This window comes from Pseudomonas entomophila, assembly GCF_013523165.1.
GTDB classification, from domain to species: domain Bacteria; phylum Pseudomonadota; class Gammaproteobacteria; order Pseudomonadales; family Pseudomonadaceae; genus Aquipseudomonas; species Aquipseudomonas entomophila_A.
Genome location: NZ_JAAMQI010000009.1, coordinates 112778 through 167249 on the forward strand (window position 1 = coordinate 112778; position 54472 = coordinate 167249).

At 63.1% G+C, this 54472-nt stretch carries 60 protein-coding genes and 2 pseudogenes (1 of these 62 only partly in view); 33 read left to right on the forward strand and 29 right to left on the reverse strand.

Going from position 1 to position 54472, the window contains the following annotated elements; genetic code table 11:
• A protein-coding gene (locus G7Z99_RS09675; protein ID WP_308812287.1) for a DNA methyltransferase crosses the window boundary here: on the reverse strand, positions 1 to 21 show its 5' end (the start). Its footprint begins 855 nt before the window's first position; 21 of the gene's 876 nt are visible here — the first part of the coding sequence; the start codon lies at positions 19 to 21; the stop codon falls past the left edge of the window.
• 725 nt (positions 22 to 746) lie between these two features.
• Here G7Z99_RS09675 and G7Z99_RS09680 point away from each other — a divergent pair.
• Complete coding sequence (locus G7Z99_RS09680) at positions 747 to 992, forward strand: hypothetical protein (RefSeq protein WP_181093486.1); 246 nt, start codon at positions 747 to 749, stop codon at positions 990 to 992.
• A gap of 119 nt (positions 993 to 1111) precedes the next feature.
• Positions 1112 to 1549 (forward strand): hypothetical protein, encoded by a 438-nt coding sequence (locus tag G7Z99_RS09685; protein ID WP_181093487.1) that lies wholly within the window; start codon positions 1112 to 1114, stop codon positions 1547 to 1549.
• A 109-nt stretch (positions 1550 to 1658) separates the two neighbouring features.
• Here G7Z99_RS09685 and G7Z99_RS20000 read toward each other — a convergent pair whose 3' ends face one another.
• From G7Z99_RS20000 to G7Z99_RS09710, 5 genes are read right to left on the reverse strand one after another with little or no spacing between them, the layout of a single operon-like run.
• Entirely contained in the window at positions 1659 to 1802 is a 144-nt protein-coding gene (locus G7Z99_RS20000; RefSeq protein ID WP_308812288.1) for a hypothetical protein, read from the reverse strand.
• Positions 1803 to 1843: 41 nt separating this feature from the next.
• On the reverse strand, positions 1844 to 2053 hold the full coding sequence (locus G7Z99_RS09695; RefSeq protein WP_181093488.1) for a hypothetical protein: 210 nt from the start codon (positions 2051 to 2053) through the stop codon (positions 1844 to 1846).
• Positions 2054 to 2055: 2 nt separating this feature from the next.
• Positions 2056 to 2595: a single-stranded DNA-binding protein gene (locus tag G7Z99_RS09700; RefSeq protein WP_181093489.1), complete on the reverse strand. Its 540-nt coding sequence runs from the start codon at positions 2593 to 2595 to the stop codon at positions 2056 to 2058.
• A 9-nt stretch (positions 2596 to 2604) separates the two neighbouring features.
• On the reverse strand, positions 2605 to 3102 hold the full coding sequence (locus G7Z99_RS09705; RefSeq protein WP_181093490.1) for a siphovirus Gp157 family protein: 498 nt from the start codon (positions 3100 to 3102) through the stop codon (positions 2605 to 2607).
• The gene (locus G7Z99_RS09710; protein WP_181093491.1) at positions 3099 to 3266 is read right to left on the reverse strand and encodes a hypothetical protein; all 168 of its coding nucleotides are present in this window, start codon (positions 3264 to 3266) and stop codon (positions 3099 to 3101) included. Before G7Z99_RS09710 ends, G7Z99_RS09705 begins: the two co-directional genes overlap by 4 nt.
• A 438-nt stretch (positions 3267 to 3704) precedes the next feature.
• Between G7Z99_RS09710 and G7Z99_RS09715 the strand changes: the two genes are divergently transcribed.
• From G7Z99_RS09715 to G7Z99_RS09765, 12 genes are all read left to right on the forward strand, one after another.
• A complete protein-coding gene (locus tag G7Z99_RS09715) occupies positions 3705 to 4025 on the forward strand; it encodes a hypothetical protein (RefSeq protein WP_181093492.1) in 321 nt (106 codons plus the stop codon).
• 104 nt (positions 4026 to 4129) lie between these two features.
• Positions 4130 to 4501, forward strand: coding sequence for a chemotaxis protein (locus G7Z99_RS09720; RefSeq protein WP_181093493.1), 372 nt, complete (start codon positions 4130 to 4132; stop codon positions 4499 to 4501).
• Positions 4501 to 4893 carry a hypothetical protein gene (locus G7Z99_RS09725; protein WP_258196992.1) on the forward strand — a complete coding sequence of 131 codons (393 nt, stop codon included), beginning with the start codon at positions 4501 to 4503 and terminating at the stop codon, positions 4891 to 4893. Before G7Z99_RS09720 ends, G7Z99_RS09725 begins: the two co-directional genes overlap by 1 nt.
• The gene (locus tag G7Z99_RS09730) at positions 4865 to 5056 is read left to right on the forward strand and encodes a hypothetical protein (RefSeq protein ID WP_181093494.1); all 192 of its coding nucleotides are present in this window, start codon (positions 4865 to 4867) and stop codon (positions 5054 to 5056) included. The genes G7Z99_RS09725 and G7Z99_RS09730 overlap by 29 nt, the downstream gene beginning before the upstream one ends.
• Entirely contained in the window at positions 5053 to 5301 is a 249-nt protein-coding gene (locus G7Z99_RS09735; protein ID WP_181093495.1) for a hypothetical protein, read from the forward strand. The genes G7Z99_RS09730 and G7Z99_RS09735 overlap by 4 nt, the downstream gene beginning before the upstream one ends.
• 2 nt (positions 5302 to 5303) lie before the next feature.
• Positions 5304 to 5912, forward strand: a complete 609-nt coding sequence (locus G7Z99_RS09740) for a putative metallopeptidase (RefSeq protein WP_181093496.1) — start codon at positions 5304 to 5306, stop codon at positions 5910 to 5912.
• A 31-nt stretch (positions 5913 to 5943) separates the two neighbouring features.
• The gene (locus G7Z99_RS09745) at positions 5944 to 6420 is read left to right on the forward strand and encodes a DUF2280 domain-containing protein (RefSeq protein ID WP_181093497.1); all 477 of its coding nucleotides are present in this window, start codon (positions 5944 to 5946) and stop codon (positions 6418 to 6420) included.
• On the forward strand, positions 6395 to 7723 hold the full coding sequence (locus tag G7Z99_RS09750; RefSeq protein WP_181093498.1) for a phage terminase large subunit family protein: 1329 nt from the start codon (positions 6395 to 6397) through the stop codon (positions 7721 to 7723). Before G7Z99_RS09745 ends, G7Z99_RS09750 begins: the two co-directional genes overlap by 26 nt.
• 79 nt (positions 7724 to 7802) lie before the next feature.
• Positions 7803 to 8048, forward strand: coding sequence for a hypothetical protein (locus G7Z99_RS09755; RefSeq protein ID WP_258196993.1), 246 nt, complete (start codon positions 7803 to 7805; stop codon positions 8046 to 8048).
• Positions 8032 to 8118 carry a hypothetical protein gene (locus G7Z99_RS19860; RefSeq protein WP_308812289.1) on the forward strand — a complete coding sequence of 29 codons (87 nt, stop codon included), beginning with the start codon at positions 8032 to 8034 and terminating at the stop codon, positions 8116 to 8118. The genes G7Z99_RS09755 and G7Z99_RS19860 overlap by 17 nt, the downstream gene beginning before the upstream one ends.
• A gap of 289 nt (positions 8119 to 8407) precedes the next feature.
• A complete protein-coding gene (locus G7Z99_RS09760) occupies positions 8408 to 9220 on the forward strand; it encodes a lipid II-degrading bacteriocin (protein ID WP_181093499.1) in 813 nt (270 codons plus the stop codon).
• Between the two features lie 168 nt (positions 9221 to 9388).
• The gene (locus G7Z99_RS09765; protein WP_181093500.1) at positions 9389 to 9586 is read left to right on the forward strand and encodes a hypothetical protein; all 198 of its coding nucleotides are present in this window, start codon (positions 9389 to 9391) and stop codon (positions 9584 to 9586) included.
• 605 nt (positions 9587 to 10191) lie between these two features.
• On the opposite strand, the gene G7Z99_RS09770 is transcribed toward G7Z99_RS09765, so the two are convergent.
• Positions 10192 to 10437, reverse strand: coding sequence for a hypothetical protein (locus G7Z99_RS09770; protein WP_181093501.1), 246 nt, complete (start codon positions 10435 to 10437; stop codon positions 10192 to 10194).
• Between the two features lie 275 nt (positions 10438 to 10712).
• Here G7Z99_RS09770 and G7Z99_RS09775 point away from each other — a divergent pair.
• Positions 10713 to 11175 (forward strand): annotated as a pseudogene (locus tag G7Z99_RS09775) (DinB/UmuC family translesion DNA polymerase); the annotation flags it as partial.
• Here the strand turns inward: G7Z99_RS09775 and G7Z99_RS09780 are convergent.
• The gene (locus tag G7Z99_RS09780; protein WP_258197002.1) at positions 11100 to 11426 is read right to left on the reverse strand and encodes a hypothetical protein; all 327 of its coding nucleotides are present in this window, start codon (positions 11424 to 11426) and stop codon (positions 11100 to 11102) included. The pseudogene G7Z99_RS09775 and the gene G7Z99_RS09780 sit on opposite strands and share 76 nt — an antisense overlap.
• An 83-nt stretch (positions 11427 to 11509) precedes the next feature.
• The gene (locus G7Z99_RS09785) at positions 11510 to 12031 is read right to left on the reverse strand and encodes a DUF421 domain-containing protein (protein ID WP_181093502.1); all 522 of its coding nucleotides are present in this window, start codon (positions 12029 to 12031) and stop codon (positions 11510 to 11512) included.
• Between the two features lie 219 nt (positions 12032 to 12250).
• Here G7Z99_RS09785 and G7Z99_RS09790 point away from each other — a divergent pair.
• From G7Z99_RS09790 to umuC, 3 genes and pseudogenes are all read left to right on the forward strand, one after another.
• Positions 12251 to 12668 (forward strand): annotated as a pseudogene (locus tag G7Z99_RS09790) (DNA adenine methylase).
• A 185-nt stretch (positions 12669 to 12853) separates the two neighbouring features.
• Positions 12854 to 13282, forward strand: coding sequence for a LexA family protein (locus G7Z99_RS09795; RefSeq protein ID WP_181093503.1), 429 nt, complete (start codon positions 12854 to 12856; stop codon positions 13280 to 13282).
• The gene (gene umuC / locus G7Z99_RS09800) at positions 13272 to 14546 is read left to right on the forward strand and encodes a translesion error-prone DNA polymerase V subunit UmuC (protein ID WP_181093504.1); all 1275 of its coding nucleotides are present in this window, start codon (positions 13272 to 13274) and stop codon (positions 14544 to 14546) included. The genes G7Z99_RS09795 and umuC overlap by 11 nt, the downstream gene beginning before the upstream one ends.
• A 333-nt stretch (positions 14547 to 14879) precedes the next feature.
• Here the strand turns inward: umuC and G7Z99_RS09805 are convergent, their stop codons facing one another.
• From G7Z99_RS09805 to G7Z99_RS09815, 4 genes are all read right to left on the reverse strand, one after another.
• The gene (locus G7Z99_RS09805; protein WP_181093505.1) at positions 14880 to 15371 is read right to left on the reverse strand and encodes a hypothetical protein; all 492 of its coding nucleotides are present in this window, start codon (positions 15369 to 15371) and stop codon (positions 14880 to 14882) included.
• Positions 15372 to 15513: 142 nt separating this feature from the next.
• A complete protein-coding gene (locus G7Z99_RS09810) occupies positions 15514 to 15717 on the reverse strand; it encodes a hypothetical protein (RefSeq protein ID WP_181093506.1) in 204 nt (67 codons plus the stop codon).
• A gap of 209 nt (positions 15718 to 15926) precedes the next feature.
• Positions 15927 to 16361, reverse strand: coding sequence for a helix-turn-helix transcriptional regulator (locus tag G7Z99_RS20135; protein ID WP_375139144.1), 435 nt, complete (start codon positions 16359 to 16361; stop codon positions 15927 to 15929).
• Entirely contained in the window at positions 16244 to 16933 is a 690-nt protein-coding gene (locus G7Z99_RS09815; protein ID WP_219854151.1) for a helix-turn-helix transcriptional regulator, read from the reverse strand. Before G7Z99_RS09815 ends, G7Z99_RS20135 begins: the two co-directional genes overlap by 118 nt.
• On the opposite strand from G7Z99_RS09815, the gene G7Z99_RS09820 reads away from it, so the two are divergent.
• Positions 16919 to 17284 carry a VOC family protein gene (locus G7Z99_RS09820; protein WP_181093507.1) on the forward strand — a complete coding sequence of 122 codons (366 nt, stop codon included), beginning with the start codon at positions 16919 to 16921 and terminating at the stop codon, positions 17282 to 17284. The genes G7Z99_RS09815 and G7Z99_RS09820 overlap by 15 nt on opposite strands.
• Positions 17285 to 17731: 447 nt before the next feature.
• Here the strand turns inward: G7Z99_RS09820 and G7Z99_RS09825 are convergent, their stop codons facing one another.
• Positions 17732 to 18913: an MFS transporter gene (locus G7Z99_RS09825; RefSeq protein WP_181093508.1), complete on the reverse strand. Its 1182-nt coding sequence runs from the start codon at positions 18911 to 18913 to the stop codon at positions 17732 to 17734.
• A gap of 96 nt (positions 18914 to 19009) precedes the next feature.
• Here G7Z99_RS09825 and G7Z99_RS09830 point away from each other — a divergent pair, with 96 nt between their 5' ends.
• On the forward strand, positions 19010 to 19594 hold the full coding sequence (locus G7Z99_RS09830) for a TetR/AcrR family transcriptional regulator (RefSeq protein ID WP_181093509.1): 585 nt from the start codon (positions 19010 to 19012) through the stop codon (positions 19592 to 19594).
• A 12-nt stretch (positions 19595 to 19606) separates the two neighbouring features.
• Here the strand turns inward: G7Z99_RS09830 and G7Z99_RS09835 are convergent, their stop codons facing one another.
• A complete protein-coding gene (locus G7Z99_RS09835; RefSeq protein ID WP_181093510.1) occupies positions 19607 to 20230 on the reverse strand; it encodes a LysE family translocator in 624 nt (207 codons plus the stop codon).
• 215 nt (positions 20231 to 20445) lie between these two features.
• Between G7Z99_RS09835 and G7Z99_RS09840 the strand changes: the two genes are divergently transcribed.
• Positions 20446 to 20922 carry a hypothetical protein gene (locus G7Z99_RS09840; RefSeq protein ID WP_258196994.1) on the forward strand — a complete coding sequence of 159 codons (477 nt, stop codon included), beginning with the start codon at positions 20446 to 20448 and terminating at the stop codon, positions 20920 to 20922.
• Between the two features lie 204 nt (positions 20923 to 21126).
• Complete coding sequence (locus G7Z99_RS09845; protein ID WP_181093512.1) at positions 21127 to 21435, forward strand: hypothetical protein; 309 nt, start codon at positions 21127 to 21129, stop codon at positions 21433 to 21435.
• A 38-nt stretch (positions 21436 to 21473) separates the two neighbouring features.
• On the opposite strand, the gene G7Z99_RS09850 is transcribed toward G7Z99_RS09845, so the two are convergent.
• On the reverse strand, positions 21474 to 21953 hold the full coding sequence (locus G7Z99_RS09850) for a hypothetical protein (protein ID WP_258196995.1): 480 nt from the start codon (positions 21951 to 21953) through the stop codon (positions 21474 to 21476).
• 240 nt (positions 21954 to 22193) lie between these two features.
• Between G7Z99_RS09850 and G7Z99_RS09855 the strand changes: the two genes are divergently transcribed.
• The gene (locus tag G7Z99_RS09855; protein WP_181093513.1) at positions 22194 to 22427 is read left to right on the forward strand and encodes a hypothetical protein; all 234 of its coding nucleotides are present in this window, start codon (positions 22194 to 22196) and stop codon (positions 22425 to 22427) included.
• Positions 22428 to 22543: 116 nt separating this feature from the next.
• Here the strand turns inward: G7Z99_RS09855 and G7Z99_RS09860 are convergent, their stop codons facing one another.
• Positions 22544 to 22936: a low affinity iron permease family protein gene (locus G7Z99_RS09860; RefSeq protein ID WP_181093514.1), complete on the reverse strand. Its 393-nt coding sequence runs from the start codon at positions 22934 to 22936 to the stop codon at positions 22544 to 22546.
• A 151-nt stretch (positions 22937 to 23087) separates the two neighbouring features.
• Between G7Z99_RS09860 and G7Z99_RS19865 the strand changes: the two genes are divergently transcribed.
• Positions 23088 to 23222, forward strand: a complete 135-nt coding sequence (locus G7Z99_RS19865; RefSeq protein ID WP_258196996.1) for a hypothetical protein — start codon at positions 23088 to 23090, stop codon at positions 23220 to 23222.
• 50 nt (positions 23223 to 23272) lie between these two features.
• Here G7Z99_RS19865 and G7Z99_RS09865 read toward each other — a convergent pair whose 3' ends face one another.
• Positions 23273 to 23941 carry an SOS response-associated peptidase gene (locus G7Z99_RS09865; RefSeq protein ID WP_181093515.1) on the reverse strand — a complete coding sequence of 223 codons (669 nt, stop codon included), beginning with the start codon at positions 23939 to 23941 and terminating at the stop codon, positions 23273 to 23275.
• 118 nt (positions 23942 to 24059) lie between these two features.
• Here G7Z99_RS09865 and ykgO point away from each other — a divergent pair, with 118 nt between their 5' ends.
• From ykgO to G7Z99_RS09880, 3 genes are all read left to right on the forward strand, one after another.
• Positions 24060 to 24203, forward strand: coding sequence for a type B 50S ribosomal protein L36 (gene ykgO, locus G7Z99_RS09870; protein ID WP_060393971.1), 144 nt, complete (start codon positions 24060 to 24062; stop codon positions 24201 to 24203).
• Positions 24204 to 24263: 60 nt separating this feature from the next.
• Complete coding sequence (locus tag G7Z99_RS09875; protein ID WP_181093516.1) at positions 24264 to 26624, forward strand: DNA polymerase II; 2361 nt, start codon at positions 24264 to 24266, stop codon at positions 26622 to 26624.
• Between the two features lie 226 nt (positions 26625 to 26850).
• Positions 26851 to 27411, forward strand: a complete 561-nt coding sequence (locus tag G7Z99_RS09880) for a DUF4174 domain-containing protein (protein WP_181093517.1) — start codon at positions 26851 to 26853, stop codon at positions 27409 to 27411.
• Positions 27412 to 27453: 42 nt separating this feature from the next.
• Here G7Z99_RS09880 and glgX read toward each other — a convergent pair whose 3' ends face one another.
• The 6 genes from glgX to glgA form a co-directional block, all read right to left on the reverse strand.
• Complete coding sequence (gene glgX / locus G7Z99_RS09885; RefSeq protein ID WP_181093518.1) at positions 27454 to 29610, reverse strand: glycogen debranching protein GlgX; 2157 nt, start codon at positions 29608 to 29610, stop codon at positions 27454 to 27456.
• Positions 29611 to 29880: 270 nt separating this feature from the next.
• Entirely contained in the window at positions 29881 to 30234 is a 354-nt protein-coding gene (locus tag G7Z99_RS09890) for a DUF2934 domain-containing protein (protein ID WP_181093519.1), read from the reverse strand.
• Between the two features lie 17 nt (positions 30235 to 30251).
• Positions 30252 to 33026, reverse strand: coding sequence for a malto-oligosyltrehalose synthase (locus G7Z99_RS09895; RefSeq protein ID WP_181093520.1), 2775 nt, complete (start codon positions 33024 to 33026; stop codon positions 30252 to 30254).
• Positions 33023 to 35110 carry a 4-alpha-glucanotransferase gene (gene malQ, locus G7Z99_RS09900; RefSeq protein WP_181093521.1) on the reverse strand — a complete coding sequence of 696 codons (2088 nt, stop codon included), beginning with the start codon at positions 35108 to 35110 and terminating at the stop codon, positions 33023 to 33025. The genes G7Z99_RS09895 and malQ overlap by 4 nt, the downstream gene beginning before the upstream one ends.
• Entirely contained in the window at positions 35107 to 36864 is a 1758-nt protein-coding gene (gene treZ / locus G7Z99_RS09905; protein WP_181093522.1) for a malto-oligosyltrehalose trehalohydrolase, read from the reverse strand. Before treZ ends, malQ begins: the two co-directional genes overlap by 4 nt.
• Positions 36865 to 36879: 15 nt before the next feature.
• Entirely contained in the window at positions 36880 to 38439 is a 1560-nt protein-coding gene (gene glgA / locus G7Z99_RS09910; protein WP_181093523.1) for a glycogen synthase GlgA, read from the reverse strand.
• Positions 38440 to 39325: 886 nt separating this feature from the next.
• Here glgA and gnd point away from each other — a divergent pair.
• The 6 genes from gnd to nudC all read left to right on the forward strand — a co-directional run bounded on the left by gnd (position 39326) and on the right by nudC (position 47607).
• Positions 39326 to 40306, forward strand: coding sequence for a phosphogluconate dehydrogenase (NAD(+)-dependent, decarboxylating) (gene gnd, locus G7Z99_RS09915; protein WP_181093524.1), 981 nt, complete (start codon positions 39326 to 39328; stop codon positions 40304 to 40306).
• Positions 40303 to 41802: a glucose-6-phosphate dehydrogenase gene (gene zwf / locus G7Z99_RS09920; RefSeq protein WP_181093525.1), complete on the forward strand. Its 1500-nt coding sequence runs from the start codon at positions 40303 to 40305 to the stop codon at positions 41800 to 41802. The genes gnd and zwf overlap by 4 nt, the downstream gene beginning before the upstream one ends.
• A 21-nt stretch (positions 41803 to 41823) precedes the next feature.
• Complete coding sequence (locus G7Z99_RS09925; protein ID WP_181093526.1) at positions 41824 to 43671, forward strand: glycoside hydrolase family 15 protein; 1848 nt, start codon at positions 41824 to 41826, stop codon at positions 43669 to 43671.
• Positions 43672 to 43760: 89 nt separating this feature from the next.
• On the forward strand, positions 43761 to 45860 hold the full coding sequence (locus G7Z99_RS09930; RefSeq protein WP_181093527.1) for a putative bifunctional diguanylate cyclase/phosphodiesterase: 2100 nt from the start codon (positions 43761 to 43763) through the stop codon (positions 45858 to 45860).
• Between the two features lie 70 nt (positions 45861 to 45930).
• Positions 45931 to 46743, forward strand: a complete 813-nt coding sequence (locus G7Z99_RS09935) for a crotonase/enoyl-CoA hydratase family protein (RefSeq protein ID WP_181093528.1) — start codon at positions 45931 to 45933, stop codon at positions 46741 to 46743.
• A gap of 33 nt (positions 46744 to 46776) precedes the next feature.
• A complete protein-coding gene (gene nudC / locus G7Z99_RS09940; RefSeq protein WP_181093529.1) occupies positions 46777 to 47607 on the forward strand; it encodes an NAD(+) diphosphatase in 831 nt (276 codons plus the stop codon).
• Here the strand turns inward: nudC and G7Z99_RS09945 are convergent.
• The 5 genes from G7Z99_RS09945 to purB all read right to left on the reverse strand — a co-directional run bounded on the left by G7Z99_RS09945 (position 47575) and on the right by purB (position 54457).
• Positions 47575 to 48354, reverse strand: a complete 780-nt coding sequence (locus G7Z99_RS09945) for a TSUP family transporter (protein WP_181093530.1) — start codon at positions 48352 to 48354, stop codon at positions 47575 to 47577. The genes nudC and G7Z99_RS09945 overlap by 33 nt on opposite strands.
• A 737-nt stretch (positions 48355 to 49091) precedes the next feature.
• Entirely contained in the window at positions 49092 to 51080 is a 1989-nt protein-coding gene (locus tag G7Z99_RS09950; protein ID WP_181093531.1) for a DNA topoisomerase III, read from the reverse strand.
• Between the two features lie 343 nt (positions 51081 to 51423).
• Positions 51424 to 51846 (reverse strand): GNAT family N-acetyltransferase, encoded by a 423-nt coding sequence (locus G7Z99_RS09955; RefSeq protein ID WP_181093532.1) that lies wholly within the window; start codon positions 51844 to 51846, stop codon positions 51424 to 51426.
• Positions 51839 to 53005 carry a ribosomal protein uL16 3-hydroxylase gene (locus G7Z99_RS09960; RefSeq protein WP_181093533.1) on the reverse strand — a complete coding sequence of 389 codons (1167 nt, stop codon included), beginning with the start codon at positions 53003 to 53005 and terminating at the stop codon, positions 51839 to 51841. The genes G7Z99_RS09955 and G7Z99_RS09960 overlap by 8 nt, the downstream gene beginning before the upstream one ends.
• Positions 53006 to 53086: 81 nt before the next feature.
• Positions 53087 to 54457: an adenylosuccinate lyase gene (purB, locus tag G7Z99_RS09965; RefSeq protein ID WP_181093534.1), complete on the reverse strand. Its 1371-nt coding sequence runs from the start codon at positions 54455 to 54457 to the stop codon at positions 53087 to 53089.
• Positions 54458 to 54472: the final 15 nt, after the last annotated feature.

Sequence of the window (54472 nt, forward strand, 5' to 3'; positions counted from 1 at the left end):
AAGGTGAAGTGTGTAGGTCATGGCTTGCTCCATGCGTGCAGGCGCCGCCCTCGCCGGACAAGCGTTATCGTTGAAGGAGAATTGGCATTTGAGCGCGGCGCGGTCGCTTCAAGTTTGAGCGAGCACCGAGCAGCCGCATTGGATATGCTTGAGCACCTGAACAAGGATTCGAGGTGATTTAGTGAAAATTGTTGTTTCTTTGCTCGCTGTTGCAGTAATTTCAGGATGCTCTTTTCAGTTTGGCAGGTCGGCCGAGGAGCAAGAGAGAGATGACAAGATCATAGAAATGTATATGCGCGGGGGCGAGATTGCTCGGCAGGCGGAAATCAAAAAAGCTCGTGAGGAACGAGAGCGTCAAGAAATCGAAAAGTCAGCGCAGACGTGTACTTGGCCGGTTTGGCTATGCGGGTCGTAGCGCCAGATCTACAGATGACATTGCGGTAGAAAGACTGGTGGTGCAGGTGTGCACTGACTGGCCCGGCAGCGTCCGCATCATGTCAATGCAGTCGCCCACCAGGACGCGGTGCTGGTCCATGGCTTGCTCCATGCGTGCAGGCGCCGCCCTTGCCAGGGAGGCGTAATTTCTTTAGGGGAAAATAAATTTCTTGACAAAATTCGTAATGAAATTCTGATTTCGTTGATCATATTTGATCAATAAAATCAGTGTGTTAAGAAAATAATTAGGTTGCGATTTGAAATCTGTGGGCGCATGTTTATGCCTCAAGCCAACCTTGAGGCAATCCAAAATGATCTTGATCGTTACAGAAGCTGAGCTGGATGGAATTGATTTCACGTCGCATCAAAAGGTGGCCCTGGCGAGAAGTGCAGATGATCCGATTCACGCCACTGCTTTCAGCTGGCCGCAGCCAGCTTGGGATTCCGTCAAATTTCCCGAGAGCAAGGTGCTAGTCCTAGTTGAAGATCCTTTTGACCTGACTACAGAGAAAAGGGTAAGAGCAAAGGTGCTTGCCATATTGGGATGGAATAGCTGACTTCATTTGCTACCCTAAGCAGATCTCCCTTTGTCTTGGTATGGTGGCAATTTGGTCTGGGATGGGCTATCAAGTGTTGGCTCAGTCGAGCGCCATTAACTAAAAGAAGGTATGTGAGTATGGACTTTCAGCAAAATCCGGATGAATTCGTTAGGTACATAGGCCAAATTTCCCGCGACTTCAGCCATGCCCGAGCGAATTTTCTGGATCGGCTTGAGCACTGGAAGCTGCTGTCCGAAAAAAACTTTGGAGGATTGGTAACTATCGAGAAACTTCCGGACGACCGCGGCTTCACTGGAGCAGTGCTGAGCAGGCCGTTTACCATGCTGATTTCCCCATTGGCTATAAATGGGCAAGGGCGTGGAGAGGTAGTAGTTACTGCTAAAGATCTCAATGGTAAGCAGTTTGAGATTGCTCGCTTTAACGTTGATCGTGAAGGTGACCTTGCTGACAGCTTCGCTATCGAAGGGGGTGATCGCGACAATATGATGAGCATCAAGATATTCATGGGCGTGCTTAAAAAAGTAGTGGAAACGCCTACTCACTCTGGCAGCTAGGGCTTAAACCCAAGATTTGCTTTAATCGGAAAGACTCAAGCCTCCGCGCCGCAGCCGGTGACACCGTGATCTCGTGGCGCGGAGGTGTCAGGAGCGGCAGCGCGCCAGCCTACTCCTCCAGTCCAGCCCATTCCGTTAGCTCCAGCAGGGCCTGCTTAGTCCCTGGTCGAACCTTCGAGCGCAGGTCTTCTTCCTGCAACCTTGCCGACTTCTCTCGCCTGCGCCGGTCGCGCTGGGCCTGTTCCATCGCCATGCGGCGCCTCCTTCAAGCCGCTGGGCGGCATGGTGAATTGGTCACGCCGCCTGTGCAATTGCAGGGCGCGGTGTATCTTCCTGTTCAAGCTGGATCTCCATGTCTTTGTCGTTCCAGCCTGCGAGCCACCAGCCGTAGTCGACGGTGAGGTGGCCGTAGGGCTGGGAGAGGCGGCACCGGCCCGCTTGGCGATCGGCGCGGCCCTGGTAGTAGGCGGTGGGGTGTTCGAGGCGTGGGGCTCGCTTCTTCATGGCTATGCACCTGAGAGGTGATGGAGCGGCTTGAAGGGGATGTCGTCGTCGAAGCTGTCGTAGTCTGGGCCGTTCGTGCCCTGCTGACTCTGCTGGTGGTGCCCATAGCTCTGGCTCTGCTGCTGACGCTGCTGGGGTCGTTGTTGCTGCCGCGCCTGCTGCTGGCGACCTTGCTGCTGACCGCCACCCTGATCATCCTGGTGCCCGCCGAGCAGCTGCATCCTGCCTTGCATGTCCACGATGATCTCGGTGGTGTACCGCTTGATGCCGTCCCTCTCCCACTCGCGGGTTTGCAGCTTGCCCTCGACGTGCACTTGAGAGCCCTTGCGCAGGTACTCGCCGGCGATCTCGGCCAGGCGCCCGAACAGCGAGACGCGGTGCCACTCGGTGCGCTCGACCTTCTGGCCGGACTGCTTGTCGGTCCACTGCTTGCTGGTGGTCAGGCTCAAGCTGGTGACCGCGTTACCGTTCGGCAGGTAGCGGACGTCTGGATCCTGACCGCAGGTACCGACCAGGATGACTTTGTTTACTCCACGGGCCATGGGACCTCCTTACTTGATGTGCACTGAGGACTTGCCGCGCTCCAGGCGCGCGCCCTTGATCTCTTTGCCGGCCTTGAGCTGGTCGGCGATGGCCTTCTTGTTCGGGGTGGTGGTGACCTTGACCGACACCAGGTCATCCGGCAGCAGCTTCTCGTCATCGACGACAACCGAGTTCCGCCCCTTGGCCAGGGTGATGGTGAACAGCGGGCAGCTGATCTTGGTGATCTGTGCGGCCTCCATGTTCTCGCGCAGGTAGTCGATGATCTGGCCCTTACGGTTGGAGAGGAGCCGCTTCCGCTCCTCCAGCCGGGCAATCTCGACGTCGACTGCCTCGATATCGCCGTCCATGTTCAGGATCACCCGACTGACGGCCAGCGCCTTGTCGTTGAACTCAGCTTCGATGGCGCCCATGGTGTCGCGGACGGCGATCGCCAAGTCTTCATCGGCGCCGTCCATCAGCACGGCCAGCTCCTTGAACTGACCGGTCAGCTCGTAGAGGCTGCTCATGCGGCGGCTCCTTGATCAGCTGGCTTGGTCTTGAGTTCGACCTGGCGCGCCTCGTAGGCCTCGGCCAGGCGGCGCAGGTAGCTGGTCTCGTTGCGGGCCGTCGCGCTGCGAACGTACTTGGTGTTGAGCAGCTTGAGTTCGTGCAGCGTCACAGCGCGGGCCATGGTTTCATCGCATTAAACCCGGCCACCGCGTCGGGTTTTTTGTTGCCTTATGAATGTGCAGAGACCCACTGCCAGGGTGGCCCGAGAGGGGACCTGGACGCGGATAAGCCGGTAGTGCCGCGACGTGAAAAACACCGGCAGCCTAGGCGATCGCGCAGCTTGCATGCGGATCGGCCTGAGGTGGGGGGAGAGAGACCCTATGAACCAGTACCGCTTGCATAGATTGGGCGCTCAAAGAATCCAGAGAGGCGGCGAAAAAAGATCTGTACGAGCGAAGAAACTCCTGTTTTCATAGCAGCGTGTCCAGCTTGCAACCCGCTATACGACATAAGGCTCTGGCAAGAATGGGGCCGCATTACATGTGATTAGATAAATTTCTTGACTATAAATTAGGGTTCACTGGCACGGTAGCCAAATATTCAAGCTAAGGAAGGGAAAATGTACTCTGCAAAAACTGTATTCATAGCTTCAATGCTCTTAGCTCTAGCCGGGTGCGAAAACAAGAAGGTTGAGTCCTGCCCGCAAGCAGGAAGAGATTTTTTAGAAAAATCAATTCGTGCTCACTTTGATAAGTCCTACCCTAAATTCGGAGGCAGTGCCGTTCAAATTCTTTCGGATGAGAAGTATGAAAAAGCACCGAATGTATGGATGGTTTCTGTTAATGCCCCAGACAAAGGATATACGGCTCTTGTCTCGTGTACAGGTCAGGTGGAGTTATCTGGTAACCAGCTGGGGCCTTCGACGCCACCAAGGTCCTGATAGATAATGTTAGCAACAGGCCCCAGTTGATCAGCTGGGGCCTGGAGATGGCTCATTTTCAGGCCTCGCCATCGTGCGGGGCTTTTTCATTTATGGAGCACTCAATGGATCCGACCGACCTCGGCCCAGGCACAGCCACCTGGCTGGGCGGAACGGGCGCTGTATTGCTGGGCGGCCTGCTTTGGCTTCGCCGCTTCCTTTCCAAAGACGCTGCTGATCGCGCCATGGATAGCGCCGATATCGGCACCGTGCGCCGGCTCAATGAGCTGCTCGATTCCGAGCGCGATGCTCGCAAACTGGCCGAAGCTCGAGCCGATCAGTTCGCCCAAGAGCGCAATGAGCTGAACCGATCCATGGGGAAGCTTGAGGGCAACATCCTGATGCTCACCCGGCAGGTAGAGCAGTTGACCAAGAAGGTCACCAGCCAGAGCGAGGAGATCTCGCGCCTACGTGCCCAACTTGGAGGTGCCCGGTGATGGACAGATGCGCATGGGAATTCATGGCCCGCCGCTGGTGGCGCCGGGTTGAGGTGTGGGTCATTGCCCTGCTGCTGGTGGTCGGTGGCGGCTTCGGCGGTTACCAGCTGGCGCAGTGGACGCTGGCCAAGACCTACCTAGAGCAGGTCGCTGAGGTACGCAAGGCCTACGACGCCACGACCGAGCAGCGCGACCTGCGCTTGGATGAGCTGGCGCGCCAGACCGGTACCGCCGTCGCCAAGGCCTCGAAGGCCGCAACCACCGCCACCCAGGGGCCGACAAGGCAGACGAGGCCCTCAGCCGAGTCTCACCATGAGCGCGCCACAATATCGACATGCGCCGTTTCGTGGCGCGGGAGTCCCCATGAGCAATGTCAGCCGTATTCGTCATGAGCTTCCAGTGAGCCTAGAGATCATCGGCGCGGTCACCGATTTCGATGCCGCCCTGGCAAAGGCCATTGACGCCGCGAAAGAGGCTGGCCTTCCGCAGGGGCTGCTGGTTGGCCTGCTACACGGCCACGCCCATGCAGAGACGCACAAGATGGTGACTGCGTGAAGGTGGTCGAGCTTCAGCGTGAGAGCTGGCGCGGCGCATCGAAGACACTACGCCAGATTGCTGATCAGCTTGATAGCAGGGAGCTGCCGGTGTGCAACATTGGCGTTCTGGCCATGCGGAGCCCCGCGGGCCAGGTCGAGATATTCGGGTTCGGCCCGGTCGCCGATGACCTGCAAGCCCTGGCGCTGTTCAGGCTGGCCGAGCAAAAGCTGATTGACGTGCTGCTGGAGCAGCCAGAGGGTTAGGCATGAACAGACCAGCCCCGCCGTCCGACTTGCTCGACCACATCTTCCTCACCCTGCGCCCAGCGCCTGAGGTGTGGGACTGGATCAACACCGAGATACTCGCCGACACTGGCAGCCTGCATAACCCCGACCACGCTCACCTGTTGGATGCCAGCATCCAGGTGCTGTGGGCATCCCACTCGTTCGCCAAACAGGGCCGCACGGTCCTCGGTCAGGCCGAACAGGTCATGCACCGCGCTGGCGGATGGCAGAAGGCCCGCCAAGAGCAGCAGATGCGGGAGTGGTTCGGCGAAGAGCCCCAGTTCCTCATTACCCTGGCCGCCAACTACTGCGCTCAGTGCACCGACGCCGAGTTCTGCGCCTTGGTCGAGCATGAGCTGTACCACATCGCCCAGGCGACCGATCAGTACGGCGCACCCAAGTTCACCCAGGACGGCATGCCCAAGCTCGAGATGCGTGGACACGACGTCGAGGAGTTCATCGGTGTGGTCCGTCGCTACGGTGCCAGCCACGATGTAAAGCAGCTGATCGACGCTGCAAGCCGGCCGCCTGAGGTGGCCAAGATCAACATTGCGAGGGCCTGCGGAACCTGTCTACTCAAGTCGGCGTGATTCTGGACAGGCTCTGGACGGATGAAAGCCTATGGCAGCCCTCAGCAACGACGTGAAGGCCTTTATCGTTCAAGCCTTGGCGTGCTTCGACACGCCTTCACAGGTGGTAGAGGCCGTCCAGAGAGAATTCAGCATCACCGTGACCCGCCAGCAGGTGGAAACGCACGATCCCACCAAGTACTCCGGGAAGGGCCTGGCCAAGCGATGGGTTGTCCTGTTCGAGGATACCCGCAGGCGCTTCCGCGAAGAGATAGCAGACATACCGATCGCCAACAGAGCGTTCCGCCTCCGTGGCCTTGGCCGCATGGCTGAGAAGGCCGAGAACATGCGCAACCTGGCATTGACTGCCCAGCTGTACGAGCAGGCCGCCAAGGAATGCGGCGACATGTACGTCAACCGCAAAATCGAACCCGACAAGCCCCTGGGCTCCCAGGCGGACCAGCAGCACGCCGTTGCTGAGTACACGCTGGAGCCAGACGAGAATGTCCCGACTACCCCGTACCTATGACCCGCCGGTGAAGCTGACGCCGAAGCAGGCGAACATCTACGTGTGGGGTTTCCAGCCGCAAGCCCGCTTCCGGGATGCGGTGTGCGGCCGGCGTTTCGGCAAGACCTTCCTAGGCAAAGCAGAGATGCGCCGCGCGGCGCGCCTGGCTGCTGAGTGGGGTGTCAGCGTCGAGGACGAGATCTGGTACGGCGCGCCAACGTTCAAGCAGGCCAAGCGCGTGTTCTGGCGTCGCCTGAAGCAGGCTATCCCAGAAGCCTGGCGCGCGGCCCGTCCGAACGAGACCGAATGCTCGATCACGCTCAAGTCCGGCCCCATCATGCGCGTGGTCGGCCTGGACAACTACGACAACCTGCGCGGCTCCGGCCTGTTCTTCGTCTTGGTGGATGAGTGGGCCGACTGCCCGTGGGCGGCATGGGAGGAAGTGCTGCGCCCAATGCTCTCGACCTGCCAGTACACGATCCCCCAGACAGGCGAGTCGAGGAAGGGCGGCCATGCGCTGCGGATCGGCACACCCAAAGGCTTCAACCATTGCTACGACACCTACCGCGATGGTCAGCCAGGTGGGGAGCCTGACCACAAGAGCTGGCAGTACACCTCGCTGCAGGGTGGCAACGTCCCGGCAGAGGAGCTGGACGCGGCCCGGCGCAAGATGGACCCGCGTACGTTCCGCCAGGAATACGAGGCCGGGTTCGAGAACTACGCCGGGGTCGTCTACTACACCTTCGACCGCAACGAGTGCAGCACCAGCGAACGCATCAAGCCGGGCGAGACGCTGCACATCGGCATGGACTTCAACGTGATGAAGATGAGCGCGGTGGTGTACGTCGTGCGTGACGGTCTACCGCTGGCGCTCGACGAGTTCCACACAGTGCGCGACACGCCGGAGATGATCGAGAAGATCCAAGCCCGGTTCCCAGGTCACGGCGTCTCGGTCTACCCGGACGCCAGCGGTCAGAACACCAGCAGCAAGAACGCCAGCGAGTCGGACATCTCCCTGCTGAAGAAGGCAGGCTTCACCGTGGTGGTCGACTCGCAGAACCCCGGCGTGAAGGACCAAGTCAACGCGGTCAACGCCATGTTCCTCAACACCTACGGCGAGCGGCGCCTGAAGGTCAACATCGACCAGTGCCCGAAGCTCACGCAGTGCCTGGAGCGGCAGACCTACGACAAGAACGGCGTGCCGGACAAGGATCCGAAGAAGGGCCACGACCACATGAACGACGCCGCCGGCTACTTTATCGCCAAGCGGTACCCTATCAAGAGCCAGTCGGCCGGCACTCGCCGCATCGGAGGTTTGGCGTAATGCCTGTTCAATCTACCCACCCAGACTACGACGCTCATATCGACGAGTGTCGGATGATGGACGATGCCCTGGAAGGCGAGTGCGCAATCAAGCCAACCAGCGGAAGCTGCCCAAGCCCAGCGGTATGGTCGAGGCGGAGAAGCAAGACGGCGTGGCCAACGCCTACCTCTACCAGAACTACACCGCACGGGCCCAGTACGAGCACTGGGTGCGCGACTCGCTGCGTTCGATGATGGGCCTGGTCTCCCGGCTGATCCCCGAGGTTAAGCTGCCCAGCGGGCTGAAGGGCGTGGAAAAGAACGGGAGAGCTGGCGAAAGCGTATGACAAGGCCCGAATAGCGGGCGAAGAGTGTGAGCTGGAATATGCGTCCCTATCTCCAAAAAATAATGATTAAGTTAGTTAGGGTTGCACTAAAGTTCTAGTCATAAGTTGGTAGCTTTAGACTGAATGAGCAGTCCTTCCGAAAAGTCTGGGCTGTTATTTTTGTAGTGAAACGGGAAAGTTAGGGGGCGAGCTAACGAATGAGGTGCATATAAATTTAGTAAATAAATTCTAGATTTGTGGTTTGCACTGCTGCTTTTTCTGTGTAAGGTGCTGCAAGGGTTTCTATAGCGATGCGTTTACGATGCTGACTTTGATTAACCCGAATTAATAAGTTCTGAGTATCAATAAAAGGGATTTTTATGGCTATCGTTCTTCCTCCTAGCTATGTTGGTGCGGAGTCTCCTTATTTTGGTTCCATGGGCCTAAGCCCGAATCAAGCTTACGACATGATGGCCCAGTCGGCAGGTTATTGGCTTCTGATGCAGCAACAGGCAGACGAATATTTTCGTGCCGACATGTACAAGCAAGGCGACTGGAAAAGCGCACTCAACTCTGCACTTTCTTGGAATGAGTATGAGGCAAGAGACGCTTTTGAAAAAGCCACTATTGCAGACTATATGATTGCCAAAGGTTTGAAGTCTATTGGGGATGCGATTTGGGCAAATACCCCTTATGCAGAGATTATAAGTAGCTCAGATGGTGAGCTTTCAGGAGGGGTGTATACGCCTGTTGCAGCTCTTTATCATTCATTCATGGGTGGTGGTACCCCCATGTGGACAAATTTGAACAATCTAGGGTTAGACTTTGAGGTAAGTGATTTTCCCCAAATTCAAAACGCTATGGAATCTGCAGGTCAGGGGGTTACTGGTTTATATATTGACAAGATTGCCTATTCAACCGAAGAGGATTCTATAATAACTGGGGCTTTTCTTGGAAATATCACTCTAAAAGTTGAAGGTGAAATTACTAAGGTGGGGAATCATGCTACTTTTGCAGGTACTGTAAAGGGATGGGATGATACGTACGATGCTAACGCTTCAATCCATAGATCAGAATTGGCAGAGCGTGCCACAGAACTCCTTAACATAATTCAAACACACACACCGGCTGCTCCTTATCAGATCCAGTTAGTCGGCGAAGTTCCGATCAATCTGGAGTGGGGTGGTGAATAGGCAAATAATCGGAGTAGCTCGTACTTAACTAGCGCAAGTATGCTAGATCAAGCGATTTGTGGCCGAAAAAGGTAGAGTTTGAGGGACAGGGCAGGCGTTCGCAGGCAGTTAATCCCAGTGGATAGTGGCTGGCTATACTGCCCTGACCTTCATCAGAGAGCTGTCATGATGAGCGATGGACCTATGATGCCGGACCACCCGCTATACCACCAGGCCAAGGATGCCCACCGTGCTTATCGGGAGTCGAAGGAGCGCGGCGACCCAGCAGCAACGGTCGACCGACTGCGCCTAATTTACGAGGCACAGATGAAAGCCGCGACTGACTACCAACTGCACGGCGGCACGGCCACGCTTCCTGTGCAGTGATACAGGATGGGGCGCACCCGCCAGCCGGTGATTGCCCGTCAGCGGATCTGCTCAAGTTGGTCGACGTGGCCCGGTGATGGACGTTCAAGGCTGGAACGGCAGGCCTGACTGGGGACTTTTACGCCGTGGGACAATTTGGGGACACTGAATGTCCCAAACCATGATGAATTGAAAAGCATTGGGGTTAAGCAAAATCCTTTGAATTCGGGGTCTTGAACGAAATGGTCCAACAAAATAACAGGCCCGTACTGGATTGCAAATCCGTCTACGCCGGTTCGATTCCGACCTCGGCCTCCATATTCGAAAGCCCCGCAGATCTTGGTCTGCGGGGTTTTCTTTGGGCGTCAGAAAGCCAAGCGTTCCGAAACTTTTCGGCATGAGTTCCAAAACTCGATCATTATGTGGGGCTGGTTATGGCGCGCTCTTCCATGCTTGTTTAGTAGTGCCCAAACAAGGGTCTTACTTGCCATGCCCCAGAGCGCGCCCTTAATCTCTTCTAGCCTTGAGCTGCTCGGTAATGGCCTTCTTATCTTACTGAAAATGTAGTGATGAAAAACGAGTGGGAGGTGGGGGTCAACACCCCCCACCTCCTGCAGTCGTCAAGATTACTTTAGAAGATCATATGCTGCTTGAGCAAAATTACAGTATGCGTCTTTGTCTTTTTCGTCAATTTCACCATCTGCGTTAGCGTCTCCACTGCCGTTAACCTTATCGTAGGTGCCGTCTTTCCGTGAAGAAGAGACCGAAATGGAGAACTCCAGTTCTTTTCCAGCGTAGGACTCGATCAATACTTCAGGGCTGGTATCGCCATCGATTTCTTCGAGTGAAATGCGAATTTCTTTAGTTGCCATGTGATACGGCTCCTGTATGCGAGGGCGCTGATGCGCAACAAATGCTTAGCTGCACTTGTCAACGTTGAGCCTATCCCTGCATTTCAACGCGTGGCTACTGACAATAATGCCAGTTGCCATAACGTCAGACGACGAGTTCGAGCCCCCATCACGTTGCTGACGATCAACGGGTTGCGCATCGAGGAAGCCTGCGGAAGCCTGGCAGTGTCTTGCTGGTGCTTACGTTGAACGTTTGTCCTGGCCCGGCTGCATCAAGTACTACCAATGGGCGCACCCAGACCGACGCCTGGACGCTACGCCAGACATTCAGCATGGTCGTCGAGACGACCGCCCTCAAGTTGACCGGCACACCGTGCCTGGCGTTGGATGAGACCGAGCCGCTAGAGCAGGCGATCTGCAGCAGCCGAATGTTCGGTCGACGCCTGGAGGCGCTGGCGCCGATCAAGCAGGCAGTGGCCACCTACGTCGCCCGCCGCCGAGAAACTGCGCGCGCAAGGCTCGGTCTGCAAGCGCATGCGCGTGAGTATCCGTACTGGCCTGTTCAATCCGGACGAGGTGCGCCATGCCCAGGGCGTGCTGGTGGAGTTGCCGTACCCGATCTGCGACACGTTGCTGATGACGAGCCTGGCCACGGAGGCGGTTGCCCGCCTTTACAGGCAAGGCTACCGGTACAGCAAGGCGGAGGTGCTGTTGATGGATTTGAGGCAGCCTGAAGAGTGTTCAGGGGACTTGTTCGCGCCGACATTCGGTCGAATATCGCGGAACTGAAACGGCCGGACCTTGGTGGCTAGGTCGATGTTGTCATCGGCGATCAGCTTGCGAGCCGCTTTATCTCGCGCCTCACTAAAACGATTCCTCAGCATTTCCCAGCTCATCCGCAAACCTGAATCGTTGGTGATGAGGCGTGAGTTGCGCACGCCTTGCAGTTTATGCCGCTCAAACAGTGCCTCGATGAAGGCGCCAAGGTCGGTCAGTTCACCATTGGACATGGCGTCGGATGCGAAGCTTCTTGTCTGTCTTGTTCTGAGCGACCCACAGGTAATCCTCTACTGTGTGCCGTGTCGCTCATTCATCAAAGCTCCGGCTTGTTGACACCCTCAAGAGCTGAAAGCTCACCAGCATCAGACTGAACGACGCTAAAACTACCGTCGGTTTCGAGAACTACCGCATCTACTCGTGCGAGAGAGCCGCTACCGCTCCCTCGAACTGCTGATCGTATGTCATCCTCAGTGACCCGCGACTTACGCATAGCGTTCTTGAGAAATCTACCTTGGTAAAACAATAGCGCGGGCTCACCCGTTACCGCCTTGCGTACCCAACGTACTCTGACGCTTGACCACGTAACCCCGTATTGGAGCATGACGAGCAGCGCCAGTGCGAGGGTCCCTTGCGCCAACGAAACATCTCGATTGAGCAGTATGGTGGCGAAGGTGGAGCCCAGCGCCACCGTCACAACCAGATCGAAGGCATTCATTTTGGAAAGCGTTCGCCTCCCCGATATCCGCAGAAGTACTACCAAGTTGAGGTACGCGAGGGTGCCGATAACCACTGTACGGAGCAGTGTCGCCCCGTCGCTGAAAAACATGCCTTCCATCTACCCTCCGATTGTTTGTAATTCTCGTACGACAACCATCAGAATGGCCCCGTCGTCAGTGTACTTGGATGACGTTCAATGGCTAGGCTGGCTTGGCAGTGCGATATGCTTGCTTCCAGCCTCGCCGCTGCATGCTTGCGTGGTACCCTCAACATTTCCGAACCCACCTTTGAGCACCAAGAGAGCCAGCGGGTAGGGTCACAGCCAATCCTGACTGACATGACCAATCCAATCGTTCCCTGGATGGGCGGCAAGCGCCGTTGGGCCGACAGGCTCATCCTCTTTTCCCTCCCCATGAAGGCTAGGTCGAGGCCTTCGTCGGCGGCGCTGCGCTCTTCTTCATGCGGCCGCAACCGGCGCCGGTCGGGGTGCTCAACGACCTCAACGGCGACCTGGTGACACTCTACCGCGTCGTCCAGAACCACCTCGAAGAGTGCATCTTCATACGTCGGTGCAAGGGCAAGGTCATGGTCAGCATCAACGACCATCCGAACATCCGTCAAGTGTTCGAGGGCTTCCACATGCAGCGGCTGCACATCCGCTACTCGACGGCCATCAGTGCGTGGACAAGGCCGAGGTCACAGGCGAACGGGTAATCATGGACTGGGAGCCTGCTGCGCTTGGCCAACGTTTCTAGACTATCGCAGCCCATTGAACGGGCGCGCTAGAGCGGCACAGCTCGATTCAGGCGCCGTAATCGACACGATCAGCGCACCCCTCTGAAGGTGTTCGTTCGTCCAAAGTTATCTCGCGCGCAATTGACCGAAGGCCCATCACGCTATTTACTGTATATGCATACAGACCCTCCACCGGACCTTCACCATGACCATCACCTACCTAGGTACGCCAACCGGCGGCACCACCAAACTGCCTCTCTATTCCTTCCAGGTGCCGGCCGGTTTCCCGTCGCCGGCGGCTGACCACCTGGAAGGTCACATCTCGCTGGACGAGCTGTTCGCCATCCGTGCCCCCCACGTCTACCTGGTGAAGGTCGAGGGGGACAGTATGCAGGGCGCGGGCATCTACTCCGGCGACCTGGTGATCGTCGATCGTGGTCGTGAAGCCGAGCACGACGATATCGTCATCGCGGCGGTGAACAGCGAACCGGTGTGCAAGCGTCTGTACCGTCGCGATGGGGTCGTGGTGCTGAAATCCGAAAACCCAGCCTATGCCGACCGCTACATTCTGGAAGGCGATGAGCTGGTGATCTGGGGTGTGGTGCGCTATAGCGTGCGCGATCATGCGCAGTGATCAGGTATTTGCGCTGATCGACTGCAACGCGTTCTATGCGAGCTGCGAGCGCGTTTTCCGGCCCGACTTGGCCAAGGTGCCCATTGTGGTGCTGAGCAACAACGATGGGTGTGTCATCGCCCGGTCTTCCGAGGCCAAGCCCTACGTGAAGATGGGTGAGCCGTTCTTTCAGGTCAAGTCGAGGCTGCGCAGGCATGGCATCATCGCGTTCAGCAGCAACTATGCGTTGTATGGCGACATGAGCGAACGGGTCATGTGCACCATCGAGGCCATGGTGCCTGCGACCGAGGTGTACAGCATCGATGAATGCTTCGCCGATTTGACGGGCATCACCGAGGACCTGACTCGGTTCGGCCGTCGCGTGCGGGCCCGGGTGCTCCAGTGCACCGGCATACCCGTGGGCGTCGGCATCGCGCCGACCAAGACCCTGGCCAAGTTGGCGAACCACACTGCCAAGCGCCTGCTGTCGCACACTGGCGGAGTGGTCGACATCTGCGATCCCTTCAAGCGTGACTGGGTGCTGCGCAACACCGCAGTCGAAGAGGTATGGGGCATCGGCAGGCGCATGACCGCGCACCTGCAGGGCATGGGCATCAAGAGCGCCATGGACCTGGCCCGTGCCGACGCCCGGACGCTGCGCCAGACATTCAGCGTGGTCGTCGAGAAGACCGCCCGCGAGCTGACCGGCACACCGTGCCTGGCGTTGGATGAGACCGAGCCGCCAAAGCAGGAGATCTGCTGCAGCCGGATGTTCGGTCGACGCCTGGAGACACTGGCGCCGATCAAGCAGGCAGTGGCCACCTACGTCGCCCGCGCTGCCGAGAAGCTGCGCGCGCAAGGCTCTGTCTGCAAGCGCATGCGCGTGAGTATCCGTACCGGCCTGTTCAATCTGGACGAGGTGCGCCATGCCCAGGGCGTGCTGGTGGAGTTGCCGTACCCGACCTGTGACACGTTGTTGATGACGAGCCTGGCCACGGAGGCGGTCGCGCGTCTCTACAGGCCAGGCTGTCGGTACAGCAAGGCGGAGGTGCTGTTGATGGATTTGAGGCAGCCTGGCGAGTGTTCAGGGGACTTGTTCGCGCCGACACAGTCGGTGGCGTGTGATCGATTGATGGGGGTGATGGACACCATCAATGGGCGCTGGGGGCGGGGCACGGTGCGTGCGGCAAGCGTGCCGGCAGCACCGGAATGGGCAATGAGGCAAGCGATGATGAGCCCATCCTATACGACGCGGATAGATCAGCTGTGGAAGGTCAGATGCTAGGTCTGTCTGGTGCCTGGGGTCGATGATTTTTGCTTCTGTCACAGCAGTCGAACAGAGTTTGAACACTTGGAATGCGTCCCGAAACAAAAGTCGCGGCCCTTGTAGCCTCTGGCGTGCAGCCCGCAAGAATGACTGATGTTTCGGACTGAATTGCCCCCAAGACTGCACGAAGCGGTGATTCACGTAGAGGATTGAAAATCCGTCTACGCCGGTTCGATTCCGATCTCGGCTTCTAGATTCCAAAGCCCCGCAGAGCGTGGTCCGCGGGGCTTTTCTTGATCCAGTCGTAAAGCATGCGCTTCTAACCATAAGGCTGCATCACTCCGCTTTCGATCACCGCAAACACGCCGCACGCCTTTCATTGTATCTGTCCATCAGCTCGAAATAGGCCCTGGGCCAACCCGACATGGCTGTACTCGCTTGCTCGATGGAGGCAAGCTTCTCTTCCGGAGTTCGGGCCATCAGCCCAAGCTGTATCACCCTGGCCAACTTGAACGTTTCGACCGCCAGTTCGCTTGGGGCGTACGCCGTCAAGCGCATGGCCTTGTCCAGGATATCCTGGCCCAGCACGTGGAAGCCTTCCAGCGTCAGGTGCGGCGCTTGTGATTGACTGCCCATCGCCGCAATGCTTGCCAAGAGCGATTCGGCTTTTTCCCGGATGAGCGTTTCCTGCGCATCCACGCGCCTTATGCAGCTCTCCGAAGCCGCTTGCTGGGTCGATTGATACGTCGCATACCATGTCATGGCGCCGCCAGAGAGCGTCACGACCAGTCCCAATATGGCAATGAGTGTGGGCCATCTGACGTTGGGTGCATCCTTGCCCATTGAGGGTTCTCCTTGAAAGGCCGGCCCTTGTCGAGACCTGAGCGTTGTTCCTTCACTCATGAAGCCCAGGCCGCAGACAGCACGCCCCAGCGTACGCAAAACGAACGTTTCAGAGCGTGCTGCGCTCTTGAATAATCCAGCCTCAACGCGATTCGCGAACCGCATCGACCAGTCGGTTGATCAGGCCTTTCTCACCCGTCGATCGTTCGTAACAACCCGGTTGATTGGGCGGGGAGGCATCGCACGCCATCGAGTTGGCAGAGCCGCCGGGGTAGCTGCCCGAGTAGTGCGAGCAGCCCGCGAGCACCATGATCACCATGCCAAGTGCTGAAAATCCTGTTCTCATGAGTCACCTCACACCGTGATGATTGTTGATTGGACGAACCTCTGCGTGGGAAGACACATGATGTTCGCCTCAAGCGTATGGCCTCATGGCCGAGGATCGGTACGGGGTAGGGCAATGTCTGCCAGGGTGAGTGATATGCTGCGTCGCTGGCCAGGTAGGAGCGCGAGCAATGCGTTTGCAAGAAAAGCACAGAGCGTTCCAGCGATGGTTCACACCGAGGCGCAAGCGTTGGGCGGGTGTGGTGCTGATCCTGCTTGCGCTGGTAGGGATGCTCTCGAACCCGGCAAGCCGGTGGCCTTGGGTGCTGGCGACGGGTGTTGTCTGGTTGCTCGCCGCCTGGCGTCGACCACGACATCGAGGACGACCATAAGGGCGTGGACCACAAGGGCGAGAAAGACCTCTGACGGAGCCAGGCGCTGTTTCGACCGTCCCTCATCTTCGCTCACGGCACGGCCGCCAACCCCGCCGTGCGCCACCGCCTCAACAACCAGCCCCCCCTGACCTTCGAACCCTTCATCGAGCAGCGTCAACGCCTGAATGCGATCCAGCCTGAAATGCCTGAAGTCCTGCCGGGACTCGCACCAGGCCGCCAGGATGTCCGCCTGGTCGAAGTAGCCGATGCCCAAGGGCCTGACGACACGCACCGATACGCGGGCGCTGCACTTCGGTACGACAGCCTGACTTTCCGCTCTCTGCGAATAGCGTCACGCAAGACGTGGGTGTCGAACGCCGGGTGGGCACTCGGCCCGGCCCCGACGGCGAACAGCGCCGTTCGGTTCAAGCGCTCGGCGCCACCGGGTGGCAGCACGGCTTCGGCTTTGGCCAGCACATCATGGGCCGCTTGAGACAATGCAGGGTCGGCGCGCCGTGCGACCCAGCGCATCCCCAGCATGAGTGCCTCGAGTTCGTGCTCGGTGAACATCAAGGGCGGGAGGGCGAAGCCGGGATGCAGCACGTAGCCCAGGCCTGGCGCGCCACGGATGTCCGCCCCTTGGGCCTGCAAAGTGGCGATGTCGCGGTACAGCGTACGCAGGCTGATGGCGAGCGACTGGGCGAGCTGCTGGCCCGCCACAGGATAGCGGTGCGTACGCAGCAGGCGCACCAGGGCGAGAAGGCGTTCGGCTCGAGTCATGCGCGGATGCTGACAGTTTCTGTCAGCAGTGTCGAATAGCCTCCTGGCTTCTTCAAGCAAGGAGATGTCATGAGAAGCCAGCATCTGATTCTGTTGTACGTACGCGATCCACAGGCCAGCGGTGTGTTCTACGAAAGGCTGTTGGGGGCGAGCGCGCAGTCGGTGTTCCCGAGCTACGTGTCCTTTGCGTTGAATGACGGCACGGCGCTGGGGTTATGGTCCCTCGCGGCCCGTGATTTCAGAAGCGGCGGCAGTGGTCATCGCAGCGAGGTCGCGTTCTTGGTGGAGACACGAGCGCAGGTGGAAGCGCTTTACCACCAGTGGACGGAACGGGGCGTGCGGATCGAGCAGCCGCTGCACGAGGCGGTGTTCGGGTTGACGTTCGTGGCGCTGGACCTGGACGATCACCGAGTGCGGGTCTGCCTGCCTGATTGAACGCGTCGCACGTGGCAGGCGGATCCTCAATCGCAGCTCGAGCTGCCCCCGCCATCGCTCGAGCCGCCACTGTCGCCCGATGAACTGCCACTGTCGTAGCTGCCAGCGTGCCCCGGGTCACATGCCGCACTCGAGCGCGTAGGCTCGCACGTGTCCTGCAGCAAGACGAGCGGGGCGAGGCTGGCAGGCGGGGGTACGTCGGACACATGGCCCGTACCGGACGTCGTCGAGGCTGCGGGTCGCTTGCGCCCTTTGTAGCGTTTGAACAGATCCGTCAAAAAATCGAACATCCTTCAGCGCTCGCGCCAGTGCATTCATCAGTGCTTCCATGCCAAGGCGAGAGCGATGGCTGTCGTGAGCTTCCCGATGAACACGAATCAGTGACCGCGCACCGTACGAAAACGGCGCGCTGTAGGCAAGTCGGTAGCCAGGCGTCGGCGTGCCGCTTCAGGCATGACGGGGGAGGTGAGGCGTCGTCAGCGTCCAGCCGCCCAGCAGCGCCAGCAGCACGATGCCCGCCAGGTACAGCTGCGCCGCCCCCGCCAGGCCCAGCCAGGACACGGCGACGCTGACCAGCAAGACCGGTACGCAGAACGCCAGGTAGCTGAGCGCATAGAACGCGGCCAGCAAACCCGCACGCTGGTCAGGCTCGGCCAGGGGAAACAGGCTGCGCGTGGCGCCCAGAAAGCCACTGCCAAAGCCGATGCCGGTGATCAGGGTGCCGAGCACGAACAGTGAGAGATGACCGCCTGCCACGGCCAGCCATAGCACCCCTGGGCCGGCGCACAGCGCGCCGCTGCCCAGGCGCAGCAGGCGTTCGCAAGGCCAGTGCCTCAACCCGTGCAGGCAGGCCGCACCGCTCAATGTCAGGCCTGCCACGACTGCGCCGCCGACGAGCACCGAGGTGGTCCCTGTCGCCGTCTTGATCAAGCCGGGCATCAGGGACAGGTAGAAGCCGCTGATGGCCCAGACCGCCAACTCCACCGGCAGCACGCGCCACAGCATCGCACGCGCCTGGGGCGGCACCGCTAGCTGCGGCCGCAGGGCAGCCAGCAGGCCGGGCCGAGGGGGCAGCACGTCAGGCCACCTCGACAGCCCCAGGCCCAGCAGCAGGAAGACGCCGAAAAACACCTGGTAGACCCGTTGCAGCGGTGCAGGCGCGAAGGTCACCAGCAGGCCGCAGCCCAATGCCCCGGCGGTCATGCCCAGCAACGGCGCCAGGCTGTTGAGCCAAGGGCCGCGCCGTGGATCGCTGTCCAGCAGCGCTGCGCCCAGCGCGCTGGTGGCAATGCCGGTGGCCCACCCTTGCAGGGCCCTGGCCAGGATCAGGTCGACCAGCCCGTGGGCCTGGTGAAACAGCACCAGCGCGCCGGCCTCCATCCCGACCGCAGCCAGGATGACGACGCGACGCCCCAGGTGGTCGGACAACCGACCGCCCACCAGCAGCGCGGCAAGCAGCGCAAAGGCATAGACCGCGAACACCCAGGTCAGCCAGAACGTCGAGAACCCCCACGCCTGTTGATAGCGGGCATACAAAGGCGTAGGGGCGCTGGACGCGGCCATGAACGTGAAGAGCAGGGCGCCCAGCAAGGCCAAACGCCCAGTGGCCTCGAAGCGAGAACGTGTCATTGCATCACCACTAAAGCTAATAAATTGCGTTAGAGGGTAAGAGGTTCTTTCTGCAAAAGCAATTTATTAGCTTTAGTGGTGAGGTATCATGCCGCCATGACGATCAAACACTCTCGCCCCGGCGGCCGCAGTGCCCGGGTGCAGCAGGCCATCCACGAAGCGGTTCGCACGTTGCTCGACGAGCAGCCTCGCGACGCGCTGACCGTCCCGCTGATCGCCGCCCGCGCTGGCGTGACGCCTTCGACCCTGTACCGTCGCTGGGGCAACCTGTCGAGCCTGCTGGCCGATGTCGATCTGCAGCGGCTGCAGCCCGATGCGCCCCCTGAAGACACCGGTCACTTGCGTGGGGATCTGCTGATCTGGCTGGAGCGCTATGTCGATGACTTGGTGTCCCGACCGGGACAGGCGATGCTGCGCGATGCGCTGACGGCGACTGACATGGGGTGCCCCGTGCGGTGCACCGAACCGACCCGCGAGCGGCTGACGCTTCTGCTCGAGCGCGCCCAGGCGCGAGGTGAGCCCGCGCCTTCGATCGACACGCTGATGGATGGTCTGGTGGCGCCCTTGATTTTCAGAACGTTGTTCGGCGGCGAGCAGCCGGACGCTGCGCTTCAGCGGCATCTGCTCGATCGCGCGTTGCGCGCCGAGGCAGAGGCCGGTCCTGTCGACGCGCGATCCTGAGATGCACGGGCGTCAGGCGCGTCGCGCGGTCAGCAGCAGCGAGGCCGCCAACGCCAGCAGCGCCGCACAGCCACGGTTGAAGCGTCGATGCGCACTGGGCTCGCGCAGCCAGCGTTGCAAGTGCAGCCCCAGGTAGGCATAGCCTGCGATGGCCACGGCTTCCAGGGTCAGGAACAGCCCGCCCAGCAGGGCGAACTGATGGCCGGCCCCCTGCGCAGGGTCGATGAACTGGGGTAGAAACGCCGTGAAGATCAGGATGGCCTTGGGGTTGCCTGCCGCCACGAAGAATTCCTGCCTGGCCAGCGTCCACAGGCCACTGCCCGCACGATCGTCTGAACCAGGCTCAATGGCGACCTGTGCGTGCCACAGCCGATAGGCCAGGTAGAGCAGGTAGGCCCCACCGACCAGCTTGATGACCTGGAAAACCGCCTCTGACGTCTGCAAGACCACGGCCAGCCCTGCCGAGGCCAGCGCGATCATCAGCGCGAAGGCCAGCAGGCGGCCCAGTCCTGCTACACAGGAGGAACTCCATCCGTGTCGCGTGGCGTTGCTGACCGAGAGAAGATTGTTGGGCCCTGGGGCCAGGTTGAGCGCGAAGCACGCGGGTAGAAACAGCAACAGGGTCGTGGTATTCATCGGCATCCTTGCAGGTCGGGGCGGTCTCACGGCACTTGTCGCACCCCGTTCGATCCGGTGCGGCAGTACACCGAGCATAGACCCACTGCCTGGCACCCTGAACCTGTTTTTGCGGCGACAGTCTCAAGCAGGTCATCCCATTCAGGGGGCCGGCGCATGCGCGTCGAAGGTCACGATGTTTCCATCATTCAAAAGAGGCGGCCATGAAACTCTCCATGAGAAGTGCATCATTTTCCCTGTTGGCGCTGGTCTTGGCGGGGTGTGATGCCAATACCTCCGCGAAAACCAACGCAGCGCAGCTGATCTCGACCTTCCAGGGCGACTGGAAGGTGACGGGGGTGGCCGTCTCGGATACCGGCGTGCAAGCGTTGCAGGACGATGACCCCACCCTGATGGGCAAGCAGGCCAGCTTCACGCCGGAGGCCCTGACCTGGGTGCCGGCAGACAGTGCCGAGGATGCCTGCAAGCAGCCCACCTTCCGCAAACTGACCGTCGCGCCTGACGCGGACGTCCAGGCCAGGCTCGACAAGCTCGGGCTGTCACGCGCCACGCCCTACAGCGTACGGTGCGGGTCGGGCAACTGGGGGCCGATGGGCGAGGAAGACCCTGCCTTCTTCGTCGGCGCGGACGGCGCGCTCGGGTTGCCTTGGTACGACGGCGGGCTGCTCAAGCTGACCCGTACGGCACGCTGAGCAAAGCGCGTTGACGCGCGCCGCCTCAGCGACCCGAAGCCCTGCCAGGGCGCTTGATGAAGAGACCGCCGTGTCCGAATCATGAGCGCCCCTGTCATTAGTTCCCCTCATCGGGCCAGCGACTTTTCTCTGAACCATGACATCCCACATCAGGTCACCCGCATAACCAGTTGTAAAAACACTTTTTTCCAGGGATTCGATGTCATGTCGCCAAAAGACGAAGCGGCACAGTTCGAGGCGTATCAGTTGATCAAGCAACTGAATGAGGTCGTGACGGACACCATGAAGCATGTAGCCTATGGCCACCTTCCCGATGTTCAATGGCAGGAGGTCGTCAGCACCCATCGTCAGGCCTTCGAGCAATGGATGCAGTTCGCCGAAGGCGAGGCCACGACGCAGGAGATGGAGCAACGCCGCGGGCGGCTGCGCCATGAAGGGCAGGACCGGGGGCGTGAATCAACGGCTTCCGTTCTGCACGACGCCTGCGAAGATCGCGACCGCGAAGGGGAATGACGCGTTGCGGCCCTGGAATCACGCGCCCTCTTGCGGTCTCATGTCATGGTGAGCAGGGCCGCCTGCTGACCTTGTTCGGCCGAAAGCACGCCGTCCTTGACCTGTTTGTTCAGGGCCGTGTTGGCCGTGGTCAGCGCCGCCGTCAGTGAGCCCAGTTCCGCCTGCACGCCTGCGGCCTTGAGTTGCCGGGTCCGGGGGTCCAGGCTCTGGTCCGTCATCACCGCTTGCAACTCGACCTGCTTCTGCTCGATCTTCTGCTTCAGCTCACGGATCATTTTCAGGATCTTCTGCGTCGTGTCCGGCAAGCCGCTTTCCTCGATGTCTCGATTCGACGCAGCCTTCTGGGCCGCAGCCGACTTCTGCAAGGCCAGGCCGGAGAACGAGACCTTGATCGCTTCAGGGCGCGCGCTGCTGGTGGGCGGCGACTGCTCGGTCGCCGCATCGCGCGCCTGCGTTGGCGTGGCGAGTTGAAGGGCGCTGTGCGCGGTCGGGTTCGATACGGGGAGGGGGGTCAACATGTTCCGGCCTTGGAAATGAGGGGTCGCCTCTGTATCGGCCCGATCGGACGACACTTGAACGAAGCGGCGCCGGGTGCTCTGGGAGGCTGTGTCTCATAGGACGCTGCGGCTCGATCAGCCGCCATGGTGTCAATGCTTTCCCTCTGTGATGACCGTTCATCGACCCTCGGGACACTTTGCCGTGGCAACCCCCTCACATGTAGGTACTCAGCCACTTTGCAGTGAAGAAGGAGCGTCATCATGGTCAAAGACAACAACGGTCCGGCAGCACCTTATCCAGGCCCTTCGGAGCCTGACACCGGCGACGAACACGGTTCGGGCATCGAGCAAGCCAGCTCCGAACCCAAGCAAGGGACCGGCGAGAAGCCGGAAGACTGGACGCCGCCACCAGGCAACCCTGGCTCCGATCAGGACTCCCAGGTCGAGCGGGACAATGGGACGGCCAGGACCGAAACCCCGACCCCCAACCGCTGAGAGCATCGACAGACCCCAGGCGTCTCGATCGGCTGGGGTTCCTGACCTGTCTTGCCGCCTGGACATGCCGCATGACCAGGCAAGGGGGCATCGCCCGATGCCCCTGCCATCACCCCTTACGCGTCCGATTGCTTGCCTGTTTCTTCCTGCGCCTCACTGATCTGCTGCTCTGCCATGGCCCTGTAGGTCTTGCGCAACTTCTGCAGTTCACGGCTGCTCATGGTTTCCAGGTCGAGCACCGAGTTTTCCGCGGCCTTGGTGGCACGAATCAGTTCGTCCAGCTTGACGTGAAGAATGTCGTTGTCGCGGTTCTGCGTGTTCTGGATCAGGAAGACCATCAGGAACGTGATGATCGTGGTGCCGGTGTTGATGATCAGTTGCCAGGTGTCGTTGTAGTTGAAGTAGGGGCCGGTCGTGGCCCAGACGATGATCAGCGCCAAGGCAAGCAGGAAGGTCCCTGAGCTGCCGGAACGGTTGGACAGCCATTGGCAGAATCGCGAAAACGTCATGGTGTGGCTCCTTTTTCCAATGATGGAGCGTGTGACAACCTCAGCGCGCTGAAATTTATTTTTACATTCACCGGAAGTGATGCGTGCCTGCGCGGGACTGAACCGTTCACGCTTGCCAGTGCCCAACAAGGACCACTCTGGAGATCACACCATGACAGACCCACAAACGAACGAGCAGCAGCCCGAGAAGCCCGAGCACGAGGACGTGCCTGCACATTCCACCGAGGAAGAACGCGAGCGGTTGAAGGACGTCAACAAGGACGGCATCCCGCCTGGCATTTGCTGAACAGGCCGACGCGCCTGATGATCGGTGCGAGGGCCGACTCAGGTCGGGTCTCATTCGAGGGGGCGGATCAGTTCAGGCCCCTGGTTTCGCACGTTGCCCACCGCAGGACTCACCCGGTACCACTCGAACGCCTCGGCAGGCTCGCCCAGGTGCAGCGCCATCTGTTCCGCGCGCTCACCCTCCAGCGCCGGGTCGAGCCAGGAACGTGCCAGCTCGGGGGCCAGTACCACCGGACGCCGATCATGCACATCGACCATGCCGCCCTGAGCGTCGGCCGTGATGATCACGAAACCGTCCTGCTCATCGCCCTTGAAACGCCCGATGCTCGCGCACAGGGCCGGTCGGCCGTCGCGCCGCCGAATCAGGTAGGGCTGCTTGCGCGGGCCGCCTTCGTCGACCCATTCGTACCAGCCATCGATCGGCGTGATCGCCCGGTGGGGCCAGATGGCACGAAAGAAGGCGCCATGGGCGACTTTCTCCGCCCGCGCGTTGATCGGCGCGGCGCGGTCCGTCGCCCAGTGCGGGCGCCAGCCCCACGTGATGCGTTCGGCGCACAATCCCCGCGCCTCCTCCTGGCGTAGCACGGTGACGGCCGTGGCAGGTGCCACGTTGAAGCGCGGTGATACGGAGTCTTCGGACGTGTCGTGCCAGGCGTGCGGCCAGTCCAGCGCGGCGACGAATGCAGGGGTATCGCTGTATTGAATCACGCGTCCACACATGGGAGCGCTCCTCCTGGGCAGGTTCTCGTGGGCGATCCCGCCGCACACTCGATTGGACCTTGCGCACCTCAAAGCATTCGCTGTAATGTAATAGTATTACATAAATAGGAGCGTCATCATGCAGGTGCTGTCCTCTCTCAAGAATGCCAAGCTGCGTCATCGCGACTGCCAGGTCGTCAAGCGCCGCGGTCGTCTCTACGTGATCTGCAAGTCCAACCCGCGTTTCAAGGCACGCCAGGGCGGGGTCAAAAAGCGCGGTTGACCGGGGCTGACCCGCGTACACTGACCCTCATTCAAGGCCAGACGAATCGAGGGTGCACGGGTGGAATGGCAGCAAGGCTTCGTCCTCACGCGGCATTGGCAGGACGTGCCAGCGGGCACCGAAGTGACCTTCTGGCTGGCCACCGATGCCGGGCCACGCTGCGTACGCCTGGCCCCCCAGACATCGGTCGCGTTCATCCCGCTCGAGCAACGTGACCGGGTGCAGGCCGTGGTGGGCGATGAGCCAGGCGTCGAACTCAAGCCGCTCGCGCTGCGCGACTTCGCCCGCCGCCCGGTCTTCGGGCTCTACTGCCGCCACTACCGACAACTGCTCGCCCTCGAACAGCGCCTGACGGCTGCGGGCGTGGATGTGTTCGAGGCCGACATCAAACCCCCCGAGCGCTACCTGATGGAGCGTTTCATCACCGCGCCCGTGCGCTTCACCGGCACGCCTCGGGCCGACGGCTCGCTGGACGCCGCCGTACTCAGGCCCGAGCCCGACTACCGCCCGACCCTGCGCGTGGTATCGCTGGACATCGAGACCACCGCTCAGGGAGAGCTCTACTGCATCGGGCTGGAGGGCTGCGGGCAACGGCAGGTCTACATGCTCGGGCCGCCCACCGGCCCTGCTGACGACCAGGCGGTCGAGCTGATCTACCGCGCCACCCGCGCCGAGCTGATCGCATGCCTGGACCAGTGGCTGCAGGAGCACGACCCCGATGCGATCATCGGCTGGAACGTAGTGCAGTTCGACCTGCGTCTGTTGCACAAGCACGCCGTCAACCTGCAGGTGCCCTTGCGCATGGGCCGCGACGGCAGCGCCCTGCAGGTGCGCGAGCAGGGCCAGCACGGGCACGCCAGCATCAGCGCCGCAGGACGCTTGCTGATCGACGGGGTTGAGGCCTTGCGCTCGGCGACCTGGAACTTCCCGTCCTTCAGCCTGGAGAACGTTTCGCGCACCTTGCTGGGGGAGGGCAAGGCCATCGCCACCCCTTACCACCGCATGGACGAGATCAATCGCCTGTTCGCCGAAGACAAGCCAGGCCTGGCGCGCTACAACATCAAGGACTGCGAGCTGGTCACGCGGATCTTCGCCCACACCGGGCTGATGGCCTTTCTGCTCGAGCGCGCGACGGTGACCGGGCTGCCCGTGGACCGCAGTGCCGGTTCGGTCGCCGCGTTCAGTCACCTGTACCTGCCGGCGATGCACCGCCAGGGCTTCGTTGCGCCCAACCTCGGCAGCCAGCCGGACCTGCCCAGCCCCGGCGGTTTCGTCATGGATTCGCGCCCCGGCCTCTACGACTCGGTCCTGGTGCTCGATTACAAGAGCCTGTACCCCTCGATCATCCGGACCTTCCTGATCGACCCGGTGGGGCTGATCGAGGGGCTGGCGCACCCAGACCCGACGCACGCGGTGGAAGGCTTTCGCGACGCCTGGTTCTCGCGCACCCAGCATTGCCTGCCGCGCATCGTCGAGCGTGTCTGGCAAGGGCGCGAGGCGGCCAAGCGCGACGGGAACGCGCCGCTGTCGCAAGCGCTGAAGATCATCATGAACGCGTTCTATGGCGTGCTCGGCACACCCGGTTGCCGGTTCTTCGATGCACGCCTGGCCTCGTCCATCACCCTGCGCGGGCACCAGATCATGCACCAGACCCGTGCGCTGATCGAGGCGCGTGGCCTGGAGGTGATCTATGGCGACACCGACTCCACCTTCGTGTGCCTGCGCCGGGCCCTCGACGAAGACGAGGCCATGGACCTGGGGCACACGCTCGTCACCGAGATCAACCAATGGTGGCGCGATCACCTGCGCCAGACGCTGCAGCTCGACAGCGCCCTGGAGCTGCAGGTCGACACGCACTTTCGTCGCTTCCTGATGCCGACCATCCGCGGTGCAGAGGAGGGCAGCAAGAAGCGCTACGCCGGCCTGACGCGCCGTGGCGAAGGCGAGGACACGCTGGTGTTCAAAGGCATGGAGTCGGTGCGCACCGACTGGTCGCTCCTGGCGCGCGAGTTCCAGCGCGAGCTGTACGGCCGGATCTTCCGCCGCCAACCCTACCAGGCCTACGTGTGCGAATACGTGCGCCAGACCCTGGCCGGCGAGCACGATGACCGGCTGGTGTATCGCAAGCGGCTGCGTCGGCCCCTGGCAGACTACGAGCGCACGGTGCCGCCACACGTGCGCGCCGCGCGCCTGGCCGAGGCCTACCATGCCGGGTTGGGACGGCCCAGCGCCTACAAGAAAGGAGGCTGGATCAGCTACCTGATCACACTGAACGGGCCTGAACCGCTGGAGCACCACCCTTCGCCGATCGACTACGAGCACTACGTGTCACGTCAGCTCAAGCCCATCGCCGATGCCATCCTGCCGTTCGTGGACGATGACTTCACGGCGCTGACCGGGCAGCAGATGCCGTTGTTCTGACTGCATGCTGCCAACAAGCGCTCTGCGCGGGTGACCCGGCCTCGAACGTCAGCGGGCGACGAGCTATGCTCGATGAGACAGGGTGAGCGGGTACGCTGCAAGACAGGCGAGATCATCCGTTACCTATTTCGGCATGAGCCAAGCGGCCAAATGGTTTAGGCTTTGGTGTCAGACATTTCGCTTTGAACTGTAGTCTTGTTAGTTACGGATACATAAGGAGAGACCCATGCTAGCGCGGTCGTTGACCTTCGCCACGTTGCTCGCCGTGACCGGGCCGCTACTTGCGGCCAACAACGATGGACCCTTGGCTGCCGAGCTGGGCAAGTCGAGACCGCTGGTGGTGATTGCGCCGAGCACGGCGGACCCCACGTTGAGGGGGCTGGACGAGGCGCTCAAGGCGCCCGAGACCCAGGCGGGGTTCAAGGAGCGCAACCTGGTGCTGTTCAGCATCGCCGGGCTGGTCGGCAAGCGGGACGACAAGTTCCTCGAACAACAGGCGACCATGGCGCTGATCCGCGAATTGAAGCTGGGCGCCAGCAAGGGCACCAAGGTCATTCTGATCGGGAAGGATGGGCAACAGCACATGCTCAAGGACGAGCAGAACACCGATGCGCTCGATGCGCAGGCCGTGTTCAAGGCCGTGGATGGGCTACCTGCCAGCGAGAAGGCAGTGTCGGCCCCAGAGCCGGTGGCCAGCACGGCCACCACCACGGCGAAGGAGGCCAAGCCAGGCAAGCCCGTCAAGCCTGCTGTACCTGCCAAGCCGCCCAAGCCACTGGAAGACTGAGTGACGCCGCCCGGTGCTCCACGCGCCGGGCGGCGCGGTTCATCAGTCCTCGTCGCGCTGCAAGACCATCAATAGCATCGAGCGCCCTGTCACCTCGAACATCGAACCGAACTCCAGGCGCTGCGCCTTGCGCAACGTCGGGCGATCGGTATCGACCAGGCAGCTCCAGTATTCGCCCTCAGGCACTTCGGGCAACTGGAACGGCACGGTGTCGTGGTGGGCGTTGACGATCAGCAGCAAGGTAGCGTCCGAACCGGGTCGCGCGATGTCGCTGACCTGAGCGCGCCCATCCATCAGCATGCCCAGGCAGCGGCCGTTCGGGTCTTCCCACTGCTCGACCGACATCTCGTTGCCGTCCGGCGCCAGCCAGGTGACGTCCTTGACGCCGATGGCTTCGTTGTACTCACCGACCAGGAAGCGCGAACGGCACAGGATCGGGTAGGTCCGGCGCAGCTTGGTCAGGCGCTTGACGAAGGTCAGCAGCTCGGTGCCTTCCTCGTCTAGGTCCCAGTTGATCCAGCCGATCTCGCTGTCCTGGCAGTAGGCGTTGTTGTTGCCGCCTTGAGTACGGCTGAACTCGTCGCCCGCGACGATCATGGGCGTGCCCTGCGACAGCAGCAGGGTGGAGAAGAAGTTGCGCATCTGGCGCATGCGCAGCGCCTTGATCTCTGGGTCGTCGGTTTCGCCTTCAGCGCCGCAGTTCCAGGAGATGTTGTTGCTGGTGCCGTCCTGGTTGTTCTCCTCGTTGGCCTCGTTGTGCTTGTCGTTGTACGACACCAGGTCACGCAAGGTGAAACCATCGTGGGCGGTGATGAAGTTGACCGACGCGTAAGGACGACGTCCGCGGTTGTTGAACATGTCGCCCGACGCGGTCAGGCGCGCGGCGAAATCGGCCAGCTGGCCTTCGTCGCCTTTCCAGAAGGCCCGTACGGTGTCGCGGAACTTGTCGTTCCACTCGGCCCAGCCCGGCGCGAAATGGCCGACCTGATAACCGCCCGGGCCGCAGTCCCAGGGTTCGGCGATCAGCTTGACCTGACGCAGCAATGGGTCTTGGCGGCAGGCGACGAGGAAGCTGTGGCGCTCGTCGAACCCATCGTGGTAACGGCCCAGAATGGTCGCCAGGTCGAAGCGGAAGCCATCGACGTGCATCTCGCTCGCCCAGTAGCGCAGCGAATCGGTCACCAGCTGCAGCACGCAGGGGTGGCTGAGGTCGAGGGTGTTGCCGGTGCCTGAATCGTTGATGTAGTAGCGCTTGTCGTCCGGCATCAGGCGGTAGTACGAGGCGTTGTCGATGCCGCGCATGGACAGCGTCGGGCCTTGCTCGTTGCCTTCGGCGGTGTGGTTGTAGACCACGTCCAGGATGACTTCCAGGCCGGCCTTGTGCACGCGCCCGACCATTTCCTTGAATTCGGCGATCTTGCCGCTGGCCAGGTACTCCGGGTGCGGCGCGAAGAACGCGATGCTGTTGTAGCCCCAGTAGTTGTTCAGGCCCTTGTCCAGCAGGTGCTGGTCGTTGACGTAGGCGTGGATGGGCAGCAGCTCGATGGACGAGACGCCCAGGTCCTTGATGTGCTTGAGCAGCTGGTCGTTGCCCAGGCCTGCGAAGGTGCCACGGTCTTTTTCCGGCACGTCCGGGTGACGCATGCTCAGGCCACGCGTATGGGCCTCGTAGACGATGGTGCGCTCCCAAGGGATCTGCACACGCTCATCGCGGCCCCAGGTGAACGCAGGGTCGATGACCTTGCACTTGGGCACGAAAGGCGCGCTGTCACGCTCGTCGAAGCTCAGGTCGCCATCGGGGTGGCCCAAGGTGTAGCCGAACAGCGCCTCGGACCACTTCAGCTCGCCGACCAGTTGCTTGGCGTAGGGGTCGATCAGCAGCTTGTTGTGGTTGAAGCGGTGGCCGTTCTGCGGCTCGTAAGGCCCATAGACGCGGTACCCGTAGACCATGCCCGGATGGGCGTCCGGCAGGTAGCCGTGGTAGATCTCGTCGGTGTATTCCGGCAGCTCGATCCGCTCGAGCTCGTTCTCGCCCGTGGAGTCGAAGATGCACAGCTCGACCTTGGTGGCGTTGGCCGAGAACAGCGCGAAGTTGACGCCCACGCCATCCCAGGTGGCGCCCAGCGGGAATGGCAGGCCTTCACGGATGCGCGTAGGCGCGACGGAGCGGTTGGACTTCTTTTGCTTTTGCGAAGACATGGCGTTCTCTCATTCGACCGAAAATTGCAATGGAACCGTGTGACTGAAGCCTTCGGCAGGTCGAGTGATCTGACATCAGGCGAGTGACAGCAGTTGTTCGCGCCTCCTTGCGCGGTGAAATCACAAACAGACCTCAGGAAACGGTTGAGCACGGTGGCACGCGCACAAAAATGCCGCAGCCAGGTAGGAGCCGTGAAAAAGGGCAAGGGGTTTCAGGGAAAACCAGGCGCGTGACACGCGCCTGGGTCAAGCGAGCTGAGTACCGAAGGTTCAGCCAGCCTCGGGCTTCTTGGCAGCGCGGGGCTTCTTGGGCGCTGCAGACTTGGTGGAAGCCTCGGGTTTGGCAGCAGGGGCCTTGGCAGGTTTTGCCGACTTGGTCGGCTTGGCCGGTTTGGCAGCGCTCGACGCGGTCTTGCCAGCCTGGGCCGACTCGAGCGCCTCTGCCGCTAGCTTCGACTTGGCAGGCGCCGGTTTCTTGCGAGGCGTCTCCTTGGGCGCCTTGGACTCGGCTTCGGCCAACTTGCGGGCCTTGGCCCAGTGATCGGCCTCGCGGCCTTCAGGTTTGCCCTCCGATTCCCAGATCTGGTAGGCGAATTCACGGATACGTTTTTCATCGACACTCATCACGACGCTCCTGGTGTTCAAAAGTGTTCAATCAACAGGTTGACCGGAAACTCTGCCAGTACTGCGCTCAACATCAGCTCCCTTGATTGGCTGACCACATCCCCGGCAAAAAGTCCCTTGCAATTGGCAATGTCCAGCTCGAACGGCAGGATGACCCGCGTATCGCCCCAGTGCTGCTTGGTGACCCATGGCGTCGTCGCGTCATCCAGCAGGGCGCTTGCCAGACGCGGCATGACCACGATCGCGCGCGCCCCGTCCCCCACCCGTGCGAAGGCCATGACGCGCTCGGCATGGCGGCCTTCCACCGTCAGCGGCACGTAGTCGCCGCGTGCAAACAGCTGAGGATGACGGCGCCGGCAGTCCAGCACCCGTGCGATCAGGGTCTGCTTGATGCGTCCGTCGCGCCAGTGCTCCAGCAGCGTAGGCAAGGGGGCCTGCTGCTCGAGCGACGCACGCCGGGCGGGGTAGTCCACCGGGCGGCGGTTGTCCGGGTCGACCAGAGTCAGGTCCCAGTATTCGTTGCCTTGGTACAGGTCCGGCACGCCGGGTACCGTCATGCGCAGCAGCGTCTGCACCAGGCCGTTCAAGGCCCCAGCGTTGTCGATCGAGTGCGCCGCCTGCGCGATGGCCTGGCGCAGGGACGATTGCCCGGCGTCGAGCAGCAAGGCATCGATGTAGGCCGCGCAGACGCCTTCGTACGTGTCGTTCGCCGCGCTCCAGCTGCTGCGCAGTTTGGCTTCACGCAAGGCCTTCTGCTGCCACTGGCGCAGACGCTCGGCGTACTGCTCGAGGGCTGGCTGATCGTCGAGGGCCATGTCCAGGGGCCAGCTGGCCAGCAGGGTCTGGAACAACAGCATCTCGTCGCCAGGGCTGGGCGCGGGCCCATCGGCGAGGTCCTGACGCAACGGCGCCGCCAGCTCACGCCACTGCTCGACACACTGGGCGAACCACTCGCCACGCTCGCTCACCACGGCCAGGCGCGCGCGGCAGTCTTCGCCGCGCTTGTGGTCGTGGGTCGCCGTGGTCAACAGGTTGTCCGGGAAGTCGCGCAGGCGCCGTTGCGCCTCGTCATTGAAGTGGACAGGGTCGGCGCTGAAGATGTCCGCCTCGAAGCCCACATCGTTGCGCGACAGCAGCCGTGCCGAGCGATAGAACGCCGTGTCCTCGACCGCCTTGGCCGCGCTCGGCGCCGTCAGCTGCTGGAAGCGTACGCAGGCATGACGCAGGCGCTTGCGTGCACGGCCCGGTGGCAGGCTGCGCCACCGTTGCCCGCCCAGCCAGTGTTGCAGCTGGTCGAGCATGGGCCAGTCGTTCTCGCTCAGGTGTTCACGGGCCCCGGCCACGGCCTGCTGGAAGAACGGCTCATCTTCGGCCGGACGACCCAGCGCATTGATGTAGGTGCGGTAGACCGGGTAGTGCTCGACCAGCGCCATCAGTGTGCGTCGGATGGCGCCCAGGGTCAGGTCGCGGGTCATCAGGTCATCGCGGGCCACGGCCAGCAAGGCTTGGGCAACCGATTCGAAATCGCCGGCCAGGGTGCCGTTGAGGACCAGGTTGCGGGCCTGGCGGACTTCTTCCTCGAAGGCCGGACGCTCGCTGACCCGGTGCCACAGCTCGGTGAGCGGCGCTTCGCCGGCAGGGTCGTGCTGCAACAGCGACACCTGGTTCATGAATTCGTAGCCGGTGGTGCCATCCACTTGCCAGTCCTTGTGGACGTGCTCACCGCTGCCCAGGATCTTCTCGACGTAGATCGGGAAGTGATCCAGCGCCGCCTCGGCCGGGCGCGCCGCCAACAGGCCCTCGACGCGACGGCGCAGCTTGCGGCAATAACCTCGGGGGTCGGCCAGACCGTCGATATGGTCGATTCGCAGACCGTCCACCAGCCCACGTTCGATCAGTTCGAACAGCTTGGCATGGGTCGCCTCGAACACTGTCGAGCGCTCGACCCGCAAACCCCCCAGCTCGTTGATGTCGAAGAACCGCCGCCAGTTGATGTCGTCGGCTGCCGTGCGCCAGCTGGCCAGGCGATAGGTCTGGCGCTCCAGCAAGGCGTGCAGGCGCTGGAAGCCAGGCTCGGTGCGGCTGTCGAAGGCGGCCAAGGCATCGTCGAGCCTGGCGCCGCCGCGGACTGCATCGGCCAACGCCTGATGCAAGGGCGCTGCCTCGGCCAGAGGGTCCGTGCTGTCACGCAGCGCCGCGAACCGTTCACCCAGGGCTTGCAGTTCGGCTGACGCGCCATGGCCCAGCACGCGACCGTAGTCCAGCGGGCAGATCGGGAAGCGGTGTTCGTAATGCTCGATTTCCAATACGCCGTGCTTGGCATCGAAGGTCAGTGGAATCTCGCCGTCCTGCAAGGCCTTGCCGTAGTCGTTACCGAGGAAGGGCAGCAGCAGCTGGCCTTCCATCAAAGGGTCGCTGGAGTGCCACTGGATGTCGAAGAATTCCGCATAAGGGCTGCGTCGCCCCCAGGCCAGCAGGCTTTGCCACCAGGGGTTGTCGGCACCGCCCACGGCCATGTGGTTGGACACGGTGTCGAGCAGCAGGCCCATGTCATGTTCGCGCAGGGCAGCCACCAGACGCTCCAGGGCAGCTTCGCCCCCCAGCTCCGGGTTCACCCGGGTCGGGTCCACCACGTCGTAGCCATGCCGGGAGCCGGCGCGCGCGGTGAGGATCGGCGAGGCATAGACGTGACTGATGCCCAGGCGCGCGAAGTAGGGCACCAGGGGGGTGGCATCGTCGAGGGTGAAGTCACTGTGCAGTTGCAGGCGGATGGTCGCGGTCAGAGGCTTCACTGGTCGCGCTCCCAGGCTTGTTCACGGGACTGGGCGATGATCTCGAGACGACGCGCCGCATGGGGATCGTCCAGCACCTCGCTGACCTTGGCATCGAAACGTCGACGCCAGTTCGGGTGGCCCTCGGTGGTGCCGGGCAGGTTGGGTTGCTCTTCGTTGCCCAGCAGGTCTTCCAGGGGAAGCAAGACCAGCGGTGCCTGGGTATGGCCGATGTAGCGAATGGCGGCGTCGATCATGGTGTCGTTGTCCTGAAGGGGGCCATATTCACGTTCAAGGCTGCTGTGCAGACCTGTCAGTTCGACCTGCCGCGAGGCCCGCCATTCCTTTTCTTTCGCTTCATCGATCAAGCCCAGTTCTTTCTGCCAGTCGATGTCGCGGCCCTGAAGCCAGCCGGCCATCGTCGGCAGGTCATGGGTGCCGGTGGTGGCCAGTGCATCGTCGGGCCATTGCTCGATGGGCAGGAAGCGCCCTGGAGGGTCTTGCTCGAACTGCAACACCCGCATGCCCAGTATGGCTTTCTCGGCCAGGTCCTCGCGCAGGCCCTCGGGCACCGTGCCCAGGTCTTCGCCCAGCACGATCGCCTTGTGCCTGTGCGACTCCAGTGCCAGCAGCCGCAACATGTCCTGCACGGGCAATTCGACGTAGGCGCCTTCGTGGGGCTTCGACCCTCCAGGGATCAGCCACAACCGGCGCAGGCCCATCACATGGTCGATGCGCAGGCCGCCGGCATGCCGGAAGTTGGCCTGGAGCATTTCGATGAACGCGCGGAAACCGTTGCGCTTGAGGCCATCGGGCGAAAAGGCGCTGATGCCCCAGTCCTGCCCGGTACGATTGAGGATGTCAGGTGGCGCGCCCACGGTGAGGTCTGCCAGCAACTCGTCCTGGCGGCTCCAGGCCTGGCTGCCACCGCCATCGGCTCCGACGGCCAGGTCGGCGATCAGGCCGACGGCCATCTTCCCTTCGCAGGCGACCTGCTGCACACGCTGCAGGCTGCGTTCGGTCAACCATTGACAGAAGGCATGGAAGTCCAGCTCCTGGGGTTGCTCTGAGGTCACCTTTTCGACCGCAGGGCCGGCAGGGTCCTGCCACTCGGCTGGCCATCGACGCCAGTCGGCGCCGTGGCCTTGCGCCATGGCATGGGCCTGCAGCACCTCGAAGCGACAGTGCAGCTCGAGGGCTTGCCCGGCCTCCTGACGAAACGCCTCGAAATCCTGGCGCAGGCCACGCTTGTCTACGTCCTGCCCCTGTGCCTGCTCGCTGATGAAGTCCTTGTGCAGCGCTCTCAATACCTGCAGGCGGGCTTCGGCAGCGGCGGGCCAGTCGACGAGCGATTCGGTTTCCAGGGTGCGCAGGGTAGAACTCAGGCCGCAGCTCTCGATGGCGGTCTGCACCGCGTGCTCGCCCAGCAGCAGGGCCGGGCTGGCATACAACGTATTGAGCAGCAGGCGGCTGGACGGCGAGTAGGGGCTGAAATGACGTTGTTCGGCCGTGGACAAGGCATGGATGGGGCTGATGGCCACGGCATCTGCACCGCGCTCGGCGGCACTGCGCACCAGGTGCTCCAGCGCCTGGCAATCACCGTAACCACACCCGTTTTCGCGACGCAGGCTGTAGAGCTGCACCGCGATGCCCCAGCAGCGTGGCGGCGGTTCCACCGCATCCTGCAGGCCGTAGCACCGCACCGGGGCCACGGCCAGGGTCAGGGCGTGCTGCTCGACGCTGAGCTGGTGGTAGCCCACCGGCAGGTCGAGCGAGACGTGGCCTCGGGCATCGGTGCTGGCGTCGTGCACGATGCCGTCTTCACGTTCGATGCGCACGGGCAGGTCCGCGAAGGCGTGGCCCAGCGCAATCGACTCGCCTTCGGTCACGGTCATCAACGGGGGAAGTGCATGCGTCCGTGCGTGCTCGTCCAGGGCCCGGAGGCTGGCGTCGACGGCCGCGTCGTCGTCCGCCGCATGGCCCAGGCCGGCGAGGACCTTGCGCAGCACGTCATCGCTCACTTGCTGGGGCTTGCCGTTCGCATCGGTCCAGTCGCGGGCGATGCCGGCGCGTTCGGCCAGGTCGTGCAGAGGTTGGTGGCTCATACGCTGCCCTCGTCAGCCGGCATCAGGCTGACGATGCAGCTGGCAGGGGCCAACTGACCGGCCTGGGTATTGGTGCGCGAGCTGTCGTACAGCCAGAAGGCGGCATCAGGCACGTCGACCGTGCACGGCGTCTCGCCCAGGTTGAGGTCGATACGCAACAGGTCACCGTTTTCCAACCGCCACCGTGCGCTCAGGGCCTTGTCGTCGAGCACCTCCACACTCTCGGACCGGATGCCCGGCAGTGACGGCACCACGTGCTTGCGCCGCAGCTCCAGCAGCGTGCGGTACAGCGCCTGCCATTCTTCGGCAGCCGGCGTATCGATCAGGGGGCGAGAGGCCTCGAAGGTCTTCGGGCTGTTGGGGTCGGGGATCTGTTCGCGGTCCTCGGAGGATTCGAAGGCGGCGAAGCCCTTGAACTCCGCCCGACGGCCTTCGCGCACGGCATCGGCCAGTTCGTCGTGATGGTCGGTGAAGAACAGGAACGGGCTGCGGCTGCCTTGCTCGTCCCCCATGAACAGCAACGGGATCATCGGCGACAGCAACAGCAAGGTGGTGGCCGCGCGCAGGGCCTCGGGCGAGCAGAGACGGGTCAGACGCTCGCCCAGGGCGCGGTTGCCGACCTGGTCATGGTTCTGCAGGAACAGGACGAAGGCACTGGGGGGCAGGTGGCCGCTCGGCTCGCCGCGCGCCTTGCCGTGACGGTTTTCATGGCCCTGGAAGACGAAACCTTCAGCCAGGCAGCGCGCCAGCTTCTGGATCGGCTGATCCTCGTAATCCTGGTAGTAACCTTCGGTCTCGCCGGTGAGCAGCACGTGCAGGGCGTTGTGGCCGTCGTCGTTCCATTGGGCGTCGAACCCTTCTTCGAGCAGAAACGCCTGGTTGTGTTCGTTCTCCAGCACCAGCCAGACCTTGCGGCCCGGCTCGACGGCAGCGCGTACCCGGCGGGCCAGTTCCTTGAGGAAGTCCGGGTTGTCGATGGCGTGCGCCGCGTCCAGGCGCAGGCCGTCGAAGCGGTATTCGCAGATCCACATCAAGGCGTTCTGGATGAAGAACTCACGCACTTCAGGCCGCTTGAAGTCGATGCTGGCGCCCCATGGCGTCTGCTTGCCGTCGTCGAAGAAATCGTCGGCGTAGCTGTGCAGGTAGTTGCCGTCAGGGCCGAAGTGGTTGTAGACCACATCGAGCATGACCGACAGCCCCAGGCCATGGGCCTGATCGACCAGGCGCGCCAGCTCTTCGGGTTTGCCATAACTGTTTTGCGGGGCGAACGGCAGGACGCCGTCGTACCCCCAGTTGCGCTTGCCGGGGAACTGCGCCACCGGCATCAGTTCGATGGCGGTGATGCCCAGTTCGGCCAGGCGAGGGAGCTGCGCGGCGACGCCGGCGTAACCGCCATGCACGCCGACGTGCTGTTCGTGAATCACCGCTTCCTGCCAGGGCCGTCCGGTCCAGGCAGCATGCTGCCATTCGAAAGCGCCCGTATCGACGGCCTGGCTGGGCCCGTGCACGCCTTCGGGTTGGTACCGTGACGCCGGATCGGGGACCTCTTGGGTCTCGCCTTGGTCGTTGGTGAAACGGTAGAGGTAATGATCGCCTGGCTGGCAGTCGACTTCACCGATGAACCAGCCATCTGCCTCGGGCTGCAGTGCGAACACTCGCTGCCCGATGACTACGCTCACGTCACGCGCGTTCGGCGCCCAGAGGGCGAAGCGCGCCGACGTGGCGTCCAAGAAATGTACGCCATGCCTGTGCATCTTCGACTCCTCGACTCAGTAGTGAGCGGCCTGCGTCTGGCAGACCAGTTCTTCGTATAGACGGGCGTAGGGTTCGACCGCCTGGCACCAGTTGAACGGCTGTGTCATCGACAGGCAGCGCATGGCATTGAGCAGGTCTTTCTTCTCGTAGACATAGAAAGCACGGCCCAGGGCCTCGCGATAGCTGTCAGCAGTGGATTCGTCGAACAGGAAGCCCGTGACGCCATCCTCGATGGTGTCGGCCAGGCCGCCGGTGTTGCGCGCGACCGGCAGAGAGCCGAAGCGCTGCGCGTACATCTGGCTCAGGCCGCACGGCTCGTAGCGCGACGGCATCAGCAGGAAGTCGCTGCCGGCGAACATGCGCCGTGCATCGGTCTCATTGAAGCCGATGCGCACACCGATGCGACCGGGGTGACGCTTGGCCAGCTCGCGCATGGCCTGTTCTTCCTCGGGCTCGCCGCGACCGATAATCGCGATCTGACCGCCTTGCTCGACGATGTAGTCGGCCACGGCCAGGGTCAGGTCCAGGCCCTTCTGATAGACCAGGCGCGAGACCACGGCGAACAGCGGGCCGTCGCAGGCATCGAGCTGGAACAGGGCGCGGACCTCGTCGGCGTTGCGCGCCTTGCCTTCCCAGTCGTTGATGCTGAAGTTGTGCTGCAGGTGAGTGTCGGTGGCCGCATCCCAGCTTTCATCGATGCCGTTGGGGATGCCGCCCAGCAGGCCCATTTCGGCCTTGCTGGCCAGGAAGCCGTCCAGCCCGCAGCCGAAGGCCGGGGTGGTGATCTCGCGGGCGTAGGTCGCGCTGACCGTGGTGATGTGGCTGGAGTACGCCAGGCCGGCCTTCAGGTAGGACAGCTTGCCGTAGAACTCCATGCCTTCCTGTTGCAACGCATGGTCAGGGATCCCCAGCTCCGGGCAGCTGCCCAGGCTGTAGACACCCTGATAGGCCAGGTTGTGGATGGTGAACAGGGTCGGCACGTTCACACCACGCCAGTGCATGTAGGCAGGCGCCAGGCCAGTCGGCCAGTCGTGGGCGTGCACCAGTTCCGGACGCCAGTGGGTCATGCCTTCGCCAGCGGCCATCTCGGCTGCAGCCAGGCTCAGGCGAGCGAAGCGGATGTGATTGTCGGCCCAGTCGCGGCCCTCGTTGTCGCCGTAGGGGGTGCCTTCGCGCTCGTACAGTTCGGGGCAGATCAGCACGTAGATGACCAGCCCGTCAGGCAGGTCCATGCGGCCAATCTTGCAGGGCGGCAGGGCGGCATGGCCACCCAGCTGGCCCACGATGTGAATGGGGTTGTTGCTGTTCATCACCTGAGGGTAACCAGGGATGAGGATGCGCACGTCATGCAGGTGACTCAGCGCACGCGGCAATGCCGCGGACACGTCGCCCAGACCGCCGGTCTTCACCAAGTCGGCGATCTCCGAAGTGACGAAGAGAACTTTGCGTTTGTTCGGGTTGTGCTGGCGCTGGGCGCCGGGTGCCTTGGCTGTCGTCACGATGTCCTTGCGCGGCACTTCGTGAGGGTCCTGGGTGAAAGTGATTACATTGGGTTCGACAGCGGCACTGATCATACTTCTCTCCGTCCCTAAACGAGTGCCTTGCACCCGCGGCGTTGTCTCAAGCGTTGGTCTCTCTGAATGCGTGCTTACGTGTTGCAATCCATGCCCCGGTGAACGACTCACAGACACGGCACAGTGCGGCGATCCAGCCGCCAGGCGCTTGGTCTGTTCAGGGGTGGGTAGGCTCGGTCAAGGGAATGCCTTTTTCCGTAGCGTACTTAGGTGCTGACCTGTGCCGATCTCGGAAAGTTCGACTTGTTTTCGTCATAAATTCCAAGTGGTTCAAGGCCAACCCTCCGAGTGTAGGAGACAACGTGACAAAGGTGTGACCCGTCGGTCACTTTTTGCGATTAGTCTACTGTTTCAGTTTTGTAACAAGTCGTCTTGTGGTCCTGTCAAAGGGCCTGTCAGGCACCGTTTTGAACGTGGACGCCTGGAGGCGTGCAACTCTTGTGCCTTGTGAGCTGTGTCCAGGCCGGCGCCCCGGCAGGAGCCGCTTCCCAGCCGTGACCTGATGGCGCAGACAGGTACGATCTCCTGTGAGCGGCCCCAGCCGGGGCGCCGGACCGGCCGCGATTGGGCCCAACAGGCCCATGAAATCAGCTCCCTCCTTGTTTCAGGTAAACCTGCCTTGGCCAGCGACCTGCTCGTCAGCACGCGAAGCCTCAAGACCCAACGTCTTCACATGACCGTTCATGGTGCCCTCCACCCGCACACGTGCTCCAGCCTGGGGCAGCAGATGCCTGCCTGCTTCACCCATCGGCTCGCAGCGAGTGGTTGGAACCATTCCACAGGAATCTCGCTGACCCTCCCAGGCAGATGCTGAACCCTGAGCCACCGCGCTGGACTAACCTGAAACGGCACATGTCCTGCCATTCGCCCTGAAAAGGAGCCATACATGCAACTGGGAATCGTCGGGTTGGGCCGCATGGGCGGCAACATCGCAAGGCGCCTGATGCGCGCCGGTCACACCACGGTGGTCCACGACCGCAACAACGAGGCGGTCAGTACCTTGGTGCAGGAGGGCAGCACCGGTGCCCACGATCTGGAAGCACTGGTCAAGGCGCTCGATACGCCACGGGCGGTCTGGGTAATGCTGCCCGCCGGCGAGCCCACGGAACAGACCATCCAGAAGCTGGCCGAACTGCTCGAGCCGGGTGATGCGGTCATCGACGGGGGCAACACCTTCTACAAGGATGACGTGCGCCGCGCTGCTGCGCTCGCCGAGCGTGGCCTGCACTACCTGGACGTCGGCACCTCGGGGGGCGTGTGGGGCCTGGATCGAGGCTACTGCATGATGATCGGGGGCCAGAAGGACGCGTTCGAGCGCCTGGAGCCCCTGTTCAAGGCGCTGGCCCCGGGCGTCGGCAACATCCCGCGCACCCTGGGGCGCGAAGGCGAACCGGGCCGTGCCGAGCACGGCTACATCCATGCCGGCCCGCCTGGCGCCGGGCACTACGTGAAGATGGTGCACAACGGCATCGAGTACGGCTTGATGCAGGCCTATGCCGAAGGCTTCGACCTGCTGCGCAGCAAAGGCGGCGAGCACCTGGCTCCGGAGCAGCGCTTCGACCTGGACATGGGCGAGATCGCCGAAGTCTGGCGGCGCGGCAGCGTGGTCAGTTCATGGCTGCTCGACCTGACGGCCGATGCCCTGGTGGCCGATCCTCAGCTGGCGCACTTCAGCGGCGCGGTCGGTGACAGCGGCGAAGGGCGCTGGACCATCGATGCTGCCGTCGAACAGGCCGTGCCGGTGCCTGTCCTGTCCAGCGCACTGTTCGCCCGGTTCCGCTCGCGTCAGCAGCAGGGCACCTATGGCGACAAGCTGCTGTCGGCCATGCGCCTGGGCTTCGGCGGCCATGTCGAGAAGCCCGAATGAAGACAGACACGATCCCGACCGCACCTCCCTGCACCCTGTTCCTGTTCGGCGCCAGCGGCGATCTGGTCAAGCGCCTGCTGATGCCGGCGCTGTACAACCTGGCCCGTGACGGGTTGCTCGACCCGGACCTGCGCATCGTCGGGGTGGACCACAACACGTCCACCGCTGCCGAATTCGGCGAGCGCCTGCTGACGTTCATGCGCGAGCGTGCCACGGGGGGCGAGGGCGCCACCCAGCTCGACGAGACCCTGTGGGCCCGCCTGGCCGAACGCCTGGAGTACCAGACGGGGGATTTTCTGTCCGCCGAGACCTACACGGCCATCGCCGAGCGTATCGGACAGACCGAGCATGGCAACGCGGTCTTCTACCTGGCGACCGCACCGCGCTTCTTCCCCGAGGTCGCGCAACGCCTGGGTCAGGCCGGCCTGCTGGACGAAAGCCAGGGCGGCTTCCGGCGCCTGGTCATCGAGAAACCCTTCGGCACCGACCTGGCCAGCGCCGAGGCGCTCAATGCGGCCTTGCTGCAGGTCATGGGTGAGCGGCAGATCTACCGCATCGACCATTACCTGGGCAAGGAGACGGTGCAGAACATTCTGGTCAGCCGCTTCTCCAACGGCCTGTTCGAATCGTTCTGGAACAACCACTACATCGACCACGTGCAGATCACCGCAGCCGAGACCGTCGGCGTGGAAACCCGCGGCGCGTTCTACGACACCACCGGGGCGTTGCGCGACATGGTGCCCAACCACCTGTTCCAGTTGCTGGCGATGGTGGCCATGGAGCCACCGGCCGCCTTCGCCGCCGATGCGGTGCGCAGCGAAAAGGCCAAGGTCATCGGCGCGATCCGTCCCTGGTCGCCGAAGATGGCCTTGAAGAACTCGGTGCGCGGTCAGTACGTCGCCTCGACGGACGAAAAGGCGCTGCCGGGGTATCGCGACGAGGCCAACGTCGATCCCGAGAGCCAGACCGAAACCTACGTCGCGCTCAAGGTGATGATCGACAACTGGCGCTGGGTCGGGGTGCCGTTCTACCTGCGCACCGGCAAGCGCATGAGCGTACGCGACACCGAGATCGCCATCTGCTTCAAGCCGGCGCCCTATGCGCAATTCCGTGAATCGGAAGCCGAACGGCCCAAGCCCAACTACCTGAAGATCCAGATCCAGCCCAACGAGGGGATGTGGTTCGACCTGCAGGCCAAGCGCCCAGGGCCTGAACTGATCATGGAGAACGTCGAGCTGGGGTTCGCCTACAAGGACTTCTTCAAGATGACCCCGGCCACCGGCTACGAGACGCTGATCTACGACTGCCTGACCGGTGACCAGACCCTGTTCCAGCGTGCCGACAACATCGAGAACGGGTGGCGTGCGGTGCAGCCGTTCCTCGACGCCTGGGCCGACGGGGGCGAAGTGCACCCGTATGCAGCCGGCGAAGACGGCCCCGAGGCGGGCAAGGAGCTGCTGAGCCGTGACAAACGAGAGTGGCACCCGCTGGGTTGAGTGACCTTTTCTGGAGAAGACATGCCGGCTTTGATTGAAGATTATGCCTTGCTGGGCAACTGTCGCAGTGCGGCCCTGGTGAACCGTGACGGTTCGATGGACTGGCTGTGCATGCCCCGTTTCGATGCGCCGGCCGTGTTCGCGGCCCTGCTGGGCAACGAGGAAAACGGCCGCTGGCGCATCGCCCCCAGCGACACGGTGGAGCAGGTCGAGCGCAGCTACCTGGACGACACGCTGGTCCTGCAAACCACCTACACCACCGCCGCAGGCCGTGCCCGCGTCAGCGACTGCATGCCCATGGGCGAGCACAACACGGTTGTACGGATCATCGAGGGCCTGGTCGGGGAGACCGCATTCGAGATGGACCTGGTGCTGCGGTTCGACTACGGCCGCAGCGTGCCCTGGGTCGAAAAGCTCGACCCGCTGACCGTCAGCGCCGTGGCCGGACCGGACCGGTTGATCCTGCGCAGCACCGTCGAGACCCATGGCATGGATCACCACAGTGTCTGTCGTTTTCGCGTGGCGGCCGGCGAGCGGCATGTCTTCAGCCTGACCCATCAGCCCTCGCACCTGCCGCCCGAGGCGCCGGTGGACATCGACGACACCGTGCGGCACAGCATCGAACACTGGAGAGCCTTCGCCGCGCGTTGCCCCGACGTGGGCGAATGGACGCCGTTGGTGCGCCGCTCTCTGCTGACGCTCAAGGCCCTGACCTACGAGCCGACCGGAGGCATCGTTGCGGCGGCGACCACCTCGCTGCCCGAGCGTATCGGTGGCGAGCGCAACTGGGACTACCGCTTCTGCTGGCTGCGTGACGCCACCATGACCTTGCTGGCGTTCATGAACCTGGGCTACTTCGAGGAGGCCCAGGCCTGGCGCGAATGGTTGCTGCGCTCGGTGGCGGGGAACCCGGAGCAGATGCAGATCATGTATGGCCTGGCAGGCGAGCGTGACCTTCAGGAGTACACGTTGCCGTGGCTGGCCGGCTACGAGCACTCGCAGCCGGTGCGTGTCGGCAACGGCGCGGCCGGGCAGCACCAGCTGGACATCTACGGGGAGGTCGCCGACGCCATGACGCAAGCCGTCAAGGGCGGGCTGCCGACCCATCCGCGCAGTGCTTCCATCGCCCGTTCCATCATGCCCCACGTCGAGCGCATCTGGCGCGAGCCGGACGAGGGGATCTGGGAAGTCCGTGGCGGCAGTCAGCACTTCGTGCACTCCAAGGTCATGGCCTGGGTCGCCTTCGACCGGGTCGCCAGCCTGGCCCTGGACAACCCCGAGGAACACGCGCTGGGCGTGCACTATCGGCAGGTTGCCGACCAGATCCATCAGGAAGTGTGCGAACGTGGCCTGGACCCGACCGGCCAGCACTTCGTGCAGGCCTATGGTTCGAGCGAGACCGACGCCAGCCTGTTGCAGATCGCGCTGACCGGCTTCCTGCCGGCAGACGACCCCCGGTTCCTGCGCACGCTGGCGCAGATCGAGCAGCGGTTGCTGCACAACGGGCTACTGCTGCGCTATGACACCGAAAGCGCGTGCGATGGCCTGTCGACGGGCGAAGGCACGTTCCTGGTCTGCTCGTTCTGGCTGGCCGACGTCTACGTGCTGCTCGGCCGTCGAGACGACGCGCTGACGCTGTATGAGCGGCTGACCGGGCTGTGCAACGACGTCGGGTTGCTGGCCGAACAGTATGACCCCGTCGGCCAACGTATGCTGGGCAACTTCCCCCAGGCGTTCAGCCACATCGGCATCATCAACACGGCCCTCAACCTGCACCGGTCGCAATGCCCGGTAAACGATCGCGCCCACTGTGCCCAGGAACCAGTGGCGCGGTGGTCGCCGGTCGGCGAGGGCACGCACGTCGACTAGGCAGACGGATGGATCCAAAAGTGGCATAGTGGCAGCATTTTGGCGCCGATCCCCGCATGGGGTCGGCGTGTTTCATGAGGTCGCCCACCATGTTGTCCACTGCCAGCTCCGACACGATGTACCGCCTGCTCGTCCAGGGCGTCGTCGACTATGCCATCTACCTGCTGACCCCCGAAGGCGTGGTCGCCAACTGGAACCCGGGCGCACAGCGGGCCAAGGGGTATACGTCCGAGGAAATCATCGGGCAGCACTACTCGGTGTTCTATACCGACGTGGAGCGCAAGGCAGGCGTGGCCCAGCGTAATCTGGACCGTGCGCGCCAGGAGGGGCGTTTCGAGGACCAAGGCTGGCGGCAGCGCCAGGATGGCTCGGCGTTCTGGGCCCACGTGGTGATCGATGCCGTGTATGACGAGGCGGGCGAGCTGATCGGCTTCGCCAAGATCACCCGCGACATCAGCGAGCGACGCCAGCACGAACTGGAGCTGCTGGCAGCCAAGGAGCTGGCCGAGAGCTACAGCCAGGAAATGCAGACCTTGTCGCGGTTCCTCGACTCGGTGATCGCGCACATTCCCGCCAGCATCGTGGTCCAGGACGCCCATAGCCAGCGTATCCTGCTGGCCAACCAGCATGCCGAGCAGCTGTTCTGTGGCGCGCTCGGCGGCATGGTCGGACGCTTGCCAGAAGAGGCCCTGGCACCGGAGGCTGCGCACTACCTGCGTCAGCAGCTGGCCTGGGGCGCCGAACGCCGGCAGGCCCAGGTCATCGAAAACCGCGTGCCGACCCTGTTGGGCATGCGCACCCTGCGCAGCCGCGCCCTGCGTTGCGAAGACGCTACCTCCACCGACAGCTACGTGCTGTTCATCGCCGAGGATGTCACCGAGGAACGTGCCGCCCATGCCCAGATCCAGCACATGGCCCACCATGACGCGCTGACCGGCCTGCCCAATCGCACGCTGTTCAATGAACGGCTGCGCAAGGCCCTGGAGCGCGATGGCGCCAGCGGGCGGGTCACCGCGACCTTGTGCCTGGACCTGGACAACTTCAAGAACGTCAACGATGCCCTGGGGCATGCGTTCGGCGACAAGCTGCTGCGGGCGTTGAGCGGGCGTTTGCGCCGCGAGCTGCGCGACCAGGACACCCTGGCGCGCCTGGGGGGCGATGAGTTCGCGGTGGTGCTCGGCGACCTGGCATCGCCAGCACTGGCGCAGGCGACCGCACAGCGGCTGATCGACGCCGTCGCCCCCCCGTTCCACATCGAGGGGCACCGCTTTTCGCTGGGCCTGAGCATCGGCATCGCCTTTGCGCCCGTCGATCACCTGCAGGCCGAGCAATTGCTCGGTTATGCCGACATGGCCTTGTACGAGGCCAAGCGGCGCGGTCGCAACCGCCATGAAAGCTTCCACCTCGCCCTCGACGTCGCCGCGCGCAAGCGGCGCCTGGTCGAGACCGATCTGCGGGCGGCCTTGCACCTGGGGCAGCTGCAACTGCACTACCAGCCCATCGTCGACCGCACCGGCGAAGTGGTCACCGGGTACGAGGCGCTGGTGCGTTGGGATCACCCCAGCAAGGGCCTGATCATGCCGATGGACTTCATCCCCATCGCCGAGGAGTCCGGCCTGATCCACGAGGTCGGCAGCCGCGTGCTCAACCTGGCCTGCCGCGAGGCCGCAGGCTGGCAAAACGGGCAGACGGTCGCGGTCAACCTGTCGCCCAAGCAGTTCAAGAACAGCCACCTGGTGGAGGACGTGGCCCTGGCGCTGTCGGATTCAGGCCTGCCGGCGCAGCGCCTGGAGCTGGAAATCACCGAGTCGGTGCTGCTGGAGAACAGCGAGGAGAACATTCGCACTCTGCGCGCGCTCAAGCAGATGGGCGTCGGCATTTCCCTGGACGACTTCGGCACGGGCTACTCTTCGCTCGGCTACCTGCGCTCCTTCCCCTTCGACCGGATCAAGATCGACAAGTCGTTCGTGCACGAGATGGGCGAGAGCCGCGAGGCGCTGTCGATCATCCGGGCCATCACCGGCCTGAGCAGCAGCCTGCTGATCAAGACCACCGCCGAGGGCGTGGAGTCGCGCGAGCAGATGCTGCGCCTGGCGCAGGAGGGGTGCTCGCACCTGCAGGGCTATCTGTTCGGTCGGCCCAGCCCGATCATCGATCACCACCCTGGTTCGGGCTGCTCGCCGAGATAACGCCATGGCTGTCGTGGTCGCAGGCTGAGGTATAGTCCAGGCTCTGGCTCATTCTTCGCAGGAGTGTCGCGTGAATCCCTACACCGCCTTCAAGGTCGAACTGAACGACCACATCGCCCACATCCAGATCGACCGTGCCGACAAGGTCAACGCCATGCATGCGGCGTTCTGGGAAGAGATCGTCGAGGTCTTTCGCTGGGCCGACGAGACCGATGCCGTGCGCGTGGTGGTGCTCAGTGGCGCGGGCAAGCACTTTTCCGCCGGGATCGACCTGAGCCTGCTGGCCTCGGTGGCCGGTCAGCTGGGGCCTGACGTGGGCCGTAACGCTCGCACGCTGCGCCGCACCATCCTGCGCCTGCAGGCCTCGTTCGACGCGGTCGATCAATGCCGCAAGCCGGTGCTGGCAGCCATTCAGGGGTACTGCATCGGGGGCGCCATCGACCTGATCTCGGCCTGCGACATGCGCTACTGCAGCGCCGATGCGCATTTCTCGATCAAGGAAATCGACCTTGGCATGGCGGCCGATGTCGGAACCTTGCAGCGTCTGCCGCGGATCATCGGCGACGGCCTGCTGCGTGAGCTGGCGTACACCGGGCGTGCGGTCGAGGCCCAGGAGGCCCTGCACATCGGGCTGGTCAACCGCGTCTATGGCGACACGCCCGCCTTGCTGCAAGGTGTGTTCGACATCGCCGCGCAGATCGCCGCCAAGTCGCCACTGGCTGTCGCCGGGACGAAGCGGATGATCAGCTACATGCGCGACCACAGCGTGGCCGATGGGCTGGACTACGTCGCTACCTGGAACGCGGCCATGCTGCAATCGCAAGACGTGCGCCTGGCCATGCTGGCGCACACGAACCGACACACCCCAGACTTCGCCGATTGACGGTCAGTCGGCACGCCTCGAGGAACCGCTTGCATGTCGTCACGTTGGAGCACTGCAGTACTGGACCCGGACACCTCCGGTGGAGTGGCCGTCGCCCGCGGGCCGGAAGGCTTCCTGCTCGGTGAGCGGGGCCCGGTGTTCGATCGGGGCTGGCTCAAGCGCCAGGGGCTGGACGTCCTGTGCGAGCATGGCCTCGGTCATCTCGATGGGCAGCCGCTGTTCCTGCTCGAGCTGCGCAACACCGCCAGCGTGCCGGGTCACCGTTGGCAAGGGCTGCGGGCCTTCATGCTGGAAGGCGACTACACCGTCTACCAGGTGTTGGGCTATGCCGCGCAAATCGGCACCTGGGCGCGCGAACACCGCTTTTGCGGCAGTTGCGGGCAGCCGACCACGCAGGTGCGCTGGGAGCGGGCCATGCACTGTCCGGTCTGTGACCTGCGCAGCTATCCACGGATTTCACCCAGCATGATCGTGCTGGTGACCCGCGGCGACGAGGTGTTGCTGGCGCGCTCGCCGCGGTTCGTGACAGGGGTCTACAGCACCCTGGCCGGGTTTGCCGAGCCTGGCGAGTCGGCCGAGGACTGTCTGGTGCGCGAGGTGCGCGAGGAAGTGGCGGTGAGCGTGCGCAACATCCGCTATGTCGGCAGCCAGTGCTGGCCGTTCCCGCATTCCATGATGCTGGGCTTTCATGCCGAGTACGCCGGTGGCGAGATCGTCATGCAGCCGGAGGAGATCGAGGATGCCCGCTGGTTCGACATCCATGACCTGCCGCCGCTGCCTGCCACGCGCTCGATCGCGCGCCACCTGATCGATCTCTATGTGGCGCAGCGGTCAGGCCTGCCCGAACCAGTGCTGCCAGGCTAAGCGCACGGTCAGGGCCAGCACCACGGTGATGAACACCGGGCGGATGAACTTGCTGCCGCCGCTGATCGCCGTGCGGGCGCCGAAGAACGCGCCGCCCATCACCGAAAGGCCCATGGCCAGGCCGACGATCCAGTCCACCTGGCCGGAAAACACGAAGACCGACAGCGCTGCTGCGTTGCTGACGAAGTTCATGCTGCGTGCCACGCCACTGGCGCGCACCAGGTCGACCGGGTAGAGCAGCAGGGTGCTTACCGTCCAGAAGGCGCCCGTGCCGGGGCCGGCGACGCCATCGTAGAAGCCCAGCGACAGGCCTTGGGGCAGTTGCCAGGTCTTGCGGATGGGCGCGTCGGCGTCGGCAGGCGCTTTCGGCGTGCCGCCGAACAACAGGTACAGGCCGCAGGCGAAGACCATGACCGGCAGCATCTTGTTCAGCCATTCGGCAGGCAGGTAGTGGGCGACCACGGCGCCCAGCAGCGCGCCGACCAGCGTGCCGCCGATCGCCAGACGCCACTGTGCCGGGTGGAACAGCTTGCGTCGGTAGTAGGTGAGGGTCGCGGTGGCCGAGCCGAAGGTGGAACTGAGCTTGTTGGTGCCCAGCACCAGGTGAGGGGGCATGCCTGCGGTCAGCAAGGCGGGCACGGTCAGCAGCCCGCCGCCGCCTGCGATCGCATCGATGAAACCGGCGAGAAAGGCGACGCCGATGAGGATCAGCAGGGTGAGGGGTTCAACGGTGAGTTCGAAAGGCATGAGAAGGGCGCTTGAAGGGTGAAGGAGGTCAGGTTCTGCGGCGAGGCGAGGTTCATCGCTGACAAAGCCGACACCCCTGTCGATCACGCATCCCTGTTCTTGGTCTGCCATGGTAACCAGCAATGGACGAGCCTGTCAGCTTCGATACGGTTGCTTGTTCAGCGACGGGTGTCCTGTCGCGGGCGATGATCTTCTTGGGCCTACACCAGGCTCTACCCGAATGATCGATTTCACGGGGTCGAAGGGCCAGGCCTTTCCAACCTCTTGGAAAAAGCCTCAAGGCAGCGCCATTGTTGCATCCACGGGTTCACCGGCCTGGTACAGGCAAGCGCAGTCCTCCTGTGGGAGCAACTGTCTTTTCTACTCGGTACATGCCCGGCCGCATGCGGCGCCTGGCAGGGCCCTATCGCTGGCAAGCCAGCTCCCACCCAGACCTCTGCAGCCATCAATGTAGGCATGACTGCGCAAGCAGCTTGTGGGAGCGGGCTTGCCCGCGATAGCGTCCGGCTCATCACCGCCTGTATCGCGGGCAAGCCCGCTCCCACAGGGGGGTTGAACCGCTTTGCCAGATCAGTGATGTGGTCTACGTCGTATTAGGCCAACGCGGTACGGCATCAATCGTCGCTAATCGTCGCTGGAAAAGACGATTCATGCCATGAGCGCAGGCCTGCCGTGACCAAGGTAGCCACAAGGTACAGGGCCCTGTCAGCGAAGGATCACACCCCCAGACCCGGCACTCAATCCGCCTTGGGCGCTCTTCGCTGCCGTGGCGCGCCAGCCGTCGCCTTGCCAGCGGTGCTCTTGGTCTTGGCGCCATCGCCCGAACGCGCCCCACTGGCCTTGCGCTTCTTCTTCCACGGGGCGCCCGCCTTGCCCGCCGGGGCGGCCGGCCCGGTGATGGTCAGGCGCATGCCCGCGCAACGCTCCACCAGCTTGCCGACCCACGCCGACTGCCGCGTGACGAACTCTTCCAAGGTCATCTCGCCGCTTTGCACCATGTCCAGCGCCTGCTCCCAGATCGCCGTCGTCCCAGGGTCGGCGATGGCCTTGGGCACGGCGGCGATCAGGCTGCGGGCGGCCGGCGTGGCGACCAGGGCCTTGCCGTTCTTGACCAGGTAGCCCCGGTCGAGCAGCCCCTGGATGATGCTGGCGCGGGTCGCTTCGGTGCCGATGCCCGTGGTTTCCTTGAGCTTCTGCTTGAGCCGCGGGTCTTCGACCCACTTGGCCACGTTCTTCATGGCCTTGATCAGGTCGCCCTCGGTGAACGGTTTGGGCGGCTGCGTCCACAGGTCCTTGAGCAGCACCTCGAGCACGCGGCACGTCATGCCCTGGTTCAGCACAGGCAGCACTTGCGCAGGTGGGGCTTCACGGCCCTTGGCCGGCGCTAGCGCCTCCGGCAGGGCGCGGCGCCAGCCCGGTTCGACGATCTGCTTGCCGACGGCGCGCAGGGCATGGCCGGCACTGTCGAACTCGGCCTGGGTGCGATCGTACTCGTGGTGGGGCAGGAACTGCGCCAGATAGCGCGCCCGGATCAGCGTGTACACCGCCTTGGCCGTGCCGGGCAGGCGTTCCGGGTCACTGGCGACGGCCGTCGGGATGATGCCGTGGTGCGCGGTGACCTTGGCATCGTTCCAGGCGCGTGAGCGCCGCTGCGGCTGCAGGTACGGTTGCAGCGAGGCCAGGCGCGCATCGGCACGCTGCAGCGCCGACAGAATGCTTGCCGCCTCGCCATGCTGGCTCAGCGGCAGGTAGCCGCAGTCGCTGCGCGGGTAGGTGATCAGCTTGTGCGTCTCGTACAGCGACTGGGCGATGTCCAGCGTTTCCTGTGCCCCTAGCCCCAACTTCTTCGAGCACACTTCCTGCAAGGTGCCCAGGTCGAACGGCAAAGGCGCGACCTCGCGGACACGCTCGGTGGCCACTTCGAGCACCGTCGCCGTGGCGGCGGCGCGCATCGCCTGCGCCGCCTGCTCGGCGACTTCGCGTTTCAGGCAGCGTCCCTGATCGTCGCTCTGGTCTTCAGGCACGCGCCAGTGGGCGGTGAACGTGGTGCCCGCGTGGTCGAGCTGCGCCTCGATGGCCCAGTAGGGCATGGGCACGAAGGCCTCGATGCTGTGGTCGCGGTCCACGATCAGGCGCAAGGTAGGCGTCTGCACACGGCCGACCGGCAGCACGCCCTGATAGCCCGACTGACGCCCGAGCAAGGTGAACAGACGGCTCATGTTCATGCCGATCAGCCAGTCGGCGCGTGAACGACCCAAGGCCGAGTGGTAGAGCGTGAAGGTGTCCTGCCCAGGGCGCAATTGCCCGAGCGCCTTGCGGATCGACGCCTCGTCCAGCGCCGACAGCCACAGCCGCTGGATCGGCCCGCGGTAACGGCAGTGTTCCACCAGTTCGCGGGCGATCATCTCCCCCTCACGGTCGGCGTCGGTAGCGATCACCAGTTCGCGTGCTTCACCGAGCAGGCGCTTGACCACCTTGAACTGGCTGGCGGTCTTGGGTTTGACCAGCATCTTCCAGGCCGGCGGAATGATCGGCAGGTCGCTCAGCACCCAGCGCTTGTAACGCTCGTCGTAGCTGTCGGGCGGGGCGGTCTCGAGCAGGTGGCCGATGCACCAGGTGACGCAGACGTCGGGGCCCTGCCAGCAGCCGTCACCTCGCCGACGGGCGCCCAGAACACTGGCGATGTCCTTGGCTTGTGAGGGTTTTTCGCAGAGGAACAGCCGCATGGGGCGCAAACGCTTCGTGAAGGGTCGAGGCGTGTCAGGATGGGGAAAATCGGGGCGGTAGGCAAGCGTTATCTGTACGGATGTACAGGTTGGGCCGGGGCGAGCGGTGCGGAGTGCTCGTCGCAGGGCGCATACAAGCCTATCGCGGGCAAGCCCGCTCCCACACGCACATGGGCTGCGCCACGGATGTTGGACACTTTGTCCATCATCTGAAGTGCAGTTCAATAACCTCATCCTGATCTTGCAGTCGAGCGTCTACTGGATGGGAGTGGCTGCTCTTGTGGGAGCGGGCTTGCCCGCGATGACGGTGGCAGTCTCGCCACCGTCTCGCCAGCAAGACGGGTTATGCCTCGCGCACCATGTCCACGTGCGGAATGCCCGCTTCGAGGAACTCTTCGCTCACCACCCGGAACCCGAGCTGCTCGTAGAACGCGGTCGCATGCACCTGGGCGCTGAGCATCTGCTGAGCCAGGCCTTGCGCTTCGGCTTCCTGGATCACGGCGTGCAACAACATCTGCCCGACCTTCAGGCCGCGCCAGTCCTTGAGCACCGAGACCCGGCCGATGGTGCCGTCGCGCAGCAAGCGTGCCGTGCCGACCGGGTAATCGCCTTCGAGCGCCAGGAAGTGCAGCGCCGTGGCATCCTCGGCATCCCATTCCAGCTCGGGCGGCACGTGCTGCTCGGCCACGAACACGGCCTCGCGGATGCACCGGATGGCCGCGTTGTCCTTGTGCCAGTCGGCCAGGCGCACACGGACCTTATTCATCGGCGAAACCCAGGCTGCCTTGCTTGACCAGCTGGCAGACCAAGGTCAGGCCGTCTTCGTCTTCCAGCCAGGGCGCCAGGTTCTCGATGTGCAGGGCGTCGGCGGCGCAGACCAGCTTGAGCAGCTCGCGCAGGTGCCCCGGCAGCAGGCGGCTCTGACCGCTGGCGAACAGCAGCAGGTCGTCGTCGACTTCCGACCAGGCCATCCGCGCGCTCGGGTTGCGAATCAGGATGGCGCCTTGCTCCAGGCTGTCGAGCAAGTCCTCTTCGGTCAGCGCTTCGCCGCTCACCAGTTCCGGGTAGCGCGGTTCGGTCATGAACTGGCCGAACCAGGTCAGCAGCAGGCGCTCATCGCCCATGTGCTCGCTGAGCAACGCCTTGAGGCGGTCGAGCGAGTCGCGCTGGATCTGGTGCGGGTCGCGTGCCGGCTCGGCATCGGCGTCGCTGTAGCGCTCTTCGTCCGGCAGGAACTGGCTGAGGAAGTCGGTGAAGTGGGTCAGGACTTCGGCAGCGCTCGGTGCACGGAAGCCGACCGAGTAGGTCAGGCAGTCGTTTTCGGCGACGCCGTAGTGCGCCAGGCGAGGCGGCAGGTACAGCATGTCGCCGGGCTCGAGTGTCCACTCGTCGCTCTGCTCGAAGTCGGCGAGGATGCGCAGGTCGGCATGGGTGATCAGCGGGCTGTCGCTGTCGCACACCTGGCCGATCTTCCAGTTGCGCTTGCCCATGCCTTGCAGCAGGAACACGTCGTAGTTGTCGAAGTGCGGGCCGACGCTGCCGCCTGGGGCGGCGAAGCTGATCATCACGTCATCGATGCGCCAGCTGGGCAGGAAGCGGAAATGCTCCAGCAGCTCGGCCACTTCAGGAACGAACTGATCGACCGCCTGCACCAGCAGCGTCCAGTCGCGTTCGGGCAGCTCGGCGAACGTCTGCTCGGTGAACGGGCCGCGACGCAGCTCCCAGGGGCGCTCGCCCTGCTCGAGCACCAGGCGCGACTCGACTTCCTCTTCCAGCGCCAGGCCGGCCAGTTCGTCGGCATCGATCGGGCTTTCGAAGTCGGTGAAGGCCTTGCGTACCAGCAAAGGCTTCTTCTGCCAGTAGTCGCGCAGGAACTCGCGTGCCGTCAGGCCGCCCAGCAGCTGAAGTGGGGTATCAGGATTCATGTTCAACCTATTGATAAAACTGGGTTTTGGGTCACGAATAAAAACGCCCGGCCAGGCCGGGCGTTGCACACAAGGCGCCGATCAGATGCGTCTGGCCTGCTCGGCGGCATTGCCGATGTAACGGGCAGGGGTCAGTGCCTTCAGCTCGGCCTTGGCCTCGGCCGGCATGTCCAGGCCGTCGATGAAGGTCAACAGGGCGTCTGGGGTAATGCCCTTGCCACGGGTCAGCTCCTTGAGCTTCTCGTAGGGGTTCTCGATGTTGAAGCGGCGCATCACCGTCTGGATCGGCTCGGCGAGCACTTCCCAGCACGCGTCGAGGTCGGCGGCGATGCGCTGGAGGTTGATCTCCAGCTTGCCGATGCCCTTGAGGCTGGCCTCGTAGGCGATGACGCTGTGCGCGAAGCCCACGCCCAGGTTGCGCAGCACCGTGGAGTCGGTCAGGTCACGCTGCCAGCGAGAGATCGGCAGCTTGCTCGCCAGGTGCTGGAACAGCGCGTTGGCGATGCCGAGGTTGCCTTCGGAGTTCTCGAAGTCGATCGGGTTGACCTTGTGCGGCATGGTCGAGGAGCCGATTTCGCCGGCCACGGTCTTCTGCTTGAAGTAGCCCAGCGAGATGTAGCCCCAGACGTCACGGTCGAAGTCGATGAGGATGGTGTTGAAGCGCGCGATGGCGTCGAACAGCTCGGCGATGTAGTCGTGCGGTTCGATCTGGGTGGTGTAGGGGTTGAACACCAGGCCCAGCTCGTCTTCGATGAAGGCACGGGCATTGGCTTCCCAGTCGATCTGCGAGTAGGCCGACAGGTGCGCATTGTAGTTGCCCACGGCGCCGTTGATCTTGCCCAGCAGCGGCACGGCAGCGACCTGGGCGATCTGGCGCTCCAGGCGGTAGACCACGTTGGCCAGTTCCTTGCCCAGGGTCGTCGGCGAGGCCGGCTGGCCGTGGGTGCGCGACAGCATCGGCACGTCGGCGTGCAGGTGGGCGAGGGCGCGGATGGCCTCGGCGATCTGGCGCATCAGCGGCAGCAGCACGTCGTCCCGGCCAGCACGCAGCATCAGCGCGTGGGACAGGTTGTTGATGTCCTCGCTGGTGCAGGCGAAGTGGATGAATTCGCTGACCTTGTCCAGCTCCGGCAGTTGCGCCGCCTGCTCCTTGAGCAGGTACTCGATGGCCTTGACGTCATGGTTGGTGGTGCGTTCGATCTCCTTCACACGCTCGGCATGCTCGAGCTGGAAATCGGTGGCCAGGCGGTCGAGCACGGCGTTGGCCTGCTCGGAGAAGGCCGGCACTTCCTCGATCTGCGGGTGGGCTGCCAGGCGCTGCAGCCAGCGGACTTCGACCAGGGCCCGGAAACGGATCAGGCCGTATTCACTGAAGATCGGGCGCAAGGCCTGGGTTTTGCCGGCGTAGCGGCCGTCTACGGGGGAAACCGCGGTGAGCGAGGAAAGCTGCATGGCGTATTCTCGGAC

Coding starts and splice junctions, on each gene's coding strand:
- G7Z99_RS09705 (WP_181093490.1), bottom strand. CDS start 3,102: ATGAGCAGCCTCTACGAGCTGACCGGTCAGTTCAAGGAGCTGGCCGTG.
- G7Z99_RS09815 (WP_219854151.1), bottom strand. CDS start 16,933: ATGCTGGCTTCTCATGACATCTCCTTGCTTGAAGAAGCCAGGAGGCTA.
- G7Z99_RS09780 (WP_258197002.1), bottom strand. CDS start 11,426: ATGTCCAATGGTGAACTGACCGACCTTGGCGCCTTCATCGAGGCACTG.
- G7Z99_RS09840 (WP_258196994.1), top strand. CDS start 20,446: ATGAGAAGTGCATCATTTTCCCTGTTGGCGCTGGTCTTGGCGGGGTGT.
- G7Z99_RS09835 (WP_181093510.1), bottom strand. CDS start 20,230: ATGAATACCACGACCCTGTTGCTGTTTCTACCCGCGTGCTTCGCGCTC.
- G7Z99_RS09950 (WP_181093531.1), bottom strand. CDS start 51,080: ATGCGGCTGTTCCTCTGCGAAAAACCCTCACAAGCCAAGGACATCGCC.
- G7Z99_RS09845 (WP_181093512.1), top strand. CDS start 21,127: ATGTCGCCAAAAGACGAAGCGGCACAGTTCGAGGCGTATCAGTTGATC.
- G7Z99_RS09770 (WP_181093501.1), bottom strand. CDS start 10,437: ATGGCAACTAAAGAAATTCGCATTTCACTCGAAGAAATCGATGGCGAT.
- malQ (WP_181093521.1), bottom strand. CDS start 35,110: ATGAGCCACCAACCTCTGCACGACCTGGCCGAACGCGCCGGCATCGCC.
- glgX (WP_181093518.1), bottom strand. CDS start 29,610: ATGTCTTCGCAAAAGCAAAAGAAGTCCAACCGCTCCGTCGCGCCTACG.
- G7Z99_RS09930 (WP_181093527.1), top strand. CDS start 43,761: ATGTTGTCCACTGCCAGCTCCGACACGATGTACCGCCTGCTCGTCCAG.
- G7Z99_RS09795 (WP_181093503.1), top strand. CDS start 12,854: ATGACCATCACCTACCTAGGTACGCCAACCGGCGGCACCACCAAACTG.
- treZ (WP_181093522.1), bottom strand. CDS start 36,864: ATGCACAGGCATGGCGTACATTTCTTGGACGCCACGTCGGCGCGCTTC.
- G7Z99_RS09695 (WP_181093488.1), bottom strand. CDS start 2,053: ATGAAGAAGCGAGCCCCACGCCTCGAACACCCCACCGCCTACTACCAG.
- G7Z99_RS09850 (WP_258196995.1), bottom strand. CDS start 21,953: ATGTTGACCCCCCTCCCCGTATCGAACCCGACCGCGCACAGCGCCCTT.
- G7Z99_RS20000 (WP_308812288.1), bottom strand. CDS start 1,802: ATGGCGATGGAACAGGCCCAGCGCGACCGGCGCAGGCGAGAGAAGTCG.
- G7Z99_RS09890 (WP_181093519.1), bottom strand. CDS start 30,234: ATGAGTGTCGATGAAAAACGTATCCGTGAATTCGCCTACCAGATCTGG.
- G7Z99_RS09830 (WP_181093509.1), top strand. CDS start 19,010: ATGACGATCAAACACTCTCGCCCCGGCGGCCGCAGTGCCCGGGTGCAG.
- zwf (WP_181093525.1), top strand. CDS start 40,303: ATGAAGACAGACACGATCCCGACCGCACCTCCCTGCACCCTGTTCCTG.
- G7Z99_RS09820 (WP_181093507.1), top strand. CDS start 16,919: ATGAGAAGCCAGCATCTGATTCTGTTGTACGTACGCGATCCACAGGCC.
- G7Z99_RS09925 (WP_181093526.1), top strand. CDS start 41,824: ATGCCGGCTTTGATTGAAGATTATGCCTTGCTGGGCAACTGTCGCAGT.
- G7Z99_RS09730 (WP_181093494.1), top strand. CDS start 4,865: ATGAGCAATGTCAGCCGTATTCGTCATGAGCTTCCAGTGAGCCTAGAG.
- G7Z99_RS09865 (WP_181093515.1), bottom strand. CDS start 23,941: ATGTGTGGACGCGTGATTCAATACAGCGATACCCCTGCATTCGTCGCC.
- G7Z99_RS09880 (WP_181093517.1), top strand. CDS start 26,851: ATGCTAGCGCGGTCGTTGACCTTCGCCACGTTGCTCGCCGTGACCGGG.
- umuC (WP_181093504.1), top strand. CDS start 13,272: ATGCGCAGTGATCAGGTATTTGCGCTGATCGACTGCAACGCGTTCTAT.
- G7Z99_RS09710 (WP_181093491.1), bottom strand. CDS start 3,266: ATGGCCCGCGCTGTGACGCTGCACGAACTCAAGCTGCTCAACACCAAG.
- G7Z99_RS09685 (WP_181093487.1), top strand. CDS start 1,112: ATGGACTTTCAGCAAAATCCGGATGAATTCGTTAGGTACATAGGCCAA.
- G7Z99_RS09725 (WP_258196992.1), top strand. CDS start 4,501: ATGGACAGATGCGCATGGGAATTCATGGCCCGCCGCTGGTGGCGCCGG.
- G7Z99_RS09945 (WP_181093530.1), bottom strand. CDS start 48,354: ATGCCTTTCGAACTCACCGTTGAACCCCTCACCCTGCTGATCCTCATC.
- gnd (WP_181093524.1), top strand. CDS start 39,326: ATGCAACTGGGAATCGTCGGGTTGGGCCGCATGGGCGGCAACATCGCA.
- nudC (WP_181093529.1), top strand. CDS start 46,777: ATGTCGTCACGTTGGAGCACTGCAGTACTGGACCCGGACACCTCCGGT.
- G7Z99_RS09765 (WP_181093500.1), top strand. CDS start 9,389: ATGAGCGATGGACCTATGATGCCGGACCACCCGCTATACCACCAGGCC.
- G7Z99_RS09750 (WP_181093498.1), top strand. CDS start 6,395: ATGTCCCGACTACCCCGTACCTATGACCCGCCGGTGAAGCTGACGCCG.
- G7Z99_RS09760 (WP_181093499.1), top strand. CDS start 8,408: ATGGCTATCGTTCTTCCTCCTAGCTATGTTGGTGCGGAGTCTCCTTAT.
- G7Z99_RS09720 (WP_181093493.1), top strand. CDS start 4,130: ATGGATCCGACCGACCTCGGCCCAGGCACAGCCACCTGGCTGGGCGGA.
- G7Z99_RS09680 (WP_181093486.1), top strand. CDS start 747: ATGATCTTGATCGTTACAGAAGCTGAGCTGGATGGAATTGATTTCACG.
- G7Z99_RS09825 (WP_181093508.1), bottom strand. CDS start 18,913: ATGACACGTTCTCGCTTCGAGGCCACTGGGCGTTTGGCCTTGCTGGGC.
- G7Z99_RS09740 (WP_181093496.1), top strand. CDS start 5,304: ATGAACAGACCAGCCCCGCCGTCCGACTTGCTCGACCACATCTTCCTC.
- G7Z99_RS09715 (WP_181093492.1), top strand. CDS start 3,705: ATGTACTCTGCAAAAACTGTATTCATAGCTTCAATGCTCTTAGCTCTA.
- G7Z99_RS09785 (WP_181093502.1), bottom strand. CDS start 12,031: ATGGAAGGCATGTTTTTCAGCGACGGGGCGACACTGCTCCGTACAGTG.
- G7Z99_RS09955 (WP_181093532.1), bottom strand. CDS start 51,846: ATGAATAAGGTCCGTGTGCGCCTGGCCGACTGGCACAAGGACAACGCG.
- G7Z99_RS19865 (WP_258196996.1), top strand. CDS start 23,088: ATGACAGACCCACAAACGAACGAGCAGCAGCCCGAGAAGCCCGAGCAC.
- G7Z99_RS09805 (WP_181093505.1), bottom strand. CDS start 15,371: ATGGGCAAGGATGCACCCAACGTCAGATGGCCCACACTCATTGCCATA.
- G7Z99_RS09860 (WP_181093514.1), bottom strand. CDS start 22,936: ATGACGTTTTCGCGATTCTGCCAATGGCTGTCCAACCGTTCCGGCAGC.
- G7Z99_RS09810 (WP_181093506.1), bottom strand. CDS start 15,717: ATGAGAACAGGATTTTCAGCACTTGGCATGGTGATCATGGTGCTCGCG.
- G7Z99_RS09700 (WP_181093489.1), bottom strand. CDS start 2,595: ATGGCCCGTGGAGTAAACAAAGTCATCCTGGTCGGTACCTGCGGTCAG.
- G7Z99_RS09960 (WP_181093533.1), bottom strand. CDS start 53,005: ATGAATCCTGATACCCCACTTCAGCTGCTGGGCGGCCTGACGGCACGC.
- G7Z99_RS09855 (WP_181093513.1), top strand. CDS start 22,194: ATGGTCAAAGACAACAACGGTCCGGCAGCACCTTATCCAGGCCCTTCG.
- G7Z99_RS09745 (WP_181093497.1), top strand. CDS start 5,944: ATGGCAGCCCTCAGCAACGACGTGAAGGCCTTTATCGTTCAAGCCTTG.
- glgA (WP_181093523.1), bottom strand. CDS start 38,439: ATGATCAGTGCCGCTGTCGAACCCAATGTAATCACTTTCACCCAGGAC.
- purB (WP_181093534.1), bottom strand. CDS start 54,457: ATGCAGCTTTCCTCGCTCACCGCGGTTTCCCCCGTAGACGGCCGCTAC.
- ykgO (WP_060393971.1), top strand. CDS start 24,060: ATGCAGGTGCTGTCCTCTCTCAAGAATGCCAAGCTGCGTCATCGCGAC.